At 41.6% G+C, this 57,671-nt stretch carries 48 protein-coding genes (1 of these 48 running past the window's edge); 30 read left to right on the top strand and 18 right to left on the bottom strand.

From position 1 onward, the window contains the following. Nucleotides 1-81: 81 nt before the first annotated feature. The 6 genes from LH29_RS13455 to LH29_RS13430 all read right to left on the bottom strand — a co-directional run bounded on the left by LH29_RS13455 (nt 82) and on the right by LH29_RS13430 (nt 8,461). Nucleotides 82-1,548 (bottom strand): GDSL-type esterase/lipase family protein, encoded by a 1,467-nt coding sequence (locus LH29_RS13455; RefSeq protein ID WP_045030645.1) that lies wholly within the window; start codon nt 1,546-1,548, stop codon nt 82-84. Nucleotides 1,549-1,635: 87 nt separating this feature from the next. Further along, complete coding sequence (locus tag LH29_RS13450) at nt 1,636-3,165, bottom strand: LysM peptidoglycan-binding domain-containing protein (RefSeq protein WP_198152447.1); 1,530 nt, start codon at nt 3,163-3,165, stop codon at nt 1,636-1,638. 222 nt (nt 3,166-3,387) lie between these two features. Next, nucleotides 3,388-5,049 (bottom strand): AMP-binding protein, encoded by a 1,662-nt coding sequence (locus tag LH29_RS13445; RefSeq protein WP_045030641.1) that lies wholly within the window; start codon nt 5,047-5,049, stop codon nt 3,388-3,390. An 18-nt stretch (nt 5,050-5,067) separates the two neighbouring features. Further along, nucleotides 5,068-5,622, bottom strand: coding sequence for a helix-turn-helix domain-containing protein (locus LH29_RS13440; protein WP_045030639.1), 555 nt, complete (start codon nt 5,620-5,622; stop codon nt 5,068-5,070). Nucleotides 5,623-5,767: 145 nt separating this feature from the next. Beyond that, a complete protein-coding gene (locus tag LH29_RS13435; protein ID WP_045030637.1) occupies nt 5,768-7,891 on the bottom strand; it encodes a S9 family peptidase in 2,124 nt (707 codons plus the stop codon). A 120-nt stretch (nt 7,892-8,011) separates the two neighbouring features. Continuing rightward, nucleotides 8,012-8,461: a YybH family protein gene (locus LH29_RS13430; RefSeq protein ID WP_052670922.1), complete on the bottom strand. Its 450-nt coding sequence runs from the start codon at nt 8,459-8,461 to the stop codon at nt 8,012-8,014. A 70-nt stretch (nt 8,462-8,531) separates the two neighbouring features. Here LH29_RS13430 and LH29_RS13425 point away from each other — a divergent pair, with 70 nt between their 5' ends. From LH29_RS13425 to LH29_RS13420, 3 genes are read left to right on the top strand one after another with little or no spacing between them, the layout of a single operon-like run. After that, nucleotides 8,532-9,644, top strand: a complete 1,113-nt coding sequence (locus LH29_RS13425) for a DmpA family aminopeptidase (RefSeq protein ID WP_045031040.1) — start codon at nt 8,532-8,534, stop codon at nt 9,642-9,644. 12 nt (nt 9,645-9,656) lie between these two features. Further along, entirely contained in the window at nt 9,657-9,737 is an 81-nt protein-coding gene (locus LH29_RS25125; RefSeq protein ID WP_157493709.1) for a T9SS type A sorting domain-containing protein, read from the top strand. 3 nt (nt 9,738-9,740) lie between these two features. Next, on the top strand, nt 9,741-10,466 hold the full coding sequence (locus LH29_RS13420; RefSeq protein ID WP_045030636.1) for an SIMPL domain-containing protein: 726 nt from the start codon (nt 9,741-9,743) through the stop codon (nt 10,464-10,466). Between the two features lie 80 nt (nt 10,467-10,546). On the opposite strand, the gene katG is transcribed toward LH29_RS13420, so the two are convergent. Further along, nucleotides 10,547-12,718 (bottom strand): catalase/peroxidase HPI, encoded by a 2,172-nt coding sequence (gene katG, locus LH29_RS13415; RefSeq protein WP_045030635.1) that lies wholly within the window; start codon nt 12,716-12,718, stop codon nt 10,547-10,549. 204 nt (nt 12,719-12,922) lie between these two features. Further along, nucleotides 12,923-13,747, bottom strand: coding sequence for a glycoside hydrolase family 16 protein (locus LH29_RS13410; RefSeq protein ID WP_157493693.1), 825 nt, complete (start codon nt 13,745-13,747; stop codon nt 12,923-12,925). Nucleotides 13,748-13,871: 124 nt separating this feature from the next. Between LH29_RS13410 and LH29_RS13405 the strand changes: the two genes are divergently transcribed. Further along, complete coding sequence (locus LH29_RS13405) at nt 13,872-14,486, top strand: beta-phosphoglucomutase family hydrolase (RefSeq protein WP_045031036.1); 615 nt, start codon at nt 13,872-13,874, stop codon at nt 14,484-14,486. A 10-nt stretch (nt 14,487-14,496) separates the two neighbouring features. After that, nucleotides 14,497-15,426, top strand: coding sequence for an AEC family transporter (locus LH29_RS13400; protein ID WP_045030634.1), 930 nt, complete (start codon nt 14,497-14,499; stop codon nt 15,424-15,426). 90 nt (nt 15,427-15,516) lie between these two features. Here the strand turns inward: LH29_RS13400 and LH29_RS13395 are convergent, their stop codons facing one another. The 3 genes from LH29_RS13395 to glyA all read right to left on the bottom strand — a co-directional run bounded on the left by LH29_RS13395 (nt 15,517) and on the right by glyA (nt 18,966). After that, entirely contained in the window at nt 15,517-16,443 is a 927-nt protein-coding gene (locus tag LH29_RS13395) for a CobW family GTP-binding protein (protein WP_045030632.1), read from the bottom strand. A gap of 144 nt (nt 16,444-16,587) precedes the next feature. Further along, entirely contained in the window at nt 16,588-17,340 is a 753-nt protein-coding gene (locus LH29_RS13390) for a sulfite exporter TauE/SafE family protein (RefSeq protein ID WP_052670978.1), read from the bottom strand. 345 nt (nt 17,341-17,685) lie between these two features. Then, nucleotides 17,686-18,966: a serine hydroxymethyltransferase gene (glyA, locus tag LH29_RS13385; RefSeq protein ID WP_045030630.1), complete on the bottom strand. Its 1,281-nt coding sequence runs from the start codon at nt 18,964-18,966 to the stop codon at nt 17,686-17,688. 531 nt (nt 18,967-19,497) lie between these two features. Between glyA and LH29_RS13380 the strand changes: the two genes are divergently transcribed. After that, complete coding sequence (locus LH29_RS13380; protein ID WP_157493692.1) at nt 19,498-19,932, top strand: hypothetical protein; 435 nt, start codon at nt 19,498-19,500, stop codon at nt 19,930-19,932. A gap of 256 nt (nt 19,933-20,188) precedes the next feature. On the opposite strand, the gene odhB is transcribed toward LH29_RS13380, so the two are convergent. Beyond that, nucleotides 20,189-21,457 (bottom strand): 2-oxoglutarate dehydrogenase complex dihydrolipoyllysine-residue succinyltransferase, encoded by a 1,269-nt coding sequence (gene odhB / locus LH29_RS13375; RefSeq protein WP_045030627.1) that lies wholly within the window; start codon nt 21,455-21,457, stop codon nt 20,189-20,191. A gap of 11 nt (nt 21,458-21,468) precedes the next feature. Beyond that, nucleotides 21,469-24,204, bottom strand: coding sequence for a 2-oxoglutarate dehydrogenase E1 component (locus LH29_RS13370; protein ID WP_045030625.1), 2,736 nt, complete (start codon nt 24,202-24,204; stop codon nt 21,469-21,471). Nucleotides 24,205-24,385: 181 nt separating this feature from the next. Here LH29_RS13370 and LH29_RS13365 point away from each other — a divergent pair, with 181 nt between their 5' ends. Both LH29_RS13365 and LH29_RS13360 read left to right on the top strand, forming a co-directional pair. Continuing rightward, nucleotides 24,386-24,829, top strand: a complete 444-nt coding sequence (locus LH29_RS13365; RefSeq protein ID WP_045030624.1) for a DUF4293 domain-containing protein — start codon at nt 24,386-24,388, stop codon at nt 24,827-24,829. A 134-nt stretch (nt 24,830-24,963) separates the two neighbouring features. Then, nucleotides 24,964-25,683 (top strand): nucleotidyltransferase family protein, encoded by a 720-nt coding sequence (locus tag LH29_RS13360; protein WP_045030623.1) that lies wholly within the window; start codon nt 24,964-24,966, stop codon nt 25,681-25,683. Nucleotides 25,684-25,686: 3 nt separating this feature from the next. Here LH29_RS13360 and LH29_RS13355 read toward each other — a convergent pair whose 3' ends face one another. Further along, the gene (locus tag LH29_RS13355; protein WP_045030622.1) at nt 25,687-26,565 is read right to left on the bottom strand and encodes a glycosyltransferase family protein; all 879 of its coding nucleotides are present in this window, start codon (nt 26,563-26,565) and stop codon (nt 25,687-25,689) included. 201 nt (nt 26,566-26,766) lie between these two features. Beyond that, a complete protein-coding gene (locus LH29_RS13350; RefSeq protein ID WP_045030621.1) occupies nt 26,767-27,600 on the bottom strand; it encodes an HAD-IIB family hydrolase in 834 nt (277 codons plus the stop codon). Between the two features lie 196 nt (nt 27,601-27,796). Between LH29_RS13350 and dapB the strand changes: the two genes are divergently transcribed. The 14 genes from dapB (at nt 27,797) to LH29_RS13280 (ending at nt 46,764) form a co-directional block, all read left to right on the top strand. Continuing rightward, on the top strand, nt 27,797-28,513 hold the full coding sequence (dapB, locus tag LH29_RS13345; RefSeq protein WP_045030619.1) for a 4-hydroxy-tetrahydrodipicolinate reductase: 717 nt from the start codon (nt 27,797-27,799) through the stop codon (nt 28,511-28,513). A gap of 11 nt (nt 28,514-28,524) precedes the next feature. Continuing rightward, nucleotides 28,525-29,865, top strand: coding sequence for a signal peptidase I (lepB, locus tag LH29_RS13340; protein ID WP_045030617.1), 1,341 nt, complete (start codon nt 28,525-28,527; stop codon nt 29,863-29,865). A gap of 129 nt (nt 29,866-29,994) precedes the next feature. After that, the gene (locus tag LH29_RS13335) at nt 29,995-30,345 is read left to right on the top strand and encodes a LapA family protein (RefSeq protein WP_045030615.1); all 351 of its coding nucleotides are present in this window, start codon (nt 29,995-29,997) and stop codon (nt 30,343-30,345) included. 249 nt (nt 30,346-30,594) lie between these two features. Next, nucleotides 30,595-31,146, top strand: coding sequence for an RNA polymerase sigma factor (locus LH29_RS13330; protein WP_045030612.1), 552 nt, complete (start codon nt 30,595-30,597; stop codon nt 31,144-31,146). A 69-nt stretch (nt 31,147-31,215) separates the two neighbouring features. Continuing rightward, the gene (locus LH29_RS13325; RefSeq protein ID WP_045030610.1) at nt 31,216-32,379 is read left to right on the top strand and encodes a FecR family protein; all 1,164 of its coding nucleotides are present in this window, start codon (nt 31,216-31,218) and stop codon (nt 32,377-32,379) included. A gap of 155 nt (nt 32,380-32,534) precedes the next feature. After that, nucleotides 32,535-35,945, top strand: a complete 3,411-nt coding sequence (locus tag LH29_RS13320; protein ID WP_157493691.1) for a TonB-dependent receptor — start codon at nt 32,535-32,537, stop codon at nt 35,943-35,945. A 19-nt stretch (nt 35,946-35,964) separates the two neighbouring features. Then, a complete protein-coding gene (locus LH29_RS13315; RefSeq protein ID WP_045031032.1) occupies nt 35,965-37,845 on the top strand; it encodes a RagB/SusD family nutrient uptake outer membrane protein in 1,881 nt (626 codons plus the stop codon). Between the two features lie 25 nt (nt 37,846-37,870). After that, the gene (locus LH29_RS13310) at nt 37,871-39,064 is read left to right on the top strand and encodes a DUF4959 domain-containing protein (protein WP_045030605.1); all 1,194 of its coding nucleotides are present in this window, start codon (nt 37,871-37,873) and stop codon (nt 39,062-39,064) included. 12 nt (nt 39,065-39,076) lie between these two features. After that, nucleotides 39,077-40,663 (top strand): DUF4998 domain-containing protein, encoded by a 1,587-nt coding sequence (locus LH29_RS13305; protein ID WP_082063691.1) that lies wholly within the window; start codon nt 39,077-39,079, stop codon nt 40,661-40,663. A 62-nt stretch (nt 40,664-40,725) separates the two neighbouring features. Next, nucleotides 40,726-44,199: a discoidin domain-containing protein gene (locus LH29_RS13300; protein ID WP_045030601.1), complete on the top strand. Its 3,474-nt coding sequence runs from the start codon at nt 40,726-40,728 to the stop codon at nt 44,197-44,199. A 428-nt stretch (nt 44,200-44,627) separates the two neighbouring features. Continuing rightward, complete coding sequence (locus LH29_RS13295) at nt 44,628-45,227, top strand: hypothetical protein (protein WP_045030599.1); 600 nt, start codon at nt 44,628-44,630, stop codon at nt 45,225-45,227. Between the two features lie 51 nt (nt 45,228-45,278). Next, nucleotides 45,279-45,914, top strand: a complete 636-nt coding sequence (locus LH29_RS13290) for a WbqC family protein (RefSeq protein ID WP_045030597.1) — start codon at nt 45,279-45,281, stop codon at nt 45,912-45,914. Between the two features lie 39 nt (nt 45,915-45,953). After that, complete coding sequence (locus LH29_RS13285) at nt 45,954-46,211, top strand: transporter suffix domain-containing protein (protein WP_045030594.1); 258 nt, start codon at nt 45,954-45,956, stop codon at nt 46,209-46,211. A 118-nt stretch (nt 46,212-46,329) separates the two neighbouring features. Then, nucleotides 46,330-46,764 carry a pyridoxamine 5'-phosphate oxidase family protein gene (locus LH29_RS13280; protein WP_045030592.1) on the top strand — a complete coding sequence of 145 codons (435 nt, stop codon included), beginning with the start codon at nt 46,330-46,332 and terminating at the stop codon, nt 46,762-46,764. A gap of 198 nt (nt 46,765-46,962) precedes the next feature. On the opposite strand, the gene LH29_RS13270 is transcribed toward LH29_RS13280, so the two are convergent. Further along, a complete protein-coding gene (locus tag LH29_RS13270; RefSeq protein WP_045030588.1) occupies nt 46,963-47,565 on the bottom strand; it encodes a porin family protein in 603 nt (200 codons plus the stop codon). Between the two features lie 136 nt (nt 47,566-47,701). Here LH29_RS13270 and LH29_RS13265 point away from each other — a divergent pair, with 136 nt between their 5' ends. The 7 genes from LH29_RS13265 (at nt 47,702) to LH29_RS13235 (ending at nt 54,844) form a co-directional block, all read left to right on the top strand. After that, complete coding sequence (locus tag LH29_RS13265) at nt 47,702-48,217, top strand: hypothetical protein (RefSeq protein WP_045030586.1); 516 nt, start codon at nt 47,702-47,704, stop codon at nt 48,215-48,217. A 252-nt stretch (nt 48,218-48,469) separates the two neighbouring features. Next, entirely contained in the window at nt 48,470-49,465 is a 996-nt protein-coding gene (locus LH29_RS13260) for an AIR synthase related protein (RefSeq protein WP_045030585.1), read from the top strand. Then, entirely contained in the window at nt 49,449-50,741 is a 1,293-nt protein-coding gene (locus LH29_RS13255) for an aminotransferase class I/II-fold pyridoxal phosphate-dependent enzyme (RefSeq protein ID WP_045030584.1), read from the top strand. Before LH29_RS13260 ends, LH29_RS13255 begins: the two co-directional genes overlap by 17 nt. Before the next feature lie 3 nt (nt 50,742-50,744). Then, nucleotides 50,745-51,677 carry a diacylglycerol/lipid kinase family protein gene (locus LH29_RS13250; RefSeq protein WP_045030583.1) on the top strand — a complete coding sequence of 311 codons (933 nt, stop codon included), beginning with the start codon at nt 50,745-50,747 and terminating at the stop codon, nt 51,675-51,677. A 10-nt stretch (nt 51,678-51,687) separates the two neighbouring features. Continuing rightward, nucleotides 51,688-52,662: a UbiA family prenyltransferase gene (locus tag LH29_RS13245; RefSeq protein WP_045030581.1), complete on the top strand. Its 975-nt coding sequence runs from the start codon at nt 51,688-51,690 to the stop codon at nt 52,660-52,662. Between the two features lie 6 nt (nt 52,663-52,668). Next, the gene (locus tag LH29_RS13240) at nt 52,669-53,472 is read left to right on the top strand and encodes an SDR family NAD(P)-dependent oxidoreductase (RefSeq protein WP_045030579.1); all 804 of its coding nucleotides are present in this window, start codon (nt 52,669-52,671) and stop codon (nt 53,470-53,472) included. A gap of 4 nt (nt 53,473-53,476) precedes the next feature. Further along, complete coding sequence (locus LH29_RS13235; RefSeq protein ID WP_045030577.1) at nt 53,477-54,844, top strand: B12-binding domain-containing radical SAM protein; 1,368 nt, start codon at nt 53,477-53,479, stop codon at nt 54,842-54,844. A gap of 69 nt (nt 54,845-54,913) precedes the next feature. Here LH29_RS13235 and LH29_RS13230 read toward each other — a convergent pair whose 3' ends face one another. Continuing rightward, entirely contained in the window at nt 54,914-55,924 is a 1,011-nt protein-coding gene (locus LH29_RS13230) for a hypothetical protein (RefSeq protein WP_157493690.1), read from the bottom strand. A gap of 479 nt (nt 55,925-56,403) precedes the next feature. Beyond that, nucleotides 56,404-57,282: a MerR family transcriptional regulator gene (locus LH29_RS13220; protein WP_045030573.1), complete on the bottom strand. Its 879-nt coding sequence runs from the start codon at nt 57,280-57,282 to the stop codon at nt 56,404-56,406. Between the two features lie 196 nt (nt 57,283-57,478). Between LH29_RS13220 and LH29_RS13215 the strand changes: the two genes are divergently transcribed. Further along, nucleotides 57,479-57,671: the beginning of an isoaspartyl peptidase/L-asparaginase family protein gene (locus LH29_RS13215; protein ID WP_045031030.1), read on the top strand. 785 nt of this gene lie beyond the right edge of the window; 193 of the gene's 978 nt are visible here — the first part of the coding sequence; its start codon is at nt 57,479-57,481; its stop codon lies beyond the right edge, outside the window.

Here is a 57,671-nt window from a genome sequence, read left to right as displayed (position 1 = left end):
ACAGATCTCTCACTACGTTCGAGATGACACTGATCTCGAAACTAGTAGCTCGCAGCTCGGTACTTTTTACTTTCTTCCCCATTACATCTCCTCCTCCAAATAATTGTTGTACTCCAGAATCAATGCATTGTAGAACATATTGGCAATGAGTCGGGCTCCGCGAGCAGAGAAATGCACATAATCGGGGCGCGCCAGTTCAGGTTGGGCATTCACCCACGACGGCATACTGTTGTGTCCGCCCATGGCTTCGTACATATCCCAATACGCACAATTATTTTCAAGTGCCACCTGCTTTAGCGTTTCAACAACATCGGGCAAATGTTTATAGGTAACGTACTTATCTTTCACCTTTGTCGACATATCGCTTGGCCCGATTACCAGAATTGCTGCATCGGGGCACAAAGAATTAATTCGTTGTATCTGACTGCCAAACCAACGGCCATAACGTTCAATCGCCTTTTTATCTTTAATGTATGGAATTACGTTACCACCGAACTGCAGAATAAAGAATTTTGGATTCAGATCCTTGTACATTTTCAAACTATGCTGGTAGTCAGCTTTAGTAAAAATAGTACCCGAACTGCCCCGCAAGGCAATGTTATCCATTATCACTCCTTTTTTCGAAGCCAGCTCAATTCCGTATACATCCGGGCCATCGTATCCCGAGAATTTCAGGGTAACACTACTAGTTGAATCTGGCAATTCGCACTCGAGCACCGCGTAAGTTGTATCTGACAAAAGCGTATCGCTTAAAACCGTATCACCGCGCGCAATTAACTGCACCGCAACCGGACGTTTGGTGTGCCCGTAAAACAGCCGCATATTTTCGTATTCGCGGGTACGTTTGTAGGAGATATCTGATTTCGAGACATTCATTTCCGCCTCGAAAAGAATTGAATCTTTAAATGGAATCGTGTCGCTGGCTAAAGGAGCATAACGCGAAAAAGCTCCCATTACGCCATAGCGGCTGTGTTCTACAGTTGAATCCACCTTTCCGTAAATCGGGTAACGTTTCCAGTTGTCGGAATTCTTTTGATAGGCACTAAAAACATAATCATAGGGTTGCAAAGCCGGACGTAACCCGACGCCTGTTCCTCCAAATTTTACCTGTAGTTTGTTTCGAAGGAAAGAAGTGATGCGGTCGCCTTCAATCTGGCTGTCGCCATAATGCATAATCCGAACCAGCGAATCGCTTTTTAAATGACGAAAAAAGCGAAACATATTCTCCCGGCCCAGGTCGGTCATTTCAATTCGGCGAACCGATTGCACCAGCGTATCATAATCCGCCCGGTGAATGACTTCTACAACTGTATCGCCGGCAATGGTATCCACTTCAATATCTACCAGCGAATCAATTTCAAACTGTTGAGCCAATATTTCCGATACATCGGTATATTCCACATCATCGGCCCCCAACATTTCAGGAAAGGTAGGCATATGAAAAGTCATTTCACCTACCTCGAAACCATCGTCGGGCGTTAGCCACATAGCGCCGGCCAGCAAAGCAATTACGCCCAAAGTAAATGTTAATGTTTGTAGTGGTTTCATCTCATTATTATTAAAACCTTTCAGCGGTATTCGATGTAACTCGCTGACAATTTCGCTCCTCTATGTCAATATTTTTACGTGCTCGTTTCATTGAACGTATATGATTAATTTTTGACCTATTTGAATTTTACGCGCATCGCTGATGCTGTTCCATTCCAGTATTTTCTCGGGAGTTACACCATCGTATTTTTGCGCAATTACATACGGCGATTCACCACTTTTTACAATGTGTTCTAATTTTTTTGACGACTCAGGAATTACAATTCCCGGCAATGTAGTAGAAGCAAAATTCGGAACCACGGTTTTCGGCTCCTCTTTTTTAGCTGTTTCCTGCTGAAGGCTGCTATAATACTCTGCATTTTCATCATCGACAAAAATATCAAGCGTTTTTCCGGCCTGGATTTTTCTTTCGTCGTAAATATTGTTCCAGTATTTTAAATCAGCTACACGTACATCGTAATCTTCGGCAATAAACCCGAGTACATCGCCCGATTTTATGGTGTACTTGATTTTTGTTTTTCCTTCAATTTCCAGATCCTTTACCTTCTCGCCCACATACTGACGATTGGGTGCCGGCGGGTATTCAATCTTTTGTGCCAACACTTCAAACAGCGTTGAATCAACGCCATTGTATATGGAATCCTGCAGAAACAAAAAGTCTTGTTTCAGATCCTCTGGTAAAGTAATCGATGCCTGCCTCGGAATGATGAAATAGGGAAACTGTGGATTAAAAAAGTGTAGTTCTTCTGATGATATTGGCAGCACTGCACTGATCTGCTCAAAATGCGTTTGCATGCGGACTTTTGCTTCTGCCGTTTTTTGTGGTTCCTGTTCGGGTACAAATTTATTCTGACTCAAAAATGCCGCTGTTGCCTGGTAAGCCGCCATAAAATTGGTCATTTCTTTCGGTGCTGCTTCCAGCATTTGGTTTACGGAACAATTTTCTCCGCCCGCACGCCTACAAAGATTCTTAATCTCGGTCTTTCCGAAAACAAATGCCAGCATGGCTTTTTTCGGATGATCAAATAAAACTTCATTCTTTTTCAATTCCTGAACAGCGGCAAAAGTCGCTTTTGAAACATTCAGCCGTTCATCAATAAGTTTGTTGATTTGTAAACCGTTCAGCACTCCCTGAAAATGTGTCAATTGCCATGCCCCTGCCCTTTTAAACGAACTTATGGCTTCGCTGTTAAACGCAGAAAGTGTCGCCGGCAAATACTGTAAATCTTCACTTAATCCGGCTTCGATCAACGCGCTTTTTATTTCCGGCTGATAGAACCAGAAGCTTTTAACAAAAATTGCCTTATCGGGAGCAGGTAAATGATCTAAAACGGAAAAATAAACCTCAAACACATCCGGATTATGTGCATACTCTTTCGCGTCTTTCAGTTGCCGTTTCATCGTCTGACGGTTTGCCAACTCCAGTTTTCCGGGGAAAAAAGCGGCATCGTTCCATGGATATTCAAAAACCTGCTGATGAATATTTTGCAGCAAACGGTATTGGAAATCTTCGCCGTTAATACTGTCCTGCCCCCAATTTAACAGGGGAACCAACAACAGCAAAACCACAAAAATTCCTGTTAAAGAACCCGGCTTATTTTGTTCGAATCGTTTCAAATACAATTTTGCAAAAAATGATACGCAAAAATATGATTTCCGATTAAACAGCCCACAATTATTCTGAAGGAAATACATAAATTAATCCAACCCGTACCGGGTTGTAAAACGAATATCATTGACCATGCTACTATAAGCGAACCCGTACCGGGTTCTTTCGCAGTAATAATTCTAAATAAATAAGTAATTCAACATTCCTGCACGATTTGGATAATCAGCAATTTATTCTACCTCATTATCGCGCTCCCGAATTTCTACCCGGCGAATTTTTCCGCTGATGGTTTTTGGTAACTCATCAACAAACTCGATTTGCCGCGGATATTTATACGGAGCAGTCACCTCTTTTACGTGATTTTGTAACTCTTTTACCAACTCGTCGCCGGCACGCTCTTTATAGTCTGGTGCCAAAACCACAGTCGCTTTTACAATTTGGCCACGAATTTCGTCAGGAATTCCTGTGATAGCACATTCCACTACAGCAGGGTGAGTCATCAGTGCACTTTCCACTTCGAAAGGCCCGATACGGTAACCCGAACTTTTAATTACATCGTCGGCACGACCAACAAACCATAAATAGCCATCTTCATCTTTCCAGGCTAAATCTCCGGTGTAATAAATTCCGTCCGACATGGCTTCGTCGGTCAGTTTTTGATTGCGGTAATAGCCGTCAAACAATCCGGCAGGATAATTTTTATCGATACGTATTACAATTTGTCCCTGCTCACCTGCTTCGGCCGATCGTCCTTCCGGAGTCAGCAGATCTATATCGTAGTGCGGACTTGGAAGCCCCATTGAACCCGGTTTTGGTTCTACCCATGGCGAAGTAAACACCGACAGTGTAGTTTCACTTTGTCCGTAACCTTCGCGCAGTTTAATTCCTGTTAGATCGTAAAAACGGTTGTAAACCTCCGGATTCAATGCTTCGCCGGCAATGGTACACCATTCAAGTGCCGACAAATCGTATTTGCTCATATCCTCCCTGATCAGAAAACGGAAAATAGTAGGCGGTGCACAAAGCGAAGTTACCTGGTATTTTGAAAGCACTTCCAGAATATCGGAAGGCGTAAATTTTTCATGATCGTAGACAAAAACAGATGCGCCAACCAGCCATTGTCCGTACAATTTTCCCCAAACGGCTTTTAACCAGCCGGTATCGGCAATGGTTAGGTGCAAACTATCGTGGTGAAGATTCTGCCAGTATTTAGCCGTAACAATGTGTGCCAGCGGATAAGCGCTGTTCAGCACCACCATTTTCGGATCGCCGGTGGTTCCTGATGTAAAACTCACGATAATCGGATCGTCATTTTTTGTCGGCTCAGCAGGACGTTGGAAGGGCTCAGCATTTTCAATTCCTTTATGAAAATCTTCCCAGCCTTCAGGAATTATCGGCCCGATCGAAACCAGCTTTTCAATGGATGGCGATTTGGGCAAAGCATCATTTACGTGCGTGGTAATTTGTTCATCACCATCGCAAATAATGGCTTTTATCGTAGCAGCATTGTTCCGGTAAACAATGTCCTTTTTAGTCAACAAGTGTGTAGCCGGAATAATAACCGCACCGATTTTATGCAGCGCAATAATGGTAAACCAAAACTCGGCACGGCGCTTCAAGATCGCCATCACCATATCACCTTTTCCAATTCCCAGCGACGATAAATAACCGGCAGTGCGATCGGTAATTTCTTTTAATTCGCCAAAGGTAAATGAACGGCTTTCGCCTTTATCGTTGGTCCAGAGCAAAGCCCTTTTGTTGGGTTCTTTCGCGGCCCAACCGTCTACAACGTCGTAGGCAAAGTTGAAATCCTCCGGAACGTTTAACTCGTAATTGGCTTTAAAATCCTCAAAATCGGTAAAAGCAGTCTGTTTTAAGTATTTTTCAATCATGTAGCGTCAAAGTTTTTATTATAGAATTACGGCCAGAAATTTTACTGTTTTTCCTTCCAGTGCTTTCATTCCATGCGGAAGTGTGGCATCAAAATAAAGGCTGTCTCCTTCGTTCAGTGTTAATTCGTGTCCACCGACACTCAGCAGCATTTTGCCTTCCAAAACATAGTTCATTTCCTGTCCGCTATGACTATTCAGATGAATTGGTTTTTCGTCAGCATCCGGCTCAATGGTGACAATAAACGGATCGGCTTTCCGTCCGGTAAACCCCGATGCCAGCGCCTGGTATTTATACGCTCGTGTACGTTCCATGGCGGTTCCCTGCCCTGCCCGGGTAAGATAAAACGATTTCATATGGGGCTCATCGCCAAACAGCAATGCCGTTAAACCAATATTATATTTTTTTGATATGTTTTCGAGAACGCCAATTGGAATATCCGATTTCCCGCTTTCGTAATCCTCGTATTCTTCGGCGGACACCCGGCAGCTTGTTGCTATTTCGTCAACAGAAAGATTGAGCATATCGCGTAAACCTCTTAGCCTCATGGCTATCTCTTTAATTTGTCCGTTCATAATGTTTAGTTTCTATTGAATAGTTTCTATCGTTTAGCGAAAGACAAAGTTATTGCTTTTTGCGTCAGATTGTTCATCTTTTCGAACTACCGACACAATTAGTCGTAAATTTTAATTTAAAACAAAGAATGAACCGCTAACCGTACTAAAGGTTCTCGAAGAAATACTGACTTACCTTTTCCATCAGATGAACACGATCTTTTCCGCGCACGTTATGCGGATGAACCGGATATGCAAAAAAGTCAACCTGTTTGTTCTGCTTCACACATTCGCGCAGGAATTTCATACTGTGTTGCATCACCACGGTTTCGTCCTGCACGCCATGAATTAACATCAGTTTGCCTTCCAAATTCTCCACGTAATTGGTCATGTCGGATTTTTTGTAACCTTCCGGATTTTCCTGTGGCATATCCATGTAGCGCTCGCCATACATAATTTCGTACATACTCCAGTCAACGACAGGACCACCGGCAACTGCCACTTTAAAAATCTCAGGATGTTTCAGTTTTAAATTCAGCGTCATAAAACCACCGTAGCTCCAGCCGTGAACACCAATCCGGTTGGCATCAACATAAGGCAACGAAAGCAGGTATTCAACTCCCTGCATCTGGTCCTCGGTTGCAAGAATGCCCAAATTACGGTGAATGGCAGTTTCAAAAGCACGGCCACGATTCGATGTTCCGCGGTTATCGAGTGTAAAAGCAATGTAGCCCTGCGACGCCATATAATATTGCCACCAACGTGCCTGGTTGTGCCAGCCTTTGGTAACCAATTGCGAGTGCGGCCCGCCATAAACGTATACTACCACCGGGTATTTTTTCGCCGGATCGAAATCAACAGGCAAAATAAATCGTCCATGCAAATCATATTTTCCGTCTTTGGTTTTTAAGCTTACGAGTCTGTTCTCGCCAAGTTGATAATCTTTTATTGGGTCTCCCGACTCGAAAATGGTTCGTTTGTCTTTTCCGTTTGCAGAAATCAGATCAACTTTACCTGCCACTTCTTTTGCCGACCAACTATCCAGTAAATAAGTCGCATCAGGGCTTAAAGTTCCTCCATGAACACCTGTTTCCAAAGAAAGTCGTACTGTTTTTCCCGATTTTACATCCACTTTATAAATATTGTTTTGCAGCGGATCATCAATGGTAGCTTCAATAAACAACGATTTTTCGTTGGCATCGAAACCAAGCATTTTTGTTACTTCCCACTCCCCTTTTGTAATCTTCTGAACCAGCTCACCATCGGTGTTGTATTTGTACACATGAAACCATCCATCCCGGCGGCTCAGGTAATAAAATTCGTTCGGATTTACTTTCGAGAACTGAATAGGATAAAGCGGTTCCACATAAGAATCAGAAGTTTCTTCAAAAAGCGTTTTTACTTTATCGCCGGTTGTTACATCGTAGCAATTTAATTGCATGTGGTTTTGTTCGCGGTTCAGTTCTGCCATGTAAATGGTTTTCTCATCGGGCGACCAGGCCACATTGGTAAGAAAATGATCCAATGGCTCCCCGGTTTTCAGAAAAGTAGTTTTGCCGGTTTCGATGTTGTAAACGCCCAAAGTTACATGGTGACTCTCCATTCCGGCCATCGGGTATTTTACCGGCGTGTATTCGGCTTCGCGGGCCATAAAATCCACCAGAGGATAGTCTTTCACCATACTTTCGTCCTTGCGGTAGAAAGCCACAAAATTTCCTTCGGGCGAATTAAAAATACCACCTGAAATTCCAAATTCGTTACGGTGAACCGTTTGTCCGTTTACAATTCCGTTACCGCCATCGTTTGTAATTTGTTTTGTTGTTCCATCAGCAAATGCAACATATAAATCATCTTTCTGTGTGAAAGCCACAAACCGGGCTTCTTCCGAGAAATTCGCATTCTCTGCTCCATTCGGAAGTTCAATCTGAAATTCCACATGCTTTTGATCGATGTCAACCACCCAATATTTATTAGCTGACGAAAGCAGAAGATCAGTTTCGCAGAGCCAGCTGTATGAAGGAATGCTTTTAAATTTCGTACCCGCAATTTCGTTTAACTCGTCGAGCGAAACAACAGTATCTTTTTCGCCTGTTTTTGCCGATTCTGCAACGATAGATTTATCTTCAACAAAAGAAAAATGTTCATCATCCATCCATTGTAAACCCGTCATCGATTCGGGATACAAATAAGTATACCGCCCGTAAACGGCATCTTCCAGGCTCATTTGTTTGGTTTGGGCAAAAGCAAAAGCTTGAACAAAAAGAAAAAGAATAACTATACTTCGACGCATTTTCTCGGTTTTAAAAATTGAAGCCCGAAAGTAGTAAAAGTTCTGCTTAACCTGCCATGAGAAAATTCAGGGATTACAGACATTCGAACAATGATTCGTATTTTAACTGAAGTAGTTTAATTAACTTTCACCGCTTGAATGATCGCTGATAATCACCCACTCCCCATCAATCATTTGAATAACCAGCGTAAAATGACCAGCAAGGTCACCAATTTCGCGGGTCAACTCATACCGCCCGATTAAAAAAACTGTATTGGTGTCAATTTTATTTAAATCCAGAATTTTGAATTTCAGGTGCCCCATTGCTGTTTTATCCGGGTATCCTTTTTTGTAGCTATCCAGCGTGGCCTGCCAGCCGTATGTTGGTCCGCGCGAGCCCATAAAAACCAGTTTATCCGATTTCCAGTAGGTTTCCATAAATTTTTCGAGGTTCCCCTCGTTCCAGGCTTCTGCTTGTTTATCGAGTAACGACAGAATATGCTCCTTTTCACTTTTTGTGATTTTTTCCTGAGCAAATCCGTTAATAAAAAACAACGAAAGGATTACACTGAGTACAAAAGTCCTTCTCATAAAATGATTTTTAGAATTGGATGTTGAAAATAGTGTATTTTTAAAGTTCACATTCAACAAACAAAACAAAATGTTACGAATCTCTCTGTTTTTCCTGCTGTTTCTGACTTTTTATTCCGCATTTTCGCAACGACTGCGCGATTACGATATCAAACCCGGAGTTCTGATTCCAGGCCAATTAAATGCCATTACCGATGTGCAAGGAGTAAAAGTTGGCCATACAACAATTGTTGAAGGCGAAAATATTCGTACCGGTGTTACTGCAATTATCCCGCATCCCGGAGACATTTTTCAGGAGAAAGTGCCAGCTGCCATTTATATCGGAAATGGTTTTGGGAAGCTGGCGGGATACAGCCAGGTAGAAGAGTTGGGGAATATTGAAACTCCTATCGTATTAACCAACACATTGAGCGTTCCTACGGCCTGCAATGCTTTGATTACTTACACGTTGAATCGAAATAAAGATGTTCGTTCGGTAAATGCAGTGGTTGGCGAAACCAATGATGGATGGTTAAACGATATCAGAGGCCGGCATGTAAAAGAAAAACACGTTTTAAGTGCTATTGAATCAGCCACAAACGGGCCGGTTGCAGAAGGGAATGTGGGTGCCGGAACGGGTACAATATGTTTTGGATTTAAGGGCGGAATCGGAACTTCATCGAGATTTTTACCTGATGACTTGGGCGCTTATACCGTTGGTGTTTTGGTTCAGACTAATTTTGGAGGTGATTTAAAAATCGATGATTTTAATGCCGGCGAGGCTTTGGGAAAATTCCCTTTTAGCGAATCGATACGCAACCAGGAAGACGGCTCATGTATGATCGTGGTGGCGACTAATGCACCAATCGGCCCGCGCAACCTGAAACGCCTGGCAAAAAGAGCGATGTTGGGATTGGCAAAAACCGGTGGAATTGCATCGAACGGAAGCGGCGATTATGTTATTGCCTTTTCTACAGCCGAGGAAAACCGGATTCCGTACAATGTCGAAAATCCGGTAATGGAGATACAAGAACTTCATAACGATAAAATGTCTCCCCTATTCCTGGCTACGATTGAAGCTACCGAAGAAGCGATTTTAAACTCACTCGTGGCTGCAAAAACGACAACAGGAAGAGACGGGCATAAAATAGAAGCCTTACCGATTGAAAAAATCGTTAAGCTTCGTAAAAATACAGCGCGATAATGCGATTTTGAGATTAAACTTTCTTCTGGCATATACTTTGTAACTTTACGGAATCAAAGTAACAGACAAACAGTTAAAATCATTAAAAATTAAGTCATGAAGAGAATTATTTTATCACTGGCCATTATCGTTTTTGCACTCGGCTCTTTTGCTCAAAATATTCAAGGTGGAATTATTACTGTTGAAGGAAAATCGTCAGTAAAATTAGCACCTGAAGACATATCGTTCACTGTAAATTTTAGCGTGAAAAGCGAAAATTACAAGGAGTGCGCCGAAATGTCGGTTGAAAAAATGGAAGAAATCAAAAAACTGTTTATTCAAAACGGGATTGACGAGGAGTTGATAAAAACAAACAGTTTTTCAATCCGCGAAGTACAAAAGTATGATCCTCAATTGCGGCAATCAGTATTTGAAGGCTACGAGGCAAATATTCCGGTAACCATCCGTACCAAAAAAGATTATGAAAAGAATGATAAAATCTTTGAATTGATTAAAGATAATCTGCAATCGAATTTCAATCTGAATTTTGCGCTTTCGGAAGAACAAATGGAAACGGTAAAAGAAAAATTGATTCAGCTGGCCGTAGAAGATGCCAAACAGAAAGCAACCGTGATTGCTAAAAGCGCCGAAGTTAAATTGGGCAAAATCAAATCGATTCAATATGGAGAGCCCAGAATGATTGGACCATACAATACAAACATGGAACTTATGCGCGCAGAATCGATGCCTGCCATGAGTGCAGCAAAAGCTGATATTACTTCAGTGCTTTCGCCCGACGAAATTGAAATGCGCACAAACATTGTTATTGCCTGGGAGATATAAGATTACAATTAGCAAAAAGACATAAAAAAGGCTGTCCAAAATAAGTATTGGACAGCCTTTATATTTATAAGAGCTATTGCTTATTCAACATCAAAACGATCGGCATTCATTACCTTATTCCAGGCTTTCACAAAGTCGGTTACAAATTTTTCTTTGCTATCGTCTTGTGCATAAACCTCAGAGTAGGCGCGCAAAACAGCGTTCGATCCAAATACCAGATCAATTCGTGTTGCTGTCCATTTTACTTCGCCGGTTTTTCGGTTACGAATATTGTAAAGTCCATTTCCGGTGGGTTCCCACACGTAGGCCATATCGGTAAGGTTTACAAAAAAATCGTTGCTTAGCGCACCCACGTTATCAGTAAACACTCCGTGTTTTGTACCGGCATGGTTTGTTCCCAACATGCGCATTCCGCCAATCAGCACCGTCATTTCATGAGCTGTTAATCCCATCAGCTGGGCACGATCTAGCAGCAATTCTTCCGGACTAACCACGTAATCCTTTTTCTGCCAGTTCCGAAAACCATCGGCCAATGGTTCAAGCGGAGCAAACGACTCAGCATCGGTCATTTCATCGGTAGCATCTCCCCGTCCGGGCAAAAACGGAACAGATACATCCATACCTGCATTTTTAATGGCCTGCTCTACCCCAACATTTCCGGCCAATACAATTACATCGGCTACGCTAATTCCGAATTCAGCAGCAATTGGTTCAAGTACCGCTAAAACTTTTCTGAGACGCTCCGGCTCATTTCCTTCCCAGTCTTTTTGAGGAGCCAAACGAATGCGGGCACCATTAGCACCACCACGCATATCCGATCCACGGAAAGTTCTTGCGCTATCCCATGCTGTAGAAACCATGTCGGCAATGCTAAGTCCTGAAGCAGCAATTTTTGCTTTTACCGCATCCACATCATAATCTGAAATACCTGCGGGTACAGGGTCTTGCCAAATCAGATCTTCCTCTGGTACATCCGGCCCGAAATAACGCGCTTTGGGCCCCATATCACGGTGCGTAAGTTTAAACCAGGCACGCGCAAAAGCATCCGACAGCGCATCGAAATCATTCATAAACTTTTCTGAGATCTTTCTGTACTCCGGATCCATTTTTAAGGCCATATCGGCATCGGTCATCATCGGGATGGTACGGATTGAAAAATCCTCCACATCAGCAGGTTTATCTTCTTCTGCAATACTCACAGGCTCCCATTGCTGAGCACCGGCTGGACTTTTACGCAATTCCCATTCGTGGTTAAACAGCATTTTAAAATAACCGTTATCCCATTTTGTTGGCTCTGTTGTCCAGGCACCTTCCAAACCACTGGTAACCGTATATCTTCCTTTACCGGTTTTATGCGGATTCTTCCAACCCAAACCTTGCTCATCCACATCGGCAGACTCAGGGTCCGGTCCCAACGCCTCTGCATCGCCGTTACCGTGAGTTTTTCCAACGGTATGTCCACCGGCAGTCAGCGCCACTGTTTCCTCATCGTTCATAGCCATTCGGCGGAAAGTTTCGCGCATTTGCTGAGCTGTTTTTAAGGGATCAGGCTTTCCGTTTACACCTTCCGGGTTAACATAGATCAATCCCATTTGAACGGCCGCCAGCGGATTTTCCATCGTTTCGGGCTTTGTTACATCATCGTAACGTTCGTCACTAGGTGCGAGCCATTCTTTTTCGGCTCCCCAGTAAGTGTCTTTCTCCGGATGCCAGATATCTTCGCGACCAAAGCCAAAACCAAAGGTTTTTAGTCCCATACTTTCGTACGCGATGTTACCAGCCAAAATGATCAAATCGGCCCAACTTACTTTATTGCCGTATTTCTTTTTAATGGGCCAAAGTAGTCGGCGCGCCTTGTCTAAACTCACATTATCGGGCCACGAGTTTAGTGGTGCAAAACGTTGATTTCCGGTTCCACCGCCACCACGGCCATCGGCAATACGGTATGAACCCGCAGCGTGCCAGGCCATTCTAATCATCAAACCTCCGTAATGCCCCCAGTCGGCAGGCCACCATTCCTGGCTATCGGTCATTAAATCGTGAAGATCCTTTTTTAAAGCTTCAACATCCAGTTTTTTTAGTTCTTCCCGGTAACAAAATTCTTGTCCTAAAGGATTTGTTTTAGTGTCATGCTGATGCAAAATGTCGAGATTTAATGCAGTGGGCCACCAAGACATAACCGATGAGCCGGAAGCGGTATTTCCACCATGCATTACAGGACATTTGCCTTGTTTTGAATGATTGTTTTCCATATACTTAGTTTTAAGTGATAATTTATGTAACTATCCTTATAAGATACGAAAAACAGCACGACTAAAAAATGATTAATTCTTTAATTTACAAGCTTTTAAATACTTAAAATTAATGATCAATAGATTTTATCTATGCCGTTTGAGATTTAAATAAACGTAATAATAATTTGTAAAAACAGAAGTGTGAATACATGCAATCGAACGCTACTTTTCTTTATACACTTTCACATAATCGACATAGTACTTTTGAGGTAACAAATCATCAGCAATTCCCTGCTGACCTCCCCAACCTCCTCCAATGGCCAGGTTTAGTATCAGGTAATGTGGTTTATCAAAAGGCCAAACACTATTTCCTGCACCTTCGTTTTCAAAGGTGAAATAAAGGTTGTCATCCACATAGAATAACATCCGGTCTTCAAACCATTCAACCGCGTAAATATGAAAATCATCCCATGGTTTCTCAACAGTAATGCTGTTGCCTTTATTGGTTCCTCTTACATGGTTGTAGGCTTCGGTGTGAATATTTGCATGAATAACATCAGGATCAAAACCAACATTTTCCATAATATCGATTTCGCCACATTTGGGCCAGCCCGTACCATTGCGTATTGCATCGCCCAACATCCAAATTGCAGGCCACGTTCCAACACCGGTTGGAAGTTTAGCACGTACTTCAATTTTTCCGTACAGCACACTTTTCTTTCCATAAGTATTTAAACTAGCTGAAGTAATTTCAGTTCCTTCCCAGTTATCTTTGCGGGCCTCAATTATCAGGTTTCCATTTTCAACACGTGCATTTTCCGGTCGCTGTTTGGTATAGTATTGTGCTTCTTTATTTCGAATATAACCTTCTTCGTAATTCCAGATTTCAGCATCCGGAAGCCCATCTTCCTCAAAATTATCTTCCCAAACCAGTTGCCATTCAACTTTTTCAGAGTTTGCAGAACCATCTTTCTGATGGAATTTTTCATTTGTAACGATTGCCAGCAAGCAGATATAACTTGCCATAAAAGTGGTAAAGTAGTTCATTGTCCGTTCGTTTAGATTTCCTCAAATATAACTTTTTTAACTGATGATTAAATCTTCACTTATTAACGATTGAACTTTCATGCAGTGTTGGGGTTCTGTTACTTTTACCGCAAATTATAGAAACATGGCAATTACAGTTCATCCCGAGGCGAAAGCCTTGATTTTTGATTTAGACGGAACCCTGTCGAACTCGCTTCCGGTGCATTTGGAAACCTGGAAAATAGTGGCGAAAAAATATAAATTTGATTTTGACCCGAATATTATTCATGAAATGACAGGCCGCCCAACTATTGAATTTGCCAAACGAATTGTTGAGCAATACAAAGTGGATGAACAGCCCGAAATACTGGTTCGCCTGAAACAACAATCCTTTTGGGACTCGGCACATTTGCTTGAACCAATTGAAGAGGTAATTTCGATTGTAAAAAATTACCACGGGAAACTGCCCATGTCGGTAGGAACCGGTGCAAGCGGAAAAAGTGCCGAAGTGCAGTTAAAAGAACTGGGTATTCGCGAATATTTCGATTTTGTGGTTTCGGCCGACGATGTGCAGAAACACAAACCTCACCCTGAGACCTTTGTAAAATGTGCCGAATTGATGGGTGTTGAACCACAATTTTGCCAGGTTTTCGAAGACGGAGATTTGGGAATTTCTGCTGCCAATGAAGCTGGAATGTTTGTTACCGACGTGCGTGAACATATTGTTTATGGCGACTGGGCAATGACTGAAAACAAGTAAAACCGGATTTATGGCACATTTTTTACTGGCCCTGAAGACTGTTGCGCCCCTGTTTCTCGTCATCTTTACCGGAACGCTTTTTTCGCGTACAAAAGCGGCTCATGGGCCGTGGGTTGATGTGCTGAACAAATATGCACTGTGGATCGGATTCCCGGCACTGGTTGTTGCATCGCTGATGCACCTCGACCCGCAAGGAGAATCCTATACGCAACTCATTCTTATTAATTCGGTATATATTGCGACGTGCATGTTACTGGCCTTCCCCATCGCGCGGATTTTTAAATTTTCAAAGCGTTTACGCAGTTCACTATTCCTTATCCTATCGTTTGGGAACGTGGCTTACCTCGGCATCCCGGTTCTTCGTAGCAGCTTTGGCGACGATATTTTGCCGGTAGCAGCCGTATTATCTGCGGTATATGTTTTCTGGCTGCTTACGCTTGGTGTAATTCTTATCGAATCTACAGGAGAAGAATCAATTCGGCCGAAGAAATTAATGTTGAGTCTGGTCAAAAACCCACTGCTGATCTCCGTTTTTGTGGGTGTAACTATCGTACTGTTTCAAATAAAAGTACCGACGTTTATCGATAAAACTGTCAGCCTTTTTGCCGAATCGGTAACAGCTATCGTACTATTCTCTCTGGGGATATTCCTGGGGCAAAATAAAATTGGAGTTCCCCGCGAATGGATCCGGGTTTTCGGTTTTGTTATTGTTACCATGATCATTCTTCCTTTGCTGCTTCAATTTAGCATCCGAACTGCCGGTTTAAACGATCTACAGTTTAAAGCCACTATTATCGATTCGGCAATGCCACTAGGGCTAACGCCGTATGCGCTGGCCGTTCAGTATAAACTGGAAACAAAACTGGTAGCTCGAATTGTGGTGCTGGGCACACTGCTTTCGGTAATTATTATTCCGCTGTGGATCGCGTTTCTAGGCTAAGAGATTAGTTCTCGCAGATTTCGCTGATGCCACAGATTTCTTCCGGATTAAAATTTCTTATCTGCGTAAATCCGCGAAATCTGCGTGCAATTATATTTCAGGATTAAAGTCTAAAGCCAGCCCATCCAATTTCCCAATAAAAACGATATGACTTTCGGGTGCCTCCAGTATTAAATCGCCTTCTTCCAGTTCAAAGCGGCCTCCAACTCCCTGCAAAATATATTCAAAAGGCTCGTTCTGAAAACACACCACCCCTTTGCAGCGATAAATCTGGCTTTTATAAATGTCGAGTGTATACTCCAGCCAGTAGAGAAAATCGTCCCGTTTTAACGGTGCAGAGAACGAAAGTGTTTTGGTTTGCACCAGCGCATGATTGCTTTTGTACGAAAGAAAAGAATACGCATTAAACGAATGTTGTCTAAGGTCTTTCAGTTTCAGCTCTTTTGCCTCTCCAAAACTTGTTGATTGAATTTTTGCCAATGGAGCCAGATTTTTCAATCTTTCTGTTAGTTCCTCTTGCTGCTTCTCATCAAGATTTTCGGTTTTGTTCAGCAAAATAAGGTCGGCAATAGTTAACTGTTTATACGCCATTTCTTCTTCCGGCAGATCATCAAAGTTCAAGGCATCAACCAAACAAATCGCGCCGTTGTATTCGTAGAGTTCTTTCAGGTCGTCATCAGCAAAAAAAGGTTGAATTACAGGAGCCGGATCAGCAATTCCGGTGGTTTCAATCAACAGGTGATCCACATTCGGGAAACGTTCAGCCAGTTCTTTTAGCACCAGCTCGTACTCATCAGAAATGGAGCAACAAATACAGCCCTGTTTTAATTCGAACATCTGGCTAGCCTCAACACCTTTTATCAGTCTGGTATCGATTGGAACAGCACCAAATTCATTTTCTACCAAAGCAAACTGGGTGTCGGGATTTGATTTCAGCAGAAAGTTGATAAAAGTAGTCTTCCCAGCCCCAAGAAAGCCGGTGATTATGGTTACTGGTATTTTATTTTGTATACTCACTTTCTTCTAAACAAGTCCCCTTCAGGGGATTTAGGGTTCCACCCTCCTCCGTCAATTGACGGACACTCCCCCTAAAGGTGGAGAAATTCTTTTTCCATAGGGAATTTCCAACTCGTGGCTGGTAGCTCGTAACTCGTAGCTTCCTTAAATCACTCCAAACAAATTCAAAATCACAATTACCATGGCCAGAATCAGCACGTAACGCACATATTTTGCACCGCCCCTTACGGTAAAGTTGGCGCCCAGCCATGCGCCGAACATATTGCCGGCAGCCAGTATTAAACCCGCAACAATATCAACTTGTTTATTGTAAATAAATATCCCGAGGGAAAACACGGTGTAAATTAAAACAATAAAAACCTTTATTGCATTGGCGCGCACAAGGTTATGTCCACAGCCCAAAACCAACCCGGCCAACAGAAAAAATCCTACTCCCATTTGAATAAATCCTCCGAATAAACCGATTGCAAAAAAAATGATGTATTGCAGCGGCGACGGTTTGGGATTAACCTTCCCTATCTGATCGGTAATCCATACTTCAGGTTTTAAAACCACAAGCAGCAACAAAACCACCATTAATCCGGCGATGATATTTTTAAGCAGGTTGGGGTCAATTTCAACGGCAAACAATGCCCCGATTATCGATCCGACAATAGCAGGAATTGCCAGCCGGTAATCCTTTGTAAAATCAAGTACTTTCTTCTGTTTGAACGTTTTTACCGCAATAACATTTTGCATCAAAATGGCGATTCGGTTGGTGCCATTGGCAATATTGGCCGGTAAGCCAATAAACATTAATAAAGGAATAGTTAGCATAGAGCCGCCCCCTGCTGTGGTGTTAATAAATCCGGCGGCAATTCCGGTTCCGATAAGTGCCAGTATCATGTACCATTCCATACGTAGTTCTTTTAGTTTCGAGCTGAGAGTTTCGAGTATCAAGGATACAACTTAACAACTAATCAGTTTAACAATTGGTTTTAAATTCACGCTCCTTCCACCCATTGGTGTTCAGCATATTTTTTTATCACCGAGTTACACCGAGAAGTCACAGAGTTTCACTGAGCACGAAATTCGATTTTAATTTTACAGTTCAGCAATTTAACAATTTCATTTTCGTAAAGTTACAATGCACTTTTGTTTTTCTTAACGCATTACTCACAACTTAACCAATTCACCCCTTTAAAATGAAAAAAGCCCGAAAATAATTCCGGGCTTTATATGCTTTAACTTGTAAGTTCAATACTAGTAGGCAAACAGCGGGAAGTCCTTCATTAACTGGTGAACTTTTTCGCCAACTGCTTTAATGTATGCCTCGTCGTGAATGTTTGCAATCGAATCGTCGATCAGTTGAACGATCTCAGGCATCAGATCTTCTTTTACACCACGGGTTGTAATAGCCGGTGTACCTACACGCAAACCTGAAGTCTGGAAAGGAGAACGGCTATCAAAAGGAACCATATTTTTGTTAATGGTAATCTCCGCATTTACAATGGTATTTTCTACCACTTTACCGGTGATCTCAGGGTATTTTGTACGCAGATCGATCAACATCGAGTGGTTATCAGTACCGCCCGAAATTACTTTGTAACCCAAATCAACAAAAGCCTGTGCCATAACAGCAGCATTCTTTTGCACCTGTGCCTGGTATTCTTTGTACTCCGGTTCCAGAGCCTCGCCAAATGCAACAGCTTTTGCAGCAATTACGTGCTCAAGCGGTCCACCTTGCTGACCAGGGAAAACAGCAGAATCCAACAATGACGACATGGTACGAACCACACCTTTTGGCGTTGTAATGCCCCAAGGATTTTCAAAATCTTCACCTATCAGGATGATACCCCCGCGAGGTCCGCGTAGTGTTTTATGTGTTGTCGAAGTTACAACGTGAGCATATTTTACAGGATTATCAAGCAAACCGGCTGCAATTAAACCTGCAGGGTGAGCCATATCAACCATAAACAATGCACCTACTTTATCAGCAATTTCGCGCATGCGTTTGTAGTCCCACTCGCGGCTGTATGCCGATGCACCACCGATGATCAACTTTGGTTTATGCTCGATGGCCAGCGCCTCCATCTCATCGTAATCCACACGTCCGGTATCTTCTTTTACCTTGTAGGCAATCGGATTGTAAAGAATACCCGAGGAGTTTACATGCGAACCATGCGAAAGGTGACCACCATGCGAAAGGTCGAGTCCGAGGAAGGTATCGCCCGGCTTAAGAATAACACTCAACACTGCGGCATTTGCCTGTGCGCCCGAGTGCGGCTGAACATTGGCCCACTCAGCACCGTACAATTCTTTAATACGGTCGATGGCCAATTGCTCGGTCATGTCAACAAACTGACAACCACCATAATATCTTTTTCCCGGATAACCTTCAGCGTACTTGTTGGTCATTACCGAACCCATTGCCTCCATAACCTGCTCACTTACAAAGTTCTCTGAAGCAATCAGCTCAATACCGCCCAACTGACGTTCGTGTTCCTTCCTGATAATATCAAAAACCAAAGTATCTCTCTTCATCTTGTAACTGAATTAATTTAATGAAAGCGCAAAGTTAATACATTTTAATTCAGCCTTTTGATGATATCGGATAGAAATTGGGAGATTTTTTGAACAATTAAGATAAGTCATGTTAAGAGCTGCGAATCTGTCTGAAGAAAATAGATTGCCCGCTGGTTCCGTTGTGCAATCAGAACCTTTTTAGCCTAGTTGGCAGAGGCACGGATTACAAATCGCGCCAGCGGGGGGTAGTTTTTATTTTGCGCAGCGTAAAGTTCAATGTATTCGGCAACTTTGGTTTTAATTCTTAAAAAATAACAGATTTTTTGTAAAGAATTTGCTTTGGGAGTACTCCCAAAGGTTCCCTACCGCGTGTTTCCTGCTTTGGGAATACTCCCAAAGCTTCCTCAACGCAGGTTTCTTGTTTCGGGAAGGTACCTGTGGCGCAACTAACAAGGCCTGTTTCGCAATAAAAACAGCTATGCCATTAAACTTTTGCTTTTGGTTTTTATCTAAAGCAGCTGAACTTTATCAACAAAAAACAAATTTGAAATGAAACGAACAGTATTTTTAGTAATGGTGCTGGTAAGTGCACTGGTTATTTCGTGCAACAACGGGGGAAATAATTCGCAACGACTACCCTTTGGCAACGGTGGCGGAATGGGACCCGGTAATTTTGATCCGCAGGCGATGGTTGATCGACAGATTGAAGAAATGGACGAAAACCTTGATTTAAGCGACGATCAGGAAGAGAAAATCCGCGAAATTATGGAAGAGAATTTTGAGAATATGGCTGCCATGCGCGAAGAAATGCAAAACAGCGGTGCCGGTTTTGAAGGGATGCGCGAGAAAATGCAGGAAGTTCGCAAAGAGCAAGATAAGAAAATGAAAGAAGTTCTTTCGGAACAGCAATGGGAACAATACCAGGTGATGCAGGAAGAAAGACGCCAAAGACGCGGCCAGGGTGGTTTCCCTCCTCAGAATTAGTTTTCAGTTAGCAGTCGCAGTTAGCTGTTTTTAGAAAGATCCGATCCGTATTGTTAAAAATTAAACGGATCGGATCTTTTATTTTATTGGGCATTCGTCACTGGTCACTGGTCATTGGTCACCGGTCATTGGTCATTAGGAGCGGCTCACTTGAAACTTGAAACTTGAAACTTGTAACATGAAAAGGATGCCATCCCAAAGTCTTTCAACTTATACGGATGGCATCCTTTCTGTCAACTGAGACTGCAAACTGCGATTATATCCCCAGCATCAGTTCACCGGCATCTTTTCCTCCGGTTAGTAAGCGCTCCGGATTTTCAAGCAGTTCTTTCAGTTTCACCAGGAAACCTACCGAATCTTTACCATCGATAATACGGTGATCGTACGACAGCGCCACATACATCATCGGGCGAATTACCACCTGGCCGTTTACAGCCACCGGGCGCTCAACAATATTGTGCATGCCCAGAATACCCGATTGCGGCGGGTTAATAATCGGCGTTGATAGCAAGGACCCGAAAACACCACCATTGGTTATGGTAAATGTTCCTCCGGTTAATTCTTCAACCGTAATTTTTTTATTTCGTGCCTTTTCGGCCAGTTCCTTTATTTCAAGCTCAATTGCCGGAATCGTTTTACTTTCGGCATTGCGCACAATGGGCACCATCAATCCTTTTGGTGTTGATACCGCAATACCCACATCAACAAACTTGGGCATTACAATTTCTTCGCCATCGATTTGTGCATTCACCATCGGATGGAAATCCATAGCCGTAGCAACCGCTTTGGTAAAAAACGACATAAAGCCCAGTTTTAATCCGTGGGTATCCACAAATTTCTGCTGATACTTTTTGCGCATATCCATTACGAAGCTCATGTCGATCTCGTTGAAAGTGGTGAGCATTGCCGTTTCGTTTTTCACCGAAACAAGGCGTGCACTCAACTTACGTCGCAGGCTCGACATACGCTCACGCTCTTCGTCGCGTGTTGCCTCTTTTTGCGGAATGGCGGCAGCAGCTGTTTGCGGCGCATTTACCACAGCTTCCACTTCTTTTTTGCCCAGACGTTTCAGGCCGTTAATCACATCGTCAACCGACAGGCCATGCTCTTTCATCATTTCCTTAGCTACCGATGTTACTTTCACCTTATCATGTTCGCTGCTGGATTCTGGATCCTTGATTCTCGATTCTTGATTCTCGTTACTGGAACCTTGATCCTTCATGTTAGATGCAGGTTCCTTATCTGTCGACTGAGACTGAGACTGTCCACTTTCAGCTGCCGGTGCTTCCACGCTCGTATCAATCGTACAAACCACTGCCCCAACTTCAACAGCTTCTCCTTCTTCGGCTTTAATGGCAATTTTACCGCCTTCGCTGGCAACAATGGTCAGTGTGGCTTTGTCCGATTCCACTTCGGCTATTTCCTGGTCTTTGGCAACCAAGGCTCCGTCTTGAACAAGCCAACTGCCAATTTCAACTTCGGTTATAGATTCTCCCGGACTGGGAACTTTGATTTCAATAATCATATTTTGGTTTTTTATGAAGCTACAACTTCTTTTTGTTTAAACACTGTCTCCAAAATCTGGTCGAGGCCTTTTTTGTGTTTTTCCATCAGTCCAACCGCAGGGCTGGCGCTTTCAGGGCGGGCAACAACTTTAAAGCCCAGGCAATCTAATTTGCGGTTGATAAACGGCCAAGCTCCCATATTTTCAGGTTCGTCCTGTGCCCAAATCAACTCGGTGGATTTTGAATATTTACTCAGTATTTCATTGATCTGCTTATTCGGAATCGGGTAAATTTGCTCCAAACGCACAACTGCCGTATTCGAAATGCCGTGTTCGGTTTTGTATTTTGCCAGATCGTAATACAAACGACCGGTAACAAACACTACCTTCTCCACCAAATCTGGTTCTGCAACCGGATCGTCGATAATTTCTTTAAAATGTCCTTCTGCCAACTCTTCAATGGTTGAATGTACCATCGGGTGACGCAACAAACTCTTTGGCGTAAACACCACCAACGGCAGGCGCATTTTCATTTTCACCTGGCGGCGCAACAAGTGGAACATATTGGCCGGAGTGGTTGGCATTACCACCTGAATATTGTTGTTTGCCGAAAGCTCAAGAAAACGCTCCAATCGTGCCGACGAGTGTTCCGGTCCCTGCCCCTCAAAACCATGAGGCAACAACAGGGTCAGGTTATTCATCAATCCCCATTTCTCGAAAGCTGAAGTAATGTACTGATCGATTATCACCTGTGCCACGTTATGGAAATCGCCAAACTGGGCTTCCCAAATGGTTAGTCCGTTGGGTTCCGACAAAGCATAACCGTATTCGAATCCCATTACGGCATATTCCGACAGCGGCGAATTGTACACTTTAAAACGCGCCTGATTTTCGGAGACATGCTTCAAGGGGAAATATTTATCTTCCGTGCCGTCGATAACAAAAGCTGCATGACGGTGAGCAAAGGTTCCGCGCTCGGTATCCTGCCCGCTTAAACGCACCGGATGACCTTCGGCAACCAGTGTTCCGTAAGCCAGCAACTCTCCCATCGCCCAATCCAAACGGTTATCGTGAACCATCATTTTCCGGTCGGAAATAATTCGGTTTACCTTTTTGAAGAATGGAAGATCTTTGGGTAAAGTATAAATCTTTTCTGCCACATTTCTAATTGCATCTTCTCCAACACCTGTCTCAACCGGCTCATTAAAGTTGGCTTTCGATGGCAGCTCGTAATTCTCGAAATCTTTTACAAGGAATTTGCGGATCTTTAACTTTTCAATTTTCTCCGACTCCTTGTATTTGCCTTCCAAAAACTGGTCGAACTCGCGAACCTTCTTCCTCGATTCTTCGTGGGTCATAATTCCCAGTTCATTCAATCGGTCGGCATAAATATCGCGCGGATTTTTATGTTTTGAGATGGCCTTGTACAACATAGGTTGTGTAAAACGCGGCTCATCGCCTTCGTTGTGTCCGTATTTGCGGTAACATAAAATATCGATAAACACATCAGAATGAAACTTCTGACGGAATTCCATAGCCAGTTTGATGGTCCAAACCAGGGCCTCTACATCGTCGCCATTTACATGAAAAACGGGTGAACGCGTTACTTTGGCCACGTCGGTACAATAGGTACTCGAACGTGCCTCGAGGTATGGCGTTGTAAATCCAACCTGGTTATTAATGACCAGGTGAATTGTTCCGCCTGTTTTATAACCCGGCAACTGCGACATTTGTATGGTTTCGTAAACCACACCCTGTGTTGCAATGGCCGCATCGCCATGAATAACAATAGCCGCTGCCTTGCTGTAATCGCGCTGGTATTCGTACTCAATCTGAGCGCGAACCATTCCTTCAACAATCGGCGCAACCGTTTCCAAATGCGATGGATTGGGAACCAGTTTCAGTTTTACTTTTTTACCAAAATCGGTTTCCACCTCATTTTCATACCCCAGGTGATATTTTACATCGCCCTGCGCAATATCGTCTTCGTATTCGGTTCCGTAAAACTCTTTAAAAATATTCTGATAAGGTTTTTCCAGGATGTTTGCCAAAATGTTCAAACGTCCGCGGTGCGCCATTCCCATAATAAATTCTTCCATTCCCAGTTCGGCGCCGCGTTCAATAACGGCATCGAGTGCCGGAATTATTGCCTCGGCTCCTTCCAGCGAAAAACGCTTTTGCCCGACAAACTTTTTATGGATAAAATTTTCGAACCCTACCGCCAGCTTCAAATGATAGAAAAAGTGCTTTCGCTTTTCATCGGTGTACTCCTCCGAGTTTTGGGTACTTTCCATTCGCTCGCGCAACCACTGCACCACCTCAGGATGCCGCATGTAAACATATTCGACACCAATCGACCGGCAATAAGTGGCCTCCAGATGCGCAATAATGTCTTTTAGTTTTGCGGCACCGATTCCGATTTCGTTACCGGCCTGAAATGTTTTTTCCAGATCAGCCTTTTCCAGTCCGAAATTCTCGATATCAAGCGTTGGTGAATACTTACGACGTGCACGAACAGGGTTGGTTTTGGTGAAAAGGTGTCCACGCTGACGATAGCCATGAATGAGATTTAAAATGGCAAATTCTTTATCGATATTGTCGGGTTTAATGCCCGACGGTTTCTCAGGGTATTGTTTTCGGGCCAGTTCAAAACCCGAAAAAAACTGTTGCCAACTCTTATCTACCGATTCCGGGTCTTCAAGATAAGACTGGTATAGGTTTTCAATCGCCTCGATTTCCTGGTTTCCCACAGACGAAAATTTATCCATAGTTGATTTTTAATTAACTTTAATATGATATTCAAGAAACAATGCAGTTTTTTTATTGTTTACCTGCTATCATAGTTTTTTCCTATCAAAATTAAGCTTTCCTGATGATTTTTAGCCACGCACAGCCGATTTGGTTTTGAGAAATATTTTGATTGGCTATTTTTGCTAAAAATTTACGACAATGATTCAAAGAATTCAGACCTTGTTTATGCTGGCGGCCGGTATGTTAATCGGTTCGTTATACCTACAAAAATTTGCAGACATCATCGTTAACGATCAGCTGCATATTTTTAATGCTTTTGGAATTTTCAAAGACGAAGAACTGCTTTTTAGCGGTTTGCCACTAATGATACTGATTGGCATTATTGCCGTGCTTCATTTGGTGGCGCTGTTTTTATATAAAAAACGTATACTTCAAATCCGCATTCTAGCATTTACAATAATCCTGATGCTGGGGCTTTTCGGACTGTTCTTTTATTTTACTTACGCCAGTTTCGAGGAAGTAAAAGTGGCCTTTAAAGTTGCCGTTGCCCTGCCGCTTGTTTGTGTTATTTTGGATTGGCTGGCTATTCGCGCCATTGGTAAAGACGAAGCTTTGGTAAGAAGTCTTGATCGGATAAGATAAAAACTGAATGGAGAATGTCGATTAACGATTTGTGATTGATGATGTGCTAAAATTGCGATCAACACAGCGGTTGATACTTCTGCAATCATAATTCGTTAATCATCATTCGAAATTCAAATCCTAAAAATTGAACTATGCAAGCAATGTTATTCGCCGCCGGGTTGGGCACCCGATTAAAAGACGAAACGGCCGATAAACCAAAAGCACTGGTTGAAGTTGGCGGTAAACCCTTGCTGCAGCATGCCATTGAGAAACTGAGTGCTGAAGGAGCCACAAGAATAGTAGTTAACGTTCATCATTTTGCACCTCAGGTAATTGATTTTATTCATAGCAAGAGCTGGAGTATTCCGGTACTTATCTCCGACGAAAGCGACAAACTGCTGGAAACAGGTGGCGGACTAAAATTTGCATCTCACCTTTTCGCACCCGGCGAGCCGATACTTATTTACAATGTTGATATTCTGAGCAACATTAATTTGCACGATGTATTGGCGCAGCATACCCAATCAAATGCCATTGCCTCCCTGGTGGTTCGGCAGCGTGAAACACAACGTTACTTTAAGTTCGATGCGGAGCACAACCTCGTGGGTTGGATCAATAAAAAAACGGGCGAAACAAAAATTTCCCGGCCTGAGAACTTCCGGGAAGCTACCGAGATGGCTTTTAGCGGCATTCATATTGTAGAGCCGCAGATTTTTGATTTTATGCCCGACGAAGATCGTTTTTCAATCGTTCAGGTATACCTCGAACTGGCAAAAACCAAAAATATAAGAGGTTACTTTGATACCTCTGAATTGTGGATGGATGTTGGCAAACCTGCACAACTGGAGGAAGCACGCGAGTTGTTTAGATAATTATTATTTCAGCAACTTATAATTCCGGTATTCAAACAAGCGCACACCGAATATTTTCTCGATTCGGTATAATAAGCGATACTTCAATTTCATTTGAATTTTATCGGTATCTACGTTAACATCCCAGTTCAATCGTTTTATCCGGTTCTGCATCACCTTTGGGTGCGTACCATCAAAGCGTGTTAGCGCATCGTATTCTGCACCATAATTAAACTCCTGTTCCGATGCTTTCTTTTTCGCCTCCTCTTCCGAAATTCCGTCATAAAAGGCTTTTACCGAATCAACCTTCTCCTGCATAAATTTGGGGTGGCGTACCCAACCATAATGGTAAATTTCAGCCTCAACCGGAACCACATTTAACTTCTCCCCTTTTTTCCGAAATCCCTGTGCATCTTTATACGATCGTATGGATTTATCATTCCGAATCACCCGAATCTCATTGCGGTACCAGTGCCTGCAATCGCCCACATAATCGTAAGTACCGTAAAAATGACGATAGCTAAATAACAGCCCTTCCACCTCTCTTCGTTCAAGGTTGGATTCCATAGCCTTTTGAATTACCGGCAAGTATCTCTCGTGCAGCACCTCATCGCCCTGAATGTAAAAACACCAGTCGTATTCATCGGGAATAGCATCGAGCGCTTTATTGGTTTCGTCGGCATAAACAACGCCGCCTTCGCGCAATGAATCATCCCAAACCGTATCCACAACACTTATCTTTTCCGGATCGATTTCTTCTATAATTTTTCGGGTGTTGTCTTCCGATTGTCCAACGGCAACCACAAAATGATCACAAATGGGCAAAACCGAAGTTATAGCTTCAATTATTGGGAAATCATACTTTTCGGCATTTCGGATAAAGGTAAAACCACAAACTTTCACAGGATCGTATTTTCGGAATGAATAAGAGAGATTTAAGTCAATAACAATACTCTCGTTTACTTTGGCTAAATAATAAATTAAAATTTACTTCGGTATTATTTCACAATTGATTATCACTGAATACCCCGCCCCTAAAGGGAGCAGAGACAATCAATTCGCTCCCTTTAGGGATGGGGTAATCGAATTGATATTTGGTAAATTTTAAGTCAATAACGATTGTACCGAAAACGCAAAAGCATCATTTTCATTGCTTGGGATAATCGGATATTTATTCTTTATTTCATGTGGCGAATTGTCGGTTAAAAACGAATGCATGGTAAATTCCAGCAAATCAAAATCGTTGTAATCGTTCCCCAGTCCCATGGTTTCGTCTTTCGAGATTCCCAGTCGTTTACATATTTCGTTCACGCCGTTTCCTTTCGACACGGAATGATGAAAGACCTCAATCCAGATATATCCCGGTGTAATTGGCGACGATGCCCGGATCACCCTGATCTCGGGACACAAAGCTTCAATCTCTGTTTTCAGGCGGTTAAACCGCTCTTCGTTCTGTTTTATAATGATCAGGAACTGGCACAATTCACCATTTGGTAACTCGTCGGTGTTCAACGGTTCGGCATGCGCTACATTAAATTTAAAGTACCGTTCAAACTCCTCGCAATCGTCCTTTCCGCGGTAGTAGTAATGCTTGTGATTATCGGGAACCGGGTAAAAAGCGTGAAAATTTACATCTTGCTGAACGAAATGAGTAAGCAGTTTTTGTGCCGATGATACTTTTATATTCTGGTTGGCAATAAGTTCTTTTTTTTGCCAGTTGTACACTCCTGCCCCTGATGAAAACACCACATAATCGAAAGGCAGATCGGGCTGCAACACATCTTTTACTTTCTGCAAATTCCGACCCGTTGCTGCAACCCGAACGATCTGTTTCTCGCCCAGTTTGTGCAAAGCATCAATGTTTGCCTGACTAACGCTACGGTCGTTTTTCAGAAAAGTACCATCCAAATCGGTTGCAACCAGTTTTATGTTCTTCATCTCCTTCTATTATCACGATAAAATTAGGCAAAAATCAATTAGCTGAATATTTGTGGCTTTAAATTTCCGTTAATCCTGTTCACCCCTTTCCCGCTTGTGTTCATCGAAATAATTTTAAGTGCAAAACAACTATGGCTACATTTGAGTATTGTTTTATATTTGTGGCTTATTCTAAAAACAGATAATCAGCAAAATAATGAGAATTGCACTAATTGGCTACGGGAGAATGGGAAAGGAAATTGAAAAAATCGCGGTGTCACGCGGTCACGAAATCGGCCTTACCATCGATCTCGATAATCAAAACGACCTTACGGTAGAGAATCTCAAAAAATGCGATGTTGCCATTGAATTTACCATTCCTGCATCGGCAGTAAATAATTATAAATTGTGTTTCGAGGCGGGTATTCCCGTAGTTAGCGGAACAACCGGCTGGCTCGATAAAAAAGACGAAGTATATAGTAAATGTGCCGAAACAGATGGTACATTTTTTTATGGAAGTAACTTTTCGGTGGGTGTAAACCTGTTTTTCGAGCTAAATAAAAAACTGGCCGAACTGATGGCTCCGCGTGCTGAGTATGGTGTTGAAATGACTGAAGTTCATCACACCAAAAAACTGGATGCACCAAGTGGAACTGCAATTAGCCTGGCCGAAGACATTATTGAAAACCTTCCGGAAAAAAATGCCTGGGTAAACGACAAAACGCCTGCCGACAATGAAATGAATATTAAATCGGAGCGCGTTGGACAAGTGCCCGGTATTCACACCGTAAAATACGAATCGGAAATCGACTTTATTGAAATTACACATAGTGCAAAAAGTCGCACCGGATTTGCATCAGGCGCTGTGCTTGCAGCCGAATATTGCCTTGATAACAAAGGCATTTTAACAATGAAAGACTTACTAAAATTATAAAATTAGAATTAATGATACGTTCGATCCTAACAAATAAGTGGTTTAAATTCATCACTGTAGGAATACTTTACTCGCTTTGGGTAATCTGGCTGGGAAGCTACCTTTGGTTTCTGGGACTGGCCATAATTTTCGACATTTACATTACTGAAAAAGTACACTGGGCCTTTTGGAAAAAGAAAAACCCTCCCAACGGGAAACAAACCAAAGTTGTTGAATGGGTCGATGCGATAATTTTCGCGGTAATTGCCGCTACTTTTATTCGTATGTTTTTTATTGAAGCATACACCATTCCTACTTCGTCGATGGAAAAATCGATGTTGGTGGGCGATTACCTTTTTGTAAGCAAAACGGCTTACGGGCCAAAAACGCCAAACACGCCGCTGTCGTTTCCGTTTGTGCACAATACCATGCCGGTTGTTGGCGGGAAATCATACTCTGAAGCCATTCAGAGACCATACAAACGACTGGCAGGTTTTACCGAAGTAAAGAATAACGACGTGGTTGTTTTCCATTTCCCCGAAGGCGATACCGTAGCCTTGGGTGCGCCTACCCAGAGTTATTACCAAATGATAAGAGATTATGGTAGAAGCCGGGTTTGGAGCGACAAAAGAAATTTTGGCGAAATTATTTCAAGGCCGGTTGATAAACGCGAAAACTACATTAAACGTTGTGTTGGGATCCCGGGCGATAAAATCGAAATTAAAATGAGTCAGTTGTATGTAAACGGCGAAGAGCAGAAAAAATTCGACGGCGTTCAGTACAACTACCTGGTTGAAACCAACGGAACGGCAATAAATCCGAAAGCGCTCGACCGTTTGAACATTTCGGCAGCTGACCGCAACTCTTTTTCAAGCAAACAATATTTATTACCGTTAACCGAGGAAGCTGCCGGAAAAATTAAAGAATTTGCCAATGTTACTTCTGTTGAAAAAATATTGGAAGAACCAGGCGACTGGGAACGGGCTATTTTCCCAAGCGACAGCCGCTTCCCATGGAATGTTGACAACTTTGGGCCGTTAACCGTTCCGGCAAAAGGCGAAACAATCGACCTTACCATTGATAATCTGCCGCTTTACGAAAGGATAATCGATATTTACGAAGCAAACGATTTGGAAGTTGATGGCGATCAGATAAAAATTAACGGTGAAGTAGCCACATCCTACACGTTTAAAATGGACTACTACTGGATGATGGGTGACAACCGCCACAACTCGGCCGACTCGCGTTACTGGGGTTTTGTGCCGGAAGACCATGTAGTTGGAAAAGCCAAATTTATATGGCTATCGTTGGATAAAGACAAAAGTTTCCCGGCAAACATTCGTTTTAAACGCCTGTTTACCGGAGTAAAATAAGCAACCAGCAAAACACTTGATTGTAAGCTGCACGCACAATCATATTGAAAAATATACGTTAAAAGGATAATAGTGAATCTGTTATCCTTTTTTTATAATTTCGGAATTGATACTTGAAAACCATCAATTATGCAGTTTATCATTGTAATTCTATTGATTCTGGCCGTTTTACTGGTAATTTTCACCCTTCAAAATGCCATGGACATCACCCTTAATATATTGTTCTGGGAAATAAAAGATGCTCCGTTGGTGCTGATTCTACTGAGCTGCATTTTTTTGGGTTATTTGATCTCTGCATTTTATTTTTATCCGCAACTGTGGAAGGTAAAACGCGAGTACAAACAAATGCTGAAGTTTAATGCAGAGCTAAAGGAATTACACCAGATGAATGAAACGGAAAAGCCGGAAGAAGAAAGCGATCCGGAAGGAATTGAGCTGGACGATGATGACGATGATGACGACACTTTTTTTAAAGACTAAACATGAACGACAGAGCACTTTTATTAAGTACTGCATACTTCGCTCTTGCATATTTTTATACAAGCGAGTATGCATTTTGCAGTTTAACTGCAAGTTAAAGAAGTCGTGCCATTTGAATCACAAAAACAGAATACCTTTCTATCTTATTTGCCTTTGCGTTTCCTATTTTTTTTATATCTTGCCTCATCAATAACCGTAAAATGCGGTTAAATTATTGCGGGACAGAACTAACTATAATCAGACATTTAGGTGCTAAACGATAAACTTATTCTTAAAGAAATAAGAAAAGGTAACTCCTCTGTTTTTGAAAGCGTTTTTCATGAACAATACGATTCATTAGTAAAATTTGCCAACCATTTTCTATTGGATTATAAAGCCGCAGAAGATGTTGTACAGGGAACATTCATTTATTTATGGGAAAACTCTTCGTCCATTCAAATAAAATCATCCGTTAAAGCCTATTTGTACCAGTCCGTAAAAAACAGCAGCCTGAATCAGCTTCGTGCTTTAAAAATCAAGGATAAATACGAGTTACAATATCTTGAAGCTATTTTGGAAACAGCTGATGATAAATGGATAGATGATGAGGAATTGATTGAAAGTATAAAACAGGCTCTGTTAAAGTTACCCAAACAAATGTATCTCATTTTTTGCAAAAAATATTTCGAAGAACAATCGATTAAAGAAATCGCTAACGAGATGTCGCTAAGCGAGAATACCATTAAGGTTCAACTGCATAAAGGGCGCAATTCAATACGCCAGATTCTTGAAATGGCCACTTCATTCATTTTTTTATTTTAATTTTTTTCGTTAAAAAATAAACCTTTTGCTTTTGGCATGTGCCTTACATTAAAGTTTAATTTCTAATTAATGAAGAAAGACATAGATTATTCAATAATCTGGAAATTTTTTAACGCCTCATTGTCGACTTCCGAAGAGAAAGAGCTAAATGATTGGCTTGATGCAGACATAAAACACCTCCAACATTTTGAAAAACTAAAAGAAAAGCAACCACAAATCCCCCACACTGATTCAAATATCAGTAACTCTGATATTGCCTGGCAAAATATTCGGCTAACCCCCAAACATCCAAAACGCCACTTCTGGAAAATAGGTGTGGCTGCAAGTATATTGCTTATTGTTGGTGTTTACTCCGGCTACAAGTTACACATCGAAAAAGCAAACAAGATTATTAGTGCTGAAAACATCCAGATTGAGCCGGGTGTAAAAAAAGCAACCCTTGTGCTTAACAGCGGGCAAAAACTGGAGCTGGAATCGAAAAAAGACACCCTCATCAAAGAGGCTGAAGTAACGATTGAAAACAGCAATAGTGAACTGAATTATAAAAAGAACGAAAAAGAGAAAGCGCCAAAACGGGCAAAAGAGATTCAGTATAACACACTTATTGTACCCCGTGGTGGCGAATACGATCTTGTTCTCTCGGATGGTACCGAAGTAAAAATTAATTCAGAATCAATACTCCGGTATCCGGTTGTTTTCGAGAAAGGGAAACGGAATGTTGAGCTCATCGGGGAAGCTTTCTTTCATGTAAAAACCGACTCTCTGCGACCGTTCGTTGTAACGTCGGCAGAGCACCAGGTAAAGGTATATGGTACGTCTTTCAACGTAAAATCTTATAAAAACGACGACTATATTGCTACCACTTTGGTGAGCGGGAAAGTTACCGTATCGAGTGATAAAAAAGATGCCGCTGAACAACTATTAAAACCTGGCTACCAGAGCATCTACAAAAAAGAGTCGGCGGAATTCGAACAGAAGAAAGTGGATATTAAGGAATTTACGGCATGGAAAGATGGTCGCTTTTATTTCCGGAACATGCCTTTGGAAGAAATTACCCAAATATTGGCACGCTGGTACGATGTTGACTTTAAGTTTAAAAACAAGACTGTCAAAAATCTCACCTTTAATGGCAATTTAAAGCGTTACGATAATATACAGCTAATATTAAATCAATTAGGAAAGACAAACGAAATAACATTTTATGCCTATGACCAAATAATTTACGTTGACTAATCAGGGGTGAAGTCCTGAAAAAAAGTACGGGAAGCGCGACCAACACTTCCCGCGAACACAGTTATCAAAACTATGTTGAACTAATATTTTACAAACTTATGAAAAAAAAGAAAAATCAGACATCCCGGTCCGGGGTGTTAAGATGTATTTTACTTATGAAATTTACGGCACTATTTATTTTGCTCAGTGTCCTTCAAACTACCGCCAGCGTTTATTCGCAGGCAACAAAACTATCCCTGAGAGCAAAGAATGCTACAATTACCGAAGTATTAAATGAATTGGAAGAACAAAGTGAATTCACTTTTCTGTATCGTTCCGATATTTTTGAGGGCCTCTCAGAAATTACAGTAAACGAAAAGGAAACTTCGGTGGAAAAGATCATGGACAAATATCTTGTCCCGCAAGGATTTACCTACGAAGTAGATGATAAAACTGTAATTATCAGAAAAAAGACCGAAGCTGAACTTGATGCTGAAAAAAAGGCAGAAGCACCTCAGGACAAGAAAGTAACCGGAACCATTGTTGATACAGAAGGTGTACCTCTTCCGGGTGCTACTATTACCATTTTAGGTACCACCCGTGGTGTAATTACTGACGTTGACGGAACCTTCTCTATTGAAGCTTCTCCAAGCGACAAACTGGTATTCTCGTTTATTGGTTTGGAAACACAGGTAATTGATGTGGGCAACCAAACCAAAATCGACATAGTACTTTCAGAAAAAACAGAGGAGTTGGAAGACGTTACTGTTGTGGCTTATGCCAAGCAAAAAAAGGAAAGCGTACTTGCTTCGATCGAAACGGTTCGTCCCGATGAACTGCGGGTACCGGCCAGTAACCTTACAACAGCTCTGGCTGGTCGTATGTCAGGTGTTATTTCTTACCAGCGAAGTGGTGAGCCCGGACAGGACAACGCACAGTTTTTCATCCGCGGTGTAACAACTTTTGGTTACAAAAAAGATCCGCTTATTCTTATTGATGGTATAGAACTTTCAGCTACAGACTTATCCCGTCTGCATCCGGATGATATTGCCGCTTTCTCGATTATGAAAGATGCCACGGCAACAGCGCTTTACGGTGCACGTGGAGCAAACGGTGTTATCCTGGTAACCACAAAAGAAGGTCGTGAGGGAGCGGCTAAAGTGAGTATCCGCTTCGAGAACTCAATATCTCAGCCCACTCAGAATCTGGACCTTGCCGACCCCATAACATACATGAAACTTCATAACGAAGCGGTAAGAACACGTGATCCGCTGGGATTCCTGCCTTACTCGCAAAGTAAAATCGACAATACTATTGCAGGTAAAAATCCGAATGTATTTCCTCAAACCAACTGGCAGAATGAATTATTAAAAGATTACGCCATGAACCAGCGCTTGAATCTGAACATGTCGGGTGGCGGTAAAGTAGCACGTTACTACATCGCAGGTTCGGTTTCAAAAGACAATGGTATTCTGAACGTAAGTGGAGACAACTCGTTCAACAGTAATATTGACCTGAAACGCTACCTGATCCGTTCAAACATTAATATCAACGTAACCAACACAACCGAAGCTGTAGTTCGTGTTCACGGAACCTTCGACGATTACCGCGGACCGATCCAGGGTGGTCAGGAAATGTATAAAGCAATCATGCGCTCAAATCCGGCTTATTTCCCGGCGGTTTACGCACCCGATGCAGCGCACGCCAATACACAACACATTTTGTTTGGTAACTACGGAAATGCCAACTACATTAACCCTTACGCCGAATTGGTAAGAGGTTATAAAGAGTATAGCGAATCGTTGATGCTGGCACAGTTCGAATTAAAACAGGATTTGTCTTTCATTACCGACGGACTTCGTGCACGCTTTCTGGGAAATACAACAAGAAATGCATATTTTGATGTGATCAGATCCTACAATCCATTTTATTATACTGTTACGGATTATGATCCGCGTAGTGAAGCATATGAACTAACGGTTCTTAACGCAAATGAAGGGCGCACATCACTTGACTACCAGGAAGGTGCCAAGTATGTATCTTCTTCCTTTTACTCAGAAGCTGCAGTAAGTTACGATCAAACATACAATGAAAAACACGGTGTAAGCGGCCTTTTGGTTGGTATTATGAGGCAGTCACTTACAGGCAACGAAGGTACACTTCAGGCATCGCTTCCAAGCCGTAACTTAGGATTGTCGGGTCGTTTTACATATTCTTACGACACAAGATACTTTGCAGAGTTTAACTTTGGTTACAACGGTACTGAACGTTTCTCGAAAGAGGAGCGATTTGGTTTCTTCCCTTCAGCAGGTGCCGCGTGGTATGTATCGAAGGAAAACTTTATGCAGGGATTAAGTGGAACAATCACAAAACTTAAATTAAAGGCCACATACGGTTTGGTTGGTAATGATCAGATTGGTGATGTTAATGACCGCTTTTTCTACCTTTCAAATGTAAACCTTAATGATGAGGGCGACCGGCAATACAGTTGGGGAACCAACTCAAATTATACCATCAACGGAGTTTCAATTTCGCGCTATGCCAACGACCAAATTACCTGGGAAACAGCTACAAAAACCAACATTGGTATCGAACTTGGATTGTGGGATAATTTAGAAATTCAGGCTGATATCTTTAGTGAATACCGGACTAATATCCTAATGGATCGTCTGGCATTCTCAACTTTTGGATTGCAAGCCAATACAAAAGCCAATGTGGGAGAAGCATCGAGTAAAGGTATTGATATATCACTGGACTACAACCAAATATTCGACAATGGAATATGGTTAACCGGACGTGGTAACTTCACCTATGCCCGTGGTGTTTTCGAGAAGGTGGAAGAACCCGATTACAGTGCAACTCCATGGAAATCGAGAGTTGGTCAGCCTATCGATCAGCAGTGGGGATATATTGCCGAGCGCTTGTTTGTTGACGACTGGGAAGTGCTGAACTCGCCCGAACAAACATTTGGTGGTGGTGTAGTTAGAGGTGGTGACATTAAATATCGCGATATAAATGGCGATGACAAAATCACTACTTTGGACGAGGTTCCGATTGGATACCCAACCACCCCCGAAATTATTTATGGTTTTGGTGTTTCAGCTGGCTGGAAAGGATTCGATGCTTCGCTATTCTTCCAGGGATCAGCCCGTTCATCATTCTGGATTGATGCAAATGCCACAGCGCCATTTATCAATCATACCTGGAGAAATGATCCATTCGGAGATTTCGAAAAGAATAACGCTTTATTGCAGGCATATGCCGACAGTCACTGGTCGGAAGCCAACCAGGATGTATATGCACTTTGGCCACGTTTATCTGATTCAGCCGAACCAAACAACACTGCAAGAAATACCTGGTTTATGCAAAACGGATCATTCCTGCGTTTAAAATCAGCGGAATTTGGGTATACCATACCAACCCGTGTTTATCAGAAAATTGGACTGGACAATTGTCGAATCTATTTAAGTGGAACCAACCTGCTTACTTTTAGCAAGTTTAAACTTTGGGATCCTGAAATGGGTGGAAACGGACTGGGCTATCCGGTTCAGCGTGTAGTTAACATCGGAGTTCAGGTATCGTTTTAAACATTAAAAGATTATGGATATGAAGAATATAAAACACAGTATAACAGTTCTACTGATATTATTCACAGCATTTTCGTGTGATTATCTTGATGTAGTACCCGATAACGTAGCCACCATCGACGATGCTTTTGTTGACAAGGCATCGGCTGAAAAATTTCTGGCTACCTGTTACAGCTACCTGCCCAACTTTGGCGATCCGTGGATCAATTCAGGTATTGGTTCAGGCGACGAAGTTTGGTTCAACGAAGAAATTGTTGGTAGTAATTTTAACTCGGCACTAATTGCCCGTGGTTTACAAAATACAAATGATCCTCACCTCAATTTCTGGGATGGACGCATGCGTGGTAAAAGCATGTACATTGCCATTCGCGACTGCAACATCTTTCTTGAAGAGATAGACAATGCACCTGACCTTACCGGTACGGAGAAAGCACGTTGGATTGCCGAAGTTAAGTTTCTGAAAGCCTATTATCATTTTTGGTTGTTTAAATCCTATGGTCCTATTCCGATCATTCGGGAAAACCTACCGATCTATACCAACACCGAAGATGTACAGGTTTATCGCGACCCGGTTGACGATGTAGTTAGCTATATTGTTGAACTGATTGACGAAGCTACTCCTGATCTTCCCCTTCGCCTTTCATCAGAAGCTATTGAACTGGGACGTATTACACAGCCAATCGCACTGGCCATGAAAGCACGTGTATTGGCTACAGCAGCCAGTCCGCTTTTTAACGGGAATACCGATTATGCTTCGGTAGTCGACAACAGAGGTATAAGCCTTTTTAACCAATCCTACGACCCTGCTAAATGGCAACTAGCCGCCGATGCTGCCAAAGCTGCTATCGACACTGCTATGGCTGCCAACCACAGTTTGGTAACCGAGTACCGTACAAAATCCGATATCTCTCCCGAATTGGAACGGGAATGTGTTATACGTTCGATTTTCACCGATCGTAACAGCACAGAATTGTTGTGGGGTTCAACCGATTTCAGATTCACTCAAGGCTACCAGCGTATGTGTGTACCACTGATGATTCAGGTTACTTCATCCAACCCTGTTAGCCAGTTTTATGCTTCAACCCTGCGCATGGCAGAGTTGTTTTATACCAAAAACGGAGTACCGATTGATGAAGATGTTGATTTTAACTATGTGAACCGCTATGAGCTAAGAACCGCTGTAACCGAAGAGAGTGATTTTATTCGATCGGGCGAGCAAACAGCAGTACTGCACTTCGATCGCGAAGCACGTTTTTACGCCAGCATTGCATTCGATCGCGGAACGTATTTCATGGATCCGACCTACTATTACGTGCAAACCCGACAAGGTGAACTGGCTACCAAACGTAACCAGGGAGAGTTTTCGGCAACAGGTTATTTTGTTAAAAAACTTATTAACCCAAATAGCGCCTTGAATACCAACACCATGCTGGCCTACTACGAGTATCCATTCCCTATTATCCGTCTGGCCGACGTATTCCTGTTATATGCAGAGGCATTAAACGAAGTAAAAAGTACACCCGATGCTGAAGTATATGAATACATTGATATGGTAAGAGAAAGAGCCGGACTTGACGGTGTTGTTGAAAGTTGGGCCAATTATTCCTCTCAACCCGATAAGCCCACCACCAAGGAAGGAATGCGCGAGATCATTAAACAGGAGCGTCTAATAGAACTGGCGTTTGAAGGACAGCGTTTCTGGGACTTAAGAAGATGGAAGGATGCAGAAAACTATATGAACCAGCCCATCCGTGGATGGAACATTAACGGAGCCGGACTTGGATTCTATAATGTAACAACCATCTTTACTCCTTCGTACGATTTTAAGGACTACTTGTGGCCAATACGCGAAGAGGAAATCGTTAAAAACCCGAACCTGGTGCAAAACCCGGGCTGGTAGTAGTTTAATTTTAAAGATTTAAAAAATGAAAAAATACATTTATTTAATCGCAATAATCGGAATTGTAACCCTCTTGAGTGGTTGTGAGGAAGATACCCATAAACCTATATTTCCGGACTCAGATCCACCGGGACCAGTTACGAATCCACAGGTCGAAAACTTACCCGGTGCAGCAGTTATTTCTTATAGTCTGCCATCAGATGAAGACCTGCTTTATGTAAAGGCTGAATATACCTTATCAGACGGTAGAAAAGTTGTAAGCAAAAGCTCGGGCTATTTGCATATGATTCAGGTGGAAGGATTTGGCGACACGGACGAAAAAACCGTTACACTGTATGCAGTTGACCGAAGCGAAAATGTTTCCAGTCCAGTTACCGTAAAAGTTAATCCGGAACTTCCCGATGTTCATTCCGTAAAAAGTACAATTCAGATGGTAGGCGACTTTGGAGGCGTTCGGTTCCGTTGGGACAACGAGAACAATGCTTCCCTGGCTTTCTTTTTCATGGCTGAAGACTCTACGGGAACACTTAGCTTACTCGATGTGATTTATTCGGGTGTAACCGAAGGAGAATATACCATTAGAGGATTTGAACCTGAAGAAAGAGAGTTTGCTGTTGTAGTTCGTGACCGGTGGGATAATTATTCTGATACATCCAAAATAACAGTTACTCCACTTTACGAAGAAAAACTGGATAAAGAAAACTGGGTATTGGTTCAACTGGATAATGATGTTCCTTCGGGCTGGAATGCCTGGGAAGGAAGAGCAGAATATGCCTGGGACGATGACATTAATACCTTTAACCATACTTATGCAGGTTCTGATGGTTGGCCACAACGATTAACCCTTGATTTAGGAGCAACTGTGAAATTAAGTAGGGTTATTGTTCACCAACGGCAAACATTCGCTTACCGACATGGTAATCCGCGTTTAATGGACATCTGGGGAATCAAGGAAGAGCCCGCCCAGGATGGCAGCCTTGATAACTGGTTCCCGCTTCGCGTAGCTCCTGACAACGGATGTGTGGCAAGACAACCTTCGTTAGAAGGCGGAACCGCAGCCGAAGACGAGGAACATTTGTTGAACGGTGATGAATACTCCTTTACTTTAGACGATCCGGAAGTGAGATATGTTCGATTTGTGATACATGAAACCTGGGGATTAACAGGATTCTCACACTTTGGAGAAATCACTTTTTACGGACAAGTTGTAGAAGAATAAAAACTTAGACTTATGAAAAAAATAACAATATTATTTACTTTCATATTCTCACTTGCGCTTCTTTTTAACGCTTGTCAGGAAATGGAAGACATACATAGTGAATACCTGGATGGCGAGGTTATATATGCGCCAAAACCCCTAATTCCGGAAACATTTGCTGGTAAAAACAGGATTGGCATTAAGTATTATCTGGTTAATGCAGTAAACGTGAATAAGTGTGTTATAGAATGGAACGACGGCGCCGACTCGCAAACCGAAGAAATATCGCCGGCAGTACCACTCGATTCCATAACCTTTATGATCAATAACCTGGAAGAGAAATCGTACCTCTTTAAAATTTATACTATTGATAAAAATGGAAACCGTTCGGTGAAAGAGCAGGTTACCGGTTCAGCCTACAACGAAAAATACCTGGCTGGATTAACCAATCGTCCGATTCTTAGCATTGAAGGTGGTGGAACTGTTGACTCGGTCATTGTAATGTGGGGTACACCTGCAAAAGGACACACCGGCGTTGAATACAGCTACATGAATTCTGATGGAGCAACGGTTACGTCAAGCCTTGCTCCCGACACGGAGAAGTTAGTTATCAGGGGATGGCAATCAGAAAGTGAATTGACTTATAAGTCATTTTACATTCCCGAAGAAAATGCGATCGATACATTTGCATCACCAGTTGAAACAACAACTTTGCCCTTGTTTATTGAATTCGAAGGAGAAAAAATAGACAATAGCAACTGGGAAATCATTGACTTTTCGACTGAAGAACCTGCTGAAGGTGCTCCTAACGGATTGGCATCGGCTGCAATAGACGGAGACCTTGGTACATTCTGGCATACCCAGTGGAACGGGGGAAGTCCGGATTATCCTCACTTCTTCACTGTCGACATGAAAGATGTTGTGAAAATCAACCGCATGGATTTCTTCAGACGCCAGGGCGATGGCCGTGGTCAAACACGATTCACCATCGAAACAAGTTTAGACGGGGTTAACTATGTAAACCAGGGAAGCTTCGATTACGATCCGAACATGGATAGTCAATCGTACCAACTGCCTAACCTGCCAATGGCTCGCTACATTAAATATACGGCAACAGCAGGTTCCAACTTCTTTGCATTTTTGGCAGAAATGGATGTTTACGGCCAGGTTGCCTCAAAGCTTGATCGTTCGGCATGGGACATTATCGATTTCTCATCGGAAGAAGCAGGTGGTGAAGGTCCGGTAAATGGTTATGCAACTGCGGCATTTGATGGTGATATTAATACATTCTGGCATTCTGCATGGTCTGCTTCTTCGCCTGACTATCCGCACTACATTACAATTGATATGAATAGCACCGTAAGAATGTTAGCTGTTGATTGTGCCCGTAGACAGGGAAATGGCGGAGGACACACCAAGTTCCAGATCTTAACCAGTAATGATGGCGAGAATTTTACCGATCAGGGAATTTTCGATTTCAATTCTCAGATTGATGATGTTCAGTTGTTCCCACTGCCATTCTTACCCGAAGCAAGATATTTCAAATTTGTTGCACTTGAAGGTCCTAACAATTACACCTTCCTTGCCGAATTGAATGTTTACGCACAAGTTACTCAATAATTAATTTAGTTAGTTAATTCGAAAAGAAAGCCTGTTAAAAACGGGCTTTCTTTTCATTTACCATGAAACAAAATCTCACCTTCCTGATTCTTTTTTCCATTTTTGCCCTAACTGCCAATGCGCAAAACCAATTCACACCTTATGATGATATACCCGGAATAGAAAGAATGTACAAACCTGCTTTTTCTGACTCTTATACAGGATGGAAAAAGATGTTATATGAATACCCGGTCAATTTCATCGAACTGGAGGAAGATTACAGAAACTACATACTTCAACATCCAAATGAAAAATCAGCCATAATAAGATATTTCAAAATTTGGAAAAGAGTTGTTATTCCTTATACCAATAAAGAAGGGAAAATACTATTACCAGATATTGCCGAACTTAAAAACAGACAATTCCAGATACAGAAAAATACCAACTTAACAGAAAAAGCAACTTCAGTTTCCGGAGCTAGCTGGAGTTTATTGGGCCCAAAAGAAACGTTTTGGAGAAATGAAGAAAATATTAGTGCAAACAAGCTGGATAATAAAGGCAATCCTAAACAATGCCCCTGGCAGGTAAACGTATATTCTTTCGATGTTGCCCCTTCCGATTCCTGCATACTATACTGCGGAACAGAAACCGGATTTGTAAACAAATCAACCGATAAAGGTTTGAGCTGGTTTCAGGTCGGAACAAATTACCCTTTTGGCGGTGGCGTTACAGCAGTAGCCATACACCCCGGCAACAGCGATACCGTTTATGTATCAGCCGGTAAACAAATTCATAAAACCAGCGATGGCGGTAATAACTGGTCTCCCCTTTTACTACCCCAACAAAATTTTGGAGCCTCCCGAATGAGAATTAACCCGGAAAACCCAAATATTCTGGCCGCAGCAGCAGATGATGGCATGTTTATCAGCACAGATGCAGGCACATCGTGGGAAAGAAAATGGAGCCGGGTATGCTACGACATTGAATTCAAACCGCTGGATCCTAAGGTAATATTCGGTCTCAGTAAGAACAGTTCGGGTAACTACCAGGTAATAATTTCGCAAAACAATGGAGAAAGTTTCTCATCCATCGCTTCATTTCCCGAAAACTATACTGAAACATCAGGAGGACTGCTGGCTGTTACAGTGGACAATCCAAACATTCTGTATGTCACCTTACTTGCCGAAGAAGGAGACGAAACAGTACCCTTTATTCTTAAGGGATTAAAAAGCAGCGATACTTATATTTGGGAAGAAAAGAAAAAAGGAGAATATGGTTCAGTTGGCGGGCTTGGTGGATTTACCAATGGGCAAGGTTATTTCGACCTGGTTCTGGAGGCAGATCCAAACAATGAAAATACCGTTTTTTGGGGAACCTGTTCGCTTTGGAAATCAACAGACGGTGGCACTAATTTCACTAAAGTTGGTGGCTATGGCGGTGATTTTGACATTCATCCCGACATACAGGACATGCAAATTCTTGACAATGGTGAAACCTGGGTAGCAACCGATGGCGGGATGAACTACTCCTCCAATCTTTTCACAGAAATTGAAAACTATTCGTCAAGAACAAAAGGAATAATTGGGTCTGATATGTGGGGCTTTGACCAGGGATGGAATGAAGATATTGTTGTTGGCGGCAGATACCACAATGGAAATACAGCTATTTCGGATCTATACAATAACAAATCGCTGAGAATGGGAGGAGGCGAATCTGCAACAGGATGGGTTATAAAAGGAAAAAGCCGTCATGTGGCATTTAACGATCTGGGCAATGGCTGGATACTACCAAAAACTGCTGAAGAGCCTGCCGAAGGACGTTTTATTTTCAGTAAGTTTCCAAATATGGATGAATATGGTGGCCGGCGAAGCAATATGGTACAACATCCCAATTATTACGGTACCATCTTTTTGGGAGAAGGAAATTCAATGTGGAAAAGCGATGATTCGGGAGAGACATTCGATCTGCTGTTTCAATTTACTGACCGGATAAGATACTTCCAGATCAGCCACAAAAATCCTGATGTACTCTATGCAGACATAGTTGGAAAAGGATTATACCGTAGCGAAGATGGAGGAAAAAGATGGGAACACAAACCTGCATTGACCAATGGTTCGTATGGTAATTCCTACTGGAACGGGAAATTGTTTTTTGTTATTTCTCCTCACGACGAAAACAAAATTTACGCCTGCCTGCAAAACGGAGCATGGTCTGGTGATATTGGGAAAGTGTTTCGTTCAGTAAACGGAGGAACAAGTTGGGAAGACTGGACAAGCGGGCTTGACGCCTACACCGAATGCATAGTAATTCAGCCTGTCAAAAACGAACAAGACCTGTTGTATATGTTCACCCATGCCAGAAACGACAAAAATTCAAAAGTCTACTACCGCTACGAATCTCAGCCATATTGGAACGAATACAACACAAACTACCCGGCAGGAATGTCCGTAAATCTGGCTTTACCTTTCTACCGCGACAGCAAAATCCGTGTAGCGGGGAATGCCGGTGTTTGGGAAAGCCCGATGCTAGAACCAGAATTTGTGCCAATTCTTAATCCCTGGGTCCAGAAACAGCACTATGATTGTATGGAGGATACGCTGTATTTCGATGATCATTCCATAATCAACCACTCAGGCGCCAGTTGGGAATGGACAATAACTCCAGAACCCGAATTCATTAGTAACAAAACAGTGAGAAATCCCAAAGTGGTGTTGGGAAATCCGGGATATTATGATGTTACAATGAAAATTACACAGAACAGTGTTTCCTATCAAAAAACAATACAAGCAATGGTAAGCACAACTACATGTCCTTCGGTTAACGATTGTAATAATCCAGCTGATGTAGACAATAATTTGTGGACCCTACTTTATGTAGATAGCGAGGAAATAAACGGCGAAGATGGTGCAGCTATAAATGCCTTTGATGGTGACCAATCAACCATATGGCACAGCGAGTGGTATAATAACTCGCCAGGACAACCTCACGAGATACGAATTGATATGGGCAGGGAATATGAGGTAAGTAAAATTAAATATCTTCCCCGGCAGAACAGCGCCAACGGCAGAATCAAAAAATACGAAATATACCTTTCAACTGATACAAACGACTGGGGAGAACCAGTTGACAGTGGCGAATTTGGAGATGGTGCAGCGCGAAAAACCATAAGCATTACTCCTACACCCGGAAGATACCTGATGCTGCGGTCGTTGTCGGAACAAAACGACAACAAGTTTACTAGTATTGCCGAACTTGATGTTACGGGATGCATTCAAAAAAACATTACCGGAATTCGTCAGCCTCAAATTTTTGATTTGGATGCCTTCCCCATTCCAGCAAAAGAAAAGTTAAACATTTCAGTGCCTCAATACAAAACAGATGAATCCTGGACTTACAGGTTCTATACAATAACTTCCGAGATAATAGAACTGGGAAATTTCAACACTTCCAATGGCAAGTATTCTTTCGACGTTTCAAGTTTTTACACCGGTACCTACATACTTACCGTTGAAAACAGTGATGGGAAAATTTACCGCATTAAATTCATTAAAAACTAAAAAACCATGCCGCAAATGAACGAACAAACAAGAGATTAAAAATAGAAAAGGAATTACTTGATGCCTATGGAATATGAGGGTAAAATCGTTGCATTTTGTATTTATTATAAATACCTACCTCATAAAATATTGATTCATGTTGAATTTAAACCAGAGATAAGTCGCTTAAAATATAATTCATTTCCTGATGAATAACTATTGTATGAAAGTTGGCATTTAACTTATCTGGATTGAATATACTTGAACAAGCTTCCGCCAGGGCATTCCGAGGAACTTAATTTAGGCTTGTTATCATTTAGATTACAGCATTTTCGATAAAATCGACGCACTAATAAACATTAACTATAAATAAATTTTATTAACAAATATTAATGGAATAATATTTGTTCTAAACTTAACTTTGAAACAACTATTTAAACAATAAAATCATGAAAACTACCCTTCTGATGCTACTAATTATTGCTTCACTAAATGTATTTGGTAAGTCATTTCAAAAAAAGAAACAAGGATATTTACCCGGAGGTATTATCAGTTTAAACAACGATACAATTGCTGCCAGTATAAAAAAGGAAAACATCCTAAAACTTCAAAGCGAGGTAAAATTCATTGATGCCGGTGGTAAAAAGAAATCATTTAAACCGGGAGTAATTAGTGGCTTTTTTATGGACACCGAAAATGGACGAGTTACTTTCGAAAGTCGCGACGATATTCGCTTAAGTATTTTTCCATCTAAAGACGGCAACTTTATTCTTCGTTTGTCCGACAACATTTATCCACTTTACTATTTTGTAACCACTAAAATGGAGAATACCGGTATTGAATCGGAGATAATTGAAGTGCCACACTATATGGTTTTAATGGATTTTAGATGGTACAACTATAACGAGGATAGTTTCGAAACCTGCACAAAATTATTTAGTGACGATAAAGCCCTGGTAAAAGACATAGAAAACGGCCGTTACAAATTCAGCGATTTCCCTGAAATTGTTGAACGTTATTGCGAAACCATTAAAGCAAAACATAAATAGCCACAAATCTATTATTTTGGTATTTTTGTTGTTGAACAAAAATAATCAAAGTTGAAGCCTATTTTACTAAGTACTGCCTATTTTGCTCCGGTACATTTTTATACGCGTTATTTACACCATGCTGAAGTTTATATCGAACAATACGAGAACTTCACCAAACAAACCTACCGCAACCGCTGCCTGATATTGGGAGGTAACGGACCAATTTCGCTGGTTATTCCGGTGGTAAAAGGGCGCGGACCAAAAATCCTTTTAAAAGATTTGCAGATATCGTACGACGAAAACTGGCAACGTAACCACTGGCAAACCATAGTTTCGGCCTACAACTCATCGCCGTTTTTCGAGTATTACCAGGATGAACTGTACCCGTTTTTTGAAAGTAAAACCAAATACCTGCTCGACTATAACCAGCAAATACACGAGCAACTTTGTGATTTTTTCGAGATTGAAAATAAAATCCGCTTAACTGAAGACTTTGAAAAAGTACCTGAAAACACCTTCAATTTGCGCGATGGTATTTCGCCTAAATTGAAACACAATCCCGATATAGCATTTCAGCCCCAAACCTACACGCAGGTATTCTCCGATAAATATGGATTCTTACCTAATTTAAGCATCCTCGATCTCTTATTTAACGAAGGGCCAAATGCTTACACCATTCTTTTACAAAGTTTGCAGAGTGAATAAGCGACGAAACAATCCCCCGCTTTTGCTGTTTTGACTTTTATGAGTAGAAAAAACAGTCAGATAAAAATCGGAATTTTTTTAATGATCTTTTCGGGTGTATTTTTTGCTGCCACTCTGATCATCCCGTTTTTTGATTTGCCCACCAAAACCAAAGTTGCTGCATCAACAACCAGTTTTATATTGATGGAAGTTGTGTTTTGGGCCGGAGGACTGCTGGTTGGCAAAGAACTGTTTACCAAATATAAAAAACAGTTAAACCCGGTAAACTGGTTTAAAAAGAAGAACCAAAACGGGTAAACGACATCAATTAGCACTCAATAAAACCATCTCAACTTCGCTCCTCCTGAGTACTTTTCAATATTGCATTTCACACTGATTTTTTGTAACTTATGTGTTACACCAAAAATCTTTAGCCATGAATATAAATGATTACATTTCGTTTGCCGCTGCCAACCCGGTTTGCTATTTGGCAACCTGCGAGGGCGACCAGCCCCGTGTCCGAACCGTGCTTTTGTTTTTTGCCGATAAAACGGGTTTTTATTTTGGCACTCTCTCTCCGAAAGACTTGTCGAAACAACTTCACCACAATCCGAAAGTAGAAGTTTGTTTTTACAACAATCCGCGAGATATGGCACAAGCCAAACAGATGCGGTTAACAGGCGTGGTTGAATTTGTCAATGATCCGGAGATGATACACCGCTTGCATGAAGCACGCCTTTATCTGGACGATATTTCCGGCTATGATCTGGAACCCATTAGCGAAATTTTCAGAGTAACTGCCGGCGATGTGCACTTTTGGACTTTAAGCGATGTTATGAACGAAGAAAATGTGGAACACCTGGTTTTCTGATTAAGCTTCTTGGATCACTTCCTCATTATTCTAAAACCGTTCTTTACCAACCGAAATACCCTTATGGTTGCAAATTTGTACCACAATAAATTGAACTGAAGAACACTGCCCGGCTTATCGAAAAACTGATGCGAGAAGTTAATAACAATTGGAGCAAAAAAAAGGCTTCGATTATTACCGAAGCCTTCTGTATTCATATTACAAAATCTTAAAACCAAGTGTCAGCATAAACGACGTAGATTTTCCGTTAACAAAATCCGGATCATCGTAAACTTTACCTGTATGCTCCATGCGGGCATCAAGCGTAAAGAACAAAACATCAACACCCAAACCATATTGCACGCCAAATAAGTTATCTTCAAAAAAATCATCACTCAGGTATGGATCCAACTCATTCGGATAATCGGCATCGGTAACAAAACTAAATACCGGACCGGCCATAACGCGAAGGTCGATTACCGGAGTTTTTACCAGTTTGTATCCCAAAAGAACCGGCACATCAATATTCTTGTAATCAAATCCACCCGTTAAGGTACCAATGTCCATCGGACCTTCATACGACAGATCGCCACCTTTTTTACTAAAATAAACCTCGGGCTGAACATAAACACGATTAAAGCCTACCCGACCAAACGCACCCCAATGTAATTTGGTAATGGCATCTGAACTAAGGTCAAAATCTCCGTCAAGACTCATGTTTGAATAATGCACACCGGCTTTCACTCCCAAATCAAAAACAGGTTGGGCAAATCCAATCGATGCGATTAAAACAAATAGAGAAGCAAAAAGAAATCGTTTCATAACTATTAGTTTTGAATTTTGTTTATAACGTTAAAATTCTATTTCAAGTATACAGAGTTTTTACAAATATCGTTGCATCTTTTCTCCGTAAATTCAGGCATGAAAATTGTAATTTATTTTTCAAAACAAATTAACCATGAAAAAACACCTGCCTTATCTGCTGATTATAAGTGCTCTTCTTCTTTTTCATAGCTGCTCGAGTCCGAAGTATATTTACGACAAATCGAGCTATGAACGACAAAAAGAACTGAGAACCAGCCGTGGTGGGAATATTTTTGCTGAGGTAGTGGTAGGGTTAGGATCTGCTTTTGTTGGTGCAATGCTGGAGTGCGAAGTCGACTATGTTCCTTCTGAACAGCAATTTAAAAAGATTAACCTGATCAATCCAACAAACGACACAATTTACGTGAATATGCTTACCGATTTGGTTTGGGATGAAAAAAACTACTGTGATTTTATGGATATTCGTATTCCGCCACATTTAAATTGCAAAGTAATGGTGCCCATGCACGCTGCCTACCATTTATATTTTAGCAATACCCCACAAAGCGATGACGACGAAATGATTGAAATTTACACCACCGATGTTAAACGTTTCAGCCTTTACCCGGGTATGACCATGGAAGCCAATACCGCGCCGGAAGAAAAATAAACTCCACCGAATATTCCAAAACACTTTTGTTTTATTGCCCTTTTTTTGATTGGTATTGATCCGTTTTTTTAGCAATTTTTGCCAGTTCATTTCCCCTTACTCCGTTTTTCAGTAAAAAATAATAATCGGGATTCCTGTTTTGCAATTTTCTGTATAGAAACCAATAATAACCGGATAATAGCCCACATTTCGCTATTGTTTTCCATACTCCCGGTGTCGTATCTTTGAATAGAAAACCAAAAGTACGGCCCGATGAACCTGGAAGAAAATATCATCTCTCTCCTCTCGGATCAACTTCCTCGCAGCAAAAAACAGCTTAATGATCTTTTTGAATCCGACGCAGAAATCCTGAAAAAGAAGAACGGTTATTTACTTTTTTCGGTTGACGATTTTTCAAAAGAAGATCATTTTCGCACCACCAATCCTTTTCAATTGGGTAAAAACCTGGCGGTGGCCACCCTGAGCGATATTTTAGCTTCGGGAGGTGCCCCTCAGTATTTCAGTCACTCTGTTGCATTAAATCCCGAAAAATGGGATCATTCGTACCTGGTTGAATTAGCGAGTGGTGTAGCAGAAATTCTCGTGGAAACAGGTGCGGCATTTATCGGTGGCGACCTGGGAACCTCGGAAGAATGGCACTACACCGGAATTGCAATCGGTTATTCGGATAAACCGCTGATGCGAAAAAGAACAGCTCCCGGCGAGCTTATTTACATGACAGGAAATTGTGGTACAGGCAACTTTGAAGCCGCTTTACAACTTTTTAATATCGATAGTAATATTTCTACTCAATTTGAACTAAGACATAAAGAGGCCGGGTTAATAAAGGAATTTGCCACAACCTGTATCGACTCCAGCGATGGAATTGGAAACGCGCTTCGAACTATTTCCTCGCTGAACAACACCGGTTTTTTGATCGACCGCTTAAATTCCGATCCTATTGCCAGTGCTTTTATGACCCAACTAAAACTACCGGAAGAATTATTGTTTTTGGGCGAATGTGGTGAATATGAACTTGTATTTACCATTAAACCTGAAGATGAAGAAAGCTTTTTAGCGGAAGCGGAAAGCAGAGAGCTGTATTTCACCAAAATAGGGACAATACAGAAAGAAAAGAGAATGCTCTTATCGGATTCAAAACTTTACGACTTGGGCGATTTTAATATTGGAGGACGGGATTTTTCCGAACCTCAGGAATACATATCTGCATTAACAAAATACCTAAAAGGTCATGAAACCAACATCTGAAAACGAGGAAGAAAAACGTGGCAACGGGTACAGTATTGATTTCTCCAGTGCATGGAGGAATGGGAGAAAGTTACCATTGGATGAGCGAATTAAATTATTCCATGTTTCCCTGCAAAACCAGGAAGAAGCGGATAAGCATTTGTACATGCGGGTAATCGATTCGTCAACCGACCGCACCGTAATTGCTGTTGATGCCGATGGAGACAAGAAGGAAATGTTGATGTTCGGTTCAAATAATTACCTGGGGCTGGCCAACCATCCGCACATTAAAGAAACGGTAAAAAAAGCCATAAAAAAGTACGGAGTGGGTATTGCCGGACCGCCACTGCTTAACGGTTATTCATCGCTGATGAAAGAACTGGAAAACAGGCTGAGCCAATTAAAAGGAACTGAAGACACCATGATATTTACCAGCGGTTACAACGCAAACCTGGGATTGCTCTACGGATTATGCACACCGCACGATCTGCTATTGGCCGACGAATACAACCACGCTTCATTTTTCGATGGGGTAAAACTGTTAAGAGGGAAATGTATCACTTTCGGGCACAACAACATCGGGCAATTGGAAGATTTACTAAAAACACATAAACCCGATGGCGACCTTTTTGTGGCAGTTGAAGGAGTGTACTCAATGGATGGCGACCTTTCGCCCCTGGATCAAATAATTCCACTGGCACAACAATATAATGCACACACCATTATCGACGATGCACATGGAACAGGCGTTTTGGGTTTTAACGGCGAGGGAATTATGGAGGAACTGCGGATAAAATGGACCAACGAAATAATTATGGGAACCTTCAGCAAAGCCTTTGCGGTAAATGGTGGATTTATTTCCGGTTCGCGTGAGGTGATCGAATTCCTGCGATTTATGGCGCGCACCTATATGTTTTCCGCCTCGTTGCCGCCTGTAACCATAGCCGCTGTTCTGGCAGGTATCGATGTTATTGAAAATGAACCCTGGCGACGGGTGCAACTTAAAAAGAATGTGTCGTTTTTAACACGTAAGCTGAAACCCTTTGGAATAACAACGCCTCCGCAAGCCGGAATCATTTCCTTAAATGTTCCACAAGATGCCAACATTCGAAAAATGGCCAACGATTTTAATCGCGAGGGAATCTTCTTAAATGCTATTGAGTTTCCGGCTGTGCCTGCTGACAAACAACGATTTCGAATCTCGATAAGTGCCAACCACACCAACGATGACCTGAAAAAACTGGTTGACACCGTAGAACTGATTTGGTATAAACACAATATAGTTTGCAACGATTAAAACATGAAAACTGCGGTATTGATAAATGGTTTTGCCAACAATGGATCGGCCGGGAAAAAATGGGATCACATTGAGGATGATGTGAAGAGTATTATGCCTGTTGGCACTTTGTATATCCATTTCTCGGAAACCGATAACCATAACAGCCTGATGGAAACTTTAATAAACGAATATAAAGTAAAGAACTTTATTTCTGCAGGAGGGGATGGGAGTATAAACAACCTCATCAATACGCTTGCGGAGGTTACAAATTACCAACTCGAACCTTATAGTATTGGTGCCATTGGACTGGGATCGAGTAACGATTTTCTTAAACCTGTAAAACACAAAATCAGCGGGATTCCGGTGAAAATCGATTTTGAAAATAAAAAGCCGGTTGATTTAGGGCTGGTTGAGTTTACAGATAGCGACACAACAAAAAAACAGCTTTTTATCGTTAATGCCAGCCTTGGTTTTACAGCTTTGGGGAACCAACTTTTTAACGACAACAGCAACAAAATTATTCGTTTTCTGAAACCGCGATCAACCGGCATCGCTATTTTGTGGACGATTATTCAAACGCTGCGGACTTACCAAAATATTAACTTGGAAATTGCTTATAACGAAGAGCAGATTTCAACCAGCGTCACTAACCTTTCTATTGCTAAAAACCCCAATGTTTCAGGTAGTTTCTGTTACGATATTGATCCGGGTGCCGACAGTGGCTGTATAGGATTATACCTGGCCGAGAACTTTAAAAGACAACAAATTCCCAAGCTGCTTTACGCATTATATCGAAAACGATTCTCAAAAACAAAGAACTGTAAAACAGCTCTTGTGCAGTCCGTAGAAATCAATTCTGCAAAGCCTGTTCTTCTCGAAACCGACGGAGAAATTATTGAAGCTGGTCGTTTTCGCTTTTCTGTGTTACCCAAAGCTTTATTTGTTGCCGATTAAAACGATTACGATGAAAAATGAAAATAACTTTGCACCGGTTCTATCCCTCCGTTTTCTGAGAGCACTTGTTATCCACATGCGGCCTTACCTGTTGTTTGTTTCCGGGGCAGCCGGATTGGCCGGGCTCGCATTGGGCTGGCGGGAAAGCAGCTCGATAACCAGGTTTGTAATTTTGTTTTTACCGTTCTTTTTGGGCTACGGTTTTGGTCAGGCTTTAACCGATTGTTTTCAAACCGACACCGATGCCATTTCCGCCTCGTACCGGCCTTTGGTAAAAAAAGAAGTATCGCCAAAAGCGCTTGGTGGTGTTAGTTTGGCCGGATTGGTTCTGATTGGAATTCCACTGATATTCTACAATCTCAACAATCTGATATTTTGTTCGCTGGCAATATTTGGACTGGCCACTTACACCTATTTTAAAAAGAATTTTTGGGTAGCCGGGCCATTTTACAACGGCTGGATCGTTATGATCTTACCCATTACGGCCTTTTTAGCAGTTACAGGAAAAGGCCTTGCATCGCTTAATAATAGCAAGCTCATTTGGCTGTGTGTAATAAGCCTTTTTTCTTATGCGAATTTTGTCCTGATCGGCTATTTAAAAGATATTTCTGCCGACAGAGAAACCGGTTACAATACTTTCGCCGTAAAATTTGGCTGGGACCACTCGGTTGTTCTGGGCGACATTTTTGTATTTATTACTGCGCTCGCTTCACTCTTCCTTATCGATGCCACAAACACAATCGGGCTGGCACTATTTATTATAGCCATTTTAGTAGCTGTTTCGGGGCAGGTTAAAGCCCACTTCACTCCCGTAAAAACTGAAGAAAATGCCACCTACCCCATCGTTTCTACGGTAAGGGCATTCATCTTGTGGCATCTGGCAATTACGGTTACTTTTCAACCCGACTGGTACTTGTTTGCTTTGTGCTACTACTTTGTTTTCGAACTGGTTTTGTTGTTCCGACCTGAAAAAGGGCAAATCTGACCGATCATGTTTGAACTAAAAAATAAACGAATAATAATTTCCGGTGCCTCATCCGGAATCGGGAAACAACTTTGTTTTGAATTGGCAAAATACAATCCCAGGCTGATTCTCATGGCCCGCAATCTTGAAGCTTTGGAACAGGTTAGAAACGAAGTGGTTTCGGCAAATCCACAGCTATCTGAGCCAGTTATTATAAGCTGTGATATTTCGAGCGAAAAGGCGGTTAAAAACGCGATAAAGCAACTATCTCCCGAAAAGCAAGCAATTGACATTCTGATTAATAACGCAGGAATTGGTGTTTACGGTCCGATAAAAAATACCACACCTCAGGATTTCAAACAAATTCTGGATATCAATTTTATGGGCGCCGTGAACCTGACGTACCATACCCTTCCTTATTTCCCTGAAAATAGTCGTGGAATGATCGTATTTGTATCGTCAATCGCCGCGCTTTATGGTATGCCATGTTATGCTGCCTACTCGGCCAGTAAAGCTGCGTTAAGGTCGTTCAGCCAAACCTTAAGAGCCGAATTGTATAATTCCAAAATTTCGGTTTTACATGTAGCTCCCGATTACACCCAAACCCGCTTCTTCCGTAACGAAAAGTTCTTGCCGGGAGCCCGTTTATATCGCGATAAACTGGCAAAAGCCGAAGATGTTGCCCACCAAATTGTGCAGCAAATGAAACGGAACAAACCAGAGGCTGCACTCTCGCTTCGTGGTAAACTTATTGGGAAAGTGGCTGCACTTTCACCGGGATTTGTCAGGGCTTATTTTCGTAAAAGAGCCGGTAAACTATTAAAAACCTGAAGTCATGAAAAAGCCAAAACTGCTCATAATCGTATTGTTTCAGAACCTGGGCGACGAACGAACCTATTTCGCAAAATCGCCGGCTCCACCTGTTTCGGGAGCATTACTGGCAGCCTTAACTCCGTCAATAGTCGAGATAGAGCTGTTGCACGAAATGATCCGCCCTATCAACTATGAAACTGATGCCAATTATATAGCACTTAGTTTTATGGATTTTTGCGCCGCTCATGCTAAAGAAGTTGCCAAAAGATTCAGAGAAAAAGGGAAAAAAGTAATCGCAGGAGGACGTTATGCCTCCACTTATCCCGAAGAGATTGAAGACTACATGGATGCCACCGTTGTTGGAGAAGCTGAAAAAATATGGCCGATTGTGGTGCACGATCTGGTAAACAATCGCCTGAAAAAGTTGTATTATGCACCGTTTGCACCGCCGCTTGATAATATCCCTCCGCCACGCTACGATTTGATTGAGAAGGACTTTACAGTGCCGGTAGTTACCGAAGCAACCCGCGGATGTATATACAAATGCAGCTATTGCCAGTTGAACATTAATCCGGCCCCACACCGCAAACGTCCGATTGCTGACGTGGTGAACGATTTAAGTAGTACTCAAAAACTTCCGCTTCTGAAAAGAAAGATAGCGATGCTGCAAGACAACAACCTGGGTGGCGATTTAGCGTATGCCAAAAACCTATTGCGCGAAATTGCAAAGCTGAAATTATGGTCGTTGGGTGTACAATTTAGTTTTGACTGCCTGCACGATGATGAATTTATCGACTTGCTTGAACAGGCGCATTGCGGTTTGGCATTCATCGGTTTGGAATCATTAAATGAACCCAGCCTGGCCTTTGTTCATAAAAAGCAAAACAAAACGGCCGAATACAAAGAGCTGTTTATGAAACTAAAAAAACGAGGCATTTTAACTTTCACCGGAATGATGATCGCATTGGACGAGGATACGGAAGAATATTACGACAAACTCCCCGACAAGCTGGAAGAGATCGATCCGAGTTCTATCTTGTTATCCATATCAATCCCGATTCCGGGAACACCATTTCACAAACTGGTGAAGGAAGAAGGCCGTATTACGGATGAAAACCTGGCGCACTACGAAGGTGATCATTTAGTATTTCAACCCAAAAAGGTTACAAAAGAACAGGTTTTTAGCGCCTACAAAAACATCAACAAAAAGTTCTATTCATGGCGCAATATCATCAGGCGGTGGTGGCGTTTTATCAGCGCTGCACATTTTAAAGGTAATATTTTTAAACGCTTGTTCAGAGCTGTATTCCTGTCGGCAATGATGATAAAGATTTCAATTTTTCAGCGGCATCATGCCCGGATGAAAGTTTATGAAATGCAAAGTTCCTAAGCAGGAGAGATTGATGTAGATTGAAAACAGATTGATGCAGATTGTACAATCATTTCAATCTGAAACCGATTAGGAAAGCGACGAACGCATTTGTTCCAAAGCATGCAGCTGACTGTTAAAAAAGCGGTTGCGCTCTTTGGCGCCGGTGTGGCTTATTAAGTTTGATTTTGTTATTAGTCCTCGGAAATATTTATCCAACTCAATACAAAAACTTTGGTTGGTGGTATTTAGCAGGCTAATTACATTAAAAGTAAGATAGGAGCTGTATCCGCTGTCAGTACGAACAAGTATGGTATTGTCATTTAATACAACCTCGTTATAGTACAGTCTGAAATTATTCTCCACTCCATTGGGTTCGCTGCCATAAAGGAACTTAAAACCTAACTCAGCCTCTTTCTGGATATGATGAATCCACTTCTCCATTTTATCAAGCAGGTTTAGTAAGTCGTCCCTATTTTTGAAAAAACCGGAGACATAATAAAATTCAATCTGGCTAAGCATGATCGTGAAGGTATGATTGTTCCAGATTTCAATGGTCGGGATTTGAGAGGCTAAAGCCAGTGCTTTTCTACCATTCACATAAGCCGTATTTTCCATGTCATCGAAACAAAACATCTTTTCTTTGTACTCAGGAAACTGAAAAAGTGTTTTTTCCCAGAAAAAGACTTTAAATGCGGCTATTTCCGGCAACTGAAAATAATGAAAAACCGGAGGATCTTTTGCCGCGTATATAAGCTCCCGTTGTTTGGAATCGTGGATACGTTTGGTGTCCTCATACAATTTCGCCAGCCAGTCGCTTACCCTGAAATTCTGAGGTTGAATTACCGAACAACTAAAATTTACACTCGATAAATCTTCTCCATTTAACTGGTCTAACGAAATATTGAAAAAGTCTTTCAGCACAAACAGCTCTTCAAGGGTAAGCTCCTTCTCCCCCCTTATTCTTCGGTAAGCACTGTCCTGGCTAATGCCCAACAAACTGGAAACTTCAAAAACAAGTGAGATATTCGGGGATAATTTTTCTTTTACGAGTTGAAAAAACTCTTTCTGAATGGTACTAACCCGATGCATGGATTTCATTTAAAATTTTATCACTGGTTCAATCTTTTACGGCTCTTTTGAAATTTTGATTCACAGCAACTAAAGTTTATCATAATTTAAACTTATTCCATTTAATAATTTCGCTCAGTTACTGAAACTGGTGTATCAAAAAGGTTATCAATAGTATGCAACAGGATTGTTAATACCCTGGTGATAAAATGAAAGTTTATTTTACTGTTTTTGATTGACTTAAGTTGTTATTTTCCTTAAATTGTAAATCAGACAGGGAGGGTAAAATGAAAATCTTAAAAAATAATGCAGGTGCAGTTGTTGGCGTAGTTACAATTCTAACATCAGTAGTTCTGTTTTTTCCAATAGCATTTGATAACCAACGGCTATATACAATTATTATCTATACATCCATAACGATATTACTATTGCTATTGCTATTCCTTATATGGGTAAATGTTTTTGCTACCAACAAACATAAAAATCACTTTCCCGATTGATTCAATTCATTAACCAAGATACTTTTTAAATTCGCGGTAATCTTTAACCACTTTAAAGTTTCGAGGCAATTTTGGTGCGTGTTCTTTTACCTGCCAACCGGTTATAAACACTTTTTGCTGTTGGTATAATTCTTTCAATTTTTCAAGGTAATTTTCCAGGTTTTCCTTCTGTATCGGGCTGATAAATGCTGTAAATATAAAATCCAATTCAACGTGAGACTGAATCTTTTCCAGGTCAGCAAATGGTACAAACTGTCCTAAATAAATAATGTTGTACCCCAACTTTAGAGCCAGGTATGAATAAAACAACAAACTCAGTTCGTGTAATTCTTCTTCAGGAAGATAAAACAGAATGGTCTTTTCTTTTGAGTTCGTGATGCCGTGTGCATCTATCGCAGCAATTATCTTCTGTCGGATAAAACTAGTAATGTAATGTTCCTGTGCCGGAAAAATAGAACCAACCTGCCAGAAAGTACCAATGCGTTCGAACAAGGCGAAGAATATATTTTGCATGGCCTCTTCCAACCCATACTTTTCAATAATCTCGTTTACCAACGCAGTAAATCCAACATTATCAAAATTTACCATAAAAAGTAAAAGCCGATCGACATAACCTTCTTCCGATTTTTTTGTTTTGGCCACATCAAGCACGGTTTGTTTTATATCAGCTTCTTTCCAGGCAGCCACTTTCGAGATTTTATAACCATTGCGCACCAATAACGAAACATTTAACATGCGTTTCAAATCGTCATCAGTGTAATACCTGATATTGGTATCGGTTCGTTCAGGCTTTAGCAAATCATATCGTTTCTCCCAAATTCGAATGGTGTGCGCCTTTATACCCGATAAGGTTTCCAAATCTTTTATTGAATATCCTTCTGTTTTCATTTCTCGTGAAATTAAGTTGTCATGCGTATCTAAACTATATTAACAACATTGGCAACAGTTTTTTTGTTTAAGGTTAAAACTACAAATAATAAACAAAACTATAATATGTTGCTGCAGAAATTAATTTTTGTAAGATTATAGACTGTTTGCTTTAGCATTTTAAATTTTATGTCAATTTTGTAAGAAAATGCATACCATGTTAAAACGAACTTTATTTCTCGCCCTGTTTTTTGTAGCAGGTTTGCTCACTGTCAATGCACAGAAATACACTATTGTTATCCACGGAGGTGCCGGCGTTATGTCGAAAGACAAAATGGATGAAGAGGCCCGCGCCAACTACAAAGCCAAGTTAAACGAAGCACTTGAGTTAGGCGAACAAATGCTAATGG

Origin of the sequence: Draconibacterium sediminis, from assembly GCF_000949475.1 — a bacterium.
Lineage (GTDB): Bacteria > Bacteroidota > Bacteroidia > Bacteroidales > Prolixibacteraceae > Draconibacterium > Draconibacterium sediminis.
This window is presented reverse-complemented; position numbering and strand designations above follow the sequence as displayed.

Coding starts and splice junctions, on each gene's coding strand:
- LH29_RS13455 (WP_045030645.1), bottom strand. CDS start 1,548: ATGAAACCACTACAAACATTAACATTTACTTTGGGCGTAATTGCTTTG.
- LH29_RS13445 (WP_045030641.1), bottom strand. CDS start 5,049: ATGATTGAAAAATACTTAAAACAGACTGCTTTTACCGATTTTGAGGAT.
- LH29_RS13440 (WP_045030639.1), bottom strand. CDS start 5,622: ATGAACGGACAAATTAAAGAGATAGCCATGAGGCTAAGAGGTTTACGC.
- LH29_RS13435 (WP_045030637.1), bottom strand. CDS start 7,891: ATGCGTCGAAGTATAGTTATTCTTTTTCTTTTTGTTCAAGCTTTTGCT.
- LH29_RS13430 (WP_052670922.1), bottom strand. CDS start 8,461: ATGAGAAGGACTTTTGTACTCAGTGTAATCCTTTCGTTGTTTTTTATT.
- LH29_RS13425 (WP_045031040.1), top strand. CDS start 8,532: ATGTTACGAATCTCTCTGTTTTTCCTGCTGTTTCTGACTTTTTATTCC.
- LH29_RS13420 (WP_045030636.1), top strand. CDS start 9,741: ATGAAGAGAATTATTTTATCACTGGCCATTATCGTTTTTGCACTCGGC.
- katG (WP_045030635.1), bottom strand. CDS start 12,718: ATGGAAAACAATCATTCAAAACAAGGCAAATGTCCTGTAATGCATGGT.
- LH29_RS13410 (WP_157493693.1), bottom strand. CDS start 13,747: ATGAACTACTTTACCACTTTTATGGCAAGTTATATCTGCTTGCTGGCA.
- LH29_RS13405 (WP_045031036.1), top strand. CDS start 13,872: ATGGCAATTACAGTTCATCCCGAGGCGAAAGCCTTGATTTTTGATTTA.
- LH29_RS13400 (WP_045030634.1), top strand. CDS start 14,497: ATGGCACATTTTTTACTGGCCCTGAAGACTGTTGCGCCCCTGTTTCTC.
- LH29_RS13390 (WP_052670978.1), bottom strand. CDS start 17,340: ATGGAATGGTACATGATACTGGCACTTATCGGAACCGGAATTGCCGCC.
- glyA (WP_045030630.1), bottom strand. CDS start 18,966: ATGAAGAGAGATACTTTGGTTTTTGATATTATCAGGAAGGAACACGAA.
- LH29_RS13380 (WP_157493692.1), top strand. CDS start 19,498: ATGAAACGAACAGTATTTTTAGTAATGGTGCTGGTAAGTGCACTGGTT.
- odhB (WP_045030627.1), bottom strand. CDS start 21,457: ATGATTATTGAAATCAAAGTTCCCAGTCCGGGAGAATCTATAACCGAA.
- LH29_RS13370 (WP_045030625.1), bottom strand. CDS start 24,204: ATGGATAAATTTTCGTCTGTGGGAAACCAGGAAATCGAGGCGATTGAA.
- LH29_RS13365 (WP_045030624.1), top strand. CDS start 24,386: ATGATTCAAAGAATTCAGACCTTGTTTATGCTGGCGGCCGGTATGTTA.
- LH29_RS13360 (WP_045030623.1), top strand. CDS start 24,964: ATGCAAGCAATGTTATTCGCCGCCGGGTTGGGCACCCGATTAAAAGAC.
- LH29_RS13350 (WP_045030621.1), bottom strand. CDS start 27,600: ATGAAGAACATAAAACTGGTTGCAACCGATTTGGATGGTACTTTTCTG.
- dapB (WP_045030619.1), top strand. CDS start 27,797: ATGAGAATTGCACTAATTGGCTACGGGAGAATGGGAAAGGAAATTGAA.
- lepB (WP_045030617.1), top strand. CDS start 28,525: ATGATACGTTCGATCCTAACAAATAAGTGGTTTAAATTCATCACTGTA.
- LH29_RS13335 (WP_045030615.1), top strand. CDS start 29,995: ATGCAGTTTATCATTGTAATTCTATTGATTCTGGCCGTTTTACTGGTA.
- LH29_RS13325 (WP_045030610.1), top strand. CDS start 31,216: ATGAAGAAAGACATAGATTATTCAATAATCTGGAAATTTTTTAACGCC.
- LH29_RS13320 (WP_157493691.1), top strand. CDS start 32,535: ATGAAATTTACGGCACTATTTATTTTGCTCAGTGTCCTTCAAACTACC.
- LH29_RS13315 (WP_045031032.1), top strand. CDS start 35,965: ATGAAGAATATAAAACACAGTATAACAGTTCTACTGATATTATTCACA.
- LH29_RS13310 (WP_045030605.1), top strand. CDS start 37,871: ATGAAAAAATACATTTATTTAATCGCAATAATCGGAATTGTAACCCTC.
- LH29_RS13305 (WP_082063691.1), top strand. CDS start 39,077: ATGAAAAAAATAACAATATTATTTACTTTCATATTCTCACTTGCGCTT.
- LH29_RS13300 (WP_045030601.1), top strand. CDS start 40,726: ATGAAACAAAATCTCACCTTCCTGATTCTTTTTTCCATTTTTGCCCTA.
- LH29_RS13295 (WP_045030599.1), top strand. CDS start 44,628: ATGAAAACTACCCTTCTGATGCTACTAATTATTGCTTCACTAAATGTA.
- LH29_RS13285 (WP_045030594.1), top strand. CDS start 45,954: ATGAGTAGAAAAAACAGTCAGATAAAAATCGGAATTTTTTTAATGATC.
- LH29_RS13280 (WP_045030592.1), top strand. CDS start 46,330: ATGAATATAAATGATTACATTTCGTTTGCCGCTGCCAACCCGGTTTGC.
- LH29_RS13270 (WP_045030588.1), bottom strand. CDS start 47,565: ATGAAACGATTTCTTTTTGCTTCTCTATTTGTTTTAATCGCATCGATT.
- LH29_RS13265 (WP_045030586.1), top strand. CDS start 47,702: ATGAAAAAACACCTGCCTTATCTGCTGATTATAAGTGCTCTTCTTCTT.
- LH29_RS13260 (WP_045030585.1), top strand. CDS start 48,470: ATGAACCTGGAAGAAAATATCATCTCTCTCCTCTCGGATCAACTTCCT.
- LH29_RS13255 (WP_045030584.1), top strand. CDS start 49,449: ATGAAACCAACATCTGAAAACGAGGAAGAAAAACGTGGCAACGGGTAC.
- LH29_RS13250 (WP_045030583.1), top strand. CDS start 50,745: ATGAAAACTGCGGTATTGATAAATGGTTTTGCCAACAATGGATCGGCC.
- LH29_RS13245 (WP_045030581.1), top strand. CDS start 51,688: ATGAAAAATGAAAATAACTTTGCACCGGTTCTATCCCTCCGTTTTCTG.
- LH29_RS13240 (WP_045030579.1), top strand. CDS start 52,669: ATGTTTGAACTAAAAAATAAACGAATAATAATTTCCGGTGCCTCATCC.
- LH29_RS13235 (WP_045030577.1), top strand. CDS start 53,477: ATGAAAAAGCCAAAACTGCTCATAATCGTATTGTTTCAGAACCTGGGC.
- LH29_RS13230 (WP_157493690.1), bottom strand. CDS start 55,924: ATGAAATCCATGCATCGGGTTAGTACCATTCAGAAAGAGTTTTTTCAA.
- LH29_RS13220 (WP_045030573.1), bottom strand. CDS start 57,282: ATGAAAACAGAAGGATATTCAATAAAAGATTTGGAAACCTTATCGGGT.